The 55634-nt window shown below is 64.3% G+C and carries 58 protein-coding genes, 1 tRNA gene and 1 other RNA gene (2 of these 60 cut by a window edge); 19 read left to right on the top strand and 41 right to left on the bottom strand.

The window, feature by feature from the left end; translation table 11 throughout:
* The 8 genes from WC704_RS03925 to WC704_RS03890 all read right to left on the bottom strand — a co-directional run.
* Positions 1-604: the 5' portion of an N-acetylmuramoyl-L-alanine amidase gene (locus WC704_RS03925; RefSeq protein ID WP_372888652.1), read on the bottom strand. It extends 86 nt beyond the left edge of the window; only the first 604 of its 690 coding nucleotides appear in the window; it begins with the start codon at positions 602-604; its stop codon lies off the left edge, out of view.
* 70 nt (positions 605-674) lie between these two features.
* Complete coding sequence (locus tag WC704_RS03920) at positions 675-1469, bottom strand: protein-glutamate O-methyltransferase CheR (protein WP_372888651.1); 795 nt, start codon at positions 1467-1469, stop codon at positions 675-677.
* A 65-nt stretch (positions 1470-1534) separates the two neighbouring features.
* Positions 1535-2611, bottom strand: a complete 1077-nt coding sequence (locus tag WC704_RS03915) for a chemotaxis protein CheB (protein WP_372888650.1) — start codon at positions 2609-2611, stop codon at positions 1535-1537.
* 13 nt (positions 2612-2624) lie between these two features.
* Positions 2625-2990: a response regulator gene (locus WC704_RS03910; RefSeq protein WP_010402926.1), complete on the bottom strand. Its 366-nt coding sequence runs from the start codon at positions 2988-2990 to the stop codon at positions 2625-2627.
* A 73-nt stretch (positions 2991-3063) separates the two neighbouring features.
* Positions 3064-3492: a chemotaxis protein CheW gene (locus WC704_RS03905; protein WP_372888649.1), complete on the bottom strand. Its 429-nt coding sequence runs from the start codon at positions 3490-3492 to the stop codon at positions 3064-3066.
* On the bottom strand, positions 3492-5780 hold the full coding sequence (locus tag WC704_RS03900) for a chemotaxis protein CheA (protein ID WP_372888648.1): 2289 nt from the start codon (positions 5778-5780) through the stop codon (positions 3492-3494). Before WC704_RS03900 ends, WC704_RS03905 begins: the two co-directional genes overlap by 1 nt.
* 53 nt (positions 5781-5833) lie before the next feature.
* Complete coding sequence (locus WC704_RS03895) at positions 5834-6478, bottom strand: histidine phosphotransferase family protein (protein WP_372888647.1); 645 nt, start codon at positions 6476-6478, stop codon at positions 5834-5836.
* An 85-nt stretch (positions 6479-6563) separates the two neighbouring features.
* The gene (locus WC704_RS03890; protein WP_372888646.1) at positions 6564-6974 is read right to left on the bottom strand and encodes a Mov34/MPN/PAD-1 family protein; all 411 of its coding nucleotides are present in this window, start codon (positions 6972-6974) and stop codon (positions 6564-6566) included.
* 16 nt (positions 6975-6990) lie between these two features.
* Between WC704_RS03890 and WC704_RS03885 the strand changes: the two genes are divergently transcribed.
* The 3 genes from WC704_RS03885 to mtgA all read left to right on the top strand — a co-directional run bounded on the left by WC704_RS03885 (position 6991) and on the right by mtgA (position 9727).
* Positions 6991-7941 carry an RluA family pseudouridine synthase gene (locus WC704_RS03885; protein WP_372888645.1) on the top strand — a complete coding sequence of 317 codons (951 nt, stop codon included), beginning with the start codon at positions 6991-6993 and terminating at the stop codon, positions 7939-7941.
* 57 nt (positions 7942-7998) lie between these two features.
* Positions 7999-8904: an RNA polymerase sigma factor RpoH gene (rpoH, locus tag WC704_RS03880; RefSeq protein ID WP_372888644.1), complete on the top strand. Its 906-nt coding sequence runs from the start codon at positions 7999-8001 to the stop codon at positions 8902-8904.
* Between the two features lie 61 nt (positions 8905-8965).
* Entirely contained in the window at positions 8966-9727 is a 762-nt protein-coding gene (gene mtgA / locus WC704_RS03875) for a monofunctional biosynthetic peptidoglycan transglycosylase (protein ID WP_372888643.1), read from the top strand.
* 92 nt (positions 9728-9819) lie between these two features.
* Here mtgA and WC704_RS03870 read toward each other — a convergent pair whose 3' ends face one another.
* Both WC704_RS03870 and WC704_RS03865 read right to left on the bottom strand, forming a co-directional pair.
* Positions 9820-10143, bottom strand: a complete 324-nt coding sequence (locus WC704_RS03870; RefSeq protein WP_033963779.1) for a YbaB/EbfC family nucleoid-associated protein — start codon at positions 10141-10143, stop codon at positions 9820-9822.
* Positions 10140-11840 (bottom strand): DNA polymerase III subunit gamma/tau, encoded by a 1701-nt coding sequence (locus WC704_RS03865; protein WP_372888642.1) that lies wholly within the window; start codon positions 11838-11840, stop codon positions 10140-10142. Before WC704_RS03865 ends, WC704_RS03870 begins: the two co-directional genes overlap by 4 nt.
* A gap of 135 nt (positions 11841-11975) precedes the next feature.
* Between WC704_RS03865 and WC704_RS03860 the strand changes: the two genes are divergently transcribed.
* Positions 11976-12665 carry a helix-turn-helix transcriptional regulator gene (locus WC704_RS03860; protein WP_372888641.1) on the top strand — a complete coding sequence of 230 codons (690 nt, stop codon included), beginning with the start codon at positions 11976-11978 and terminating at the stop codon, positions 12663-12665.
* Positions 12666-12780: 115 nt separating this feature from the next.
* Complete coding sequence (locus WC704_RS03855) at positions 12781-13152, top strand: VOC family protein (protein ID WP_372888640.1); 372 nt, start codon at positions 12781-12783, stop codon at positions 13150-13152.
* A gap of 90 nt (positions 13153-13242) precedes the next feature.
* Here the strand turns inward: WC704_RS03855 and ffs are convergent.
* The 5 genes from ffs to WC704_RS03830 form a co-directional block, all read right to left on the bottom strand.
* Positions 13243-13340, bottom strand: an RNA gene (gene ffs, locus WC704_RS03850) — signal recognition particle sRNA small type.
* A 62-nt stretch (positions 13341-13402) separates the two neighbouring features.
* Positions 13403-13624: a hypothetical protein gene (locus WC704_RS03845; protein WP_372888639.1), complete on the bottom strand. Its 222-nt coding sequence runs from the start codon at positions 13622-13624 to the stop codon at positions 13403-13405.
* A 47-nt stretch (positions 13625-13671) separates the two neighbouring features.
* The gene (locus WC704_RS03840) at positions 13672-14004 is read right to left on the bottom strand and encodes a 2Fe-2S iron-sulfur cluster-binding protein (RefSeq protein WP_372888638.1); all 333 of its coding nucleotides are present in this window, start codon (positions 14002-14004) and stop codon (positions 13672-13674) included.
* Complete coding sequence (locus WC704_RS03835) at positions 14001-15092, bottom strand: cysteine desulfurase family protein (protein WP_372888637.1); 1092 nt, start codon at positions 15090-15092, stop codon at positions 14001-14003. The genes WC704_RS03840 and WC704_RS03835 overlap by 4 nt, the downstream gene beginning before the upstream one ends.
* Entirely contained in the window at positions 15089-16162 is a 1074-nt protein-coding gene (locus WC704_RS03830) for a cysteine desulfurase family protein (RefSeq protein ID WP_372888729.1), read from the bottom strand. The genes WC704_RS03835 and WC704_RS03830 overlap by 4 nt, the downstream gene beginning before the upstream one ends.
* A gap of 132 nt (positions 16163-16294) precedes the next feature.
* Here WC704_RS03830 and WC704_RS03825 point away from each other — a divergent pair, with 132 nt between their 5' ends.
* A complete protein-coding gene (locus tag WC704_RS03825; RefSeq protein WP_010402947.1) occupies positions 16295-16951 on the top strand; it encodes an alpha/beta hydrolase in 657 nt (218 codons plus the stop codon).
* A 43-nt stretch (positions 16952-16994) separates the two neighbouring features.
* On the opposite strand, the gene WC704_RS03820 is transcribed toward WC704_RS03825, so the two are convergent.
* Both WC704_RS03820 and WC704_RS03815 read right to left on the bottom strand, forming a co-directional pair.
* Positions 16995-17162, bottom strand: a complete 168-nt coding sequence (locus WC704_RS03820; RefSeq protein ID WP_372888636.1) for a hypothetical protein — start codon at positions 17160-17162, stop codon at positions 16995-16997.
* Between the two features lie 190 nt (positions 17163-17352).
* Positions 17353-18321 carry a threonine/serine dehydratase gene (locus tag WC704_RS03815; RefSeq protein ID WP_372888635.1) on the bottom strand — a complete coding sequence of 323 codons (969 nt, stop codon included), beginning with the start codon at positions 18319-18321 and terminating at the stop codon, positions 17353-17355.
* A 138-nt stretch (positions 18322-18459) separates the two neighbouring features.
* Here WC704_RS03815 and WC704_RS03810 point away from each other — a divergent pair, with 138 nt between their 5' ends.
* From WC704_RS03810 to WC704_RS03795, 4 genes are all read left to right on the top strand, one after another.
* Entirely contained in the window at positions 18460-19683 is a 1224-nt protein-coding gene (locus WC704_RS03810; RefSeq protein WP_372888634.1) for a type III PLP-dependent enzyme, read from the top strand.
* A 139-nt stretch (positions 19684-19822) separates the two neighbouring features.
* A complete protein-coding gene (locus WC704_RS03805) occupies positions 19823-20872 on the top strand; it encodes a deoxyhypusine synthase (protein ID WP_372888633.1) in 1050 nt (349 codons plus the stop codon).
* A gap of 39 nt (positions 20873-20911) precedes the next feature.
* Positions 20912-21895: an alpha/beta hydrolase gene (locus WC704_RS03800; RefSeq protein ID WP_372888632.1), complete on the top strand. Its 984-nt coding sequence runs from the start codon at positions 20912-20914 to the stop codon at positions 21893-21895.
* Between the two features lie 77 nt (positions 21896-21972).
* Positions 21973-22410 (top strand): MAPEG family protein, encoded by a 438-nt coding sequence (locus WC704_RS03795; RefSeq protein WP_372888631.1) that lies wholly within the window; start codon positions 21973-21975, stop codon positions 22408-22410.
* On the opposite strand, the gene WC704_RS03790 is transcribed toward WC704_RS03795, so the two are convergent.
* The 12 genes from WC704_RS03790 to WC704_RS03735 form a co-directional block, all read right to left on the bottom strand.
* Positions 22407-24296, bottom strand: a complete 1890-nt coding sequence (locus tag WC704_RS03790; protein WP_372888630.1) for an XrtA/PEP-CTERM system amidotransferase — start codon at positions 24294-24296, stop codon at positions 22407-22409. The two genes, WC704_RS03795 and WC704_RS03790, sit on opposite strands and share 4 nt — an antisense overlap.
* Positions 24296-25837 carry an exosortase A gene (gene xrtA / locus WC704_RS03785; protein ID WP_372888629.1) on the bottom strand — a complete coding sequence of 514 codons (1542 nt, stop codon included), beginning with the start codon at positions 25835-25837 and terminating at the stop codon, positions 24296-24298. The genes WC704_RS03790 and xrtA overlap by 1 nt, the downstream gene beginning before the upstream one ends.
* A 10-nt stretch (positions 25838-25847) precedes the next feature.
* Complete coding sequence (locus WC704_RS03780; protein WP_372888628.1) at positions 25848-27059, bottom strand: TIGR03087 family PEP-CTERM/XrtA system glycosyltransferase; 1212 nt, start codon at positions 27057-27059, stop codon at positions 25848-25850.
* Positions 27059-28126, bottom strand: a complete 1068-nt coding sequence (locus WC704_RS03775; protein ID WP_372888728.1) for a FemAB family XrtA/PEP-CTERM system-associated protein — start codon at positions 28124-28126, stop codon at positions 27059-27061. The genes WC704_RS03780 and WC704_RS03775 overlap by 1 nt, the downstream gene beginning before the upstream one ends.
* 2 nt (positions 28127-28128) lie before the next feature.
* Positions 28129-28983, bottom strand: a complete 855-nt coding sequence (locus WC704_RS03770) for an XrtA system polysaccharide deacetylase (RefSeq protein ID WP_372888627.1) — start codon at positions 28981-28983, stop codon at positions 28129-28131.
* Positions 28984-28987: 4 nt separating this feature from the next.
* Positions 28988-30148: an AAA family ATPase gene (locus WC704_RS03765; protein ID WP_372888626.1), complete on the bottom strand. Its 1161-nt coding sequence runs from the start codon at positions 30146-30148 to the stop codon at positions 28988-28990.
* Positions 30149-30186: 38 nt separating this feature from the next.
* The gene (locus WC704_RS03760) at positions 30187-31803 is read right to left on the bottom strand and encodes a hypothetical protein (protein WP_372888625.1); all 1617 of its coding nucleotides are present in this window, start codon (positions 31801-31803) and stop codon (positions 30187-30189) included.
* The gene (locus WC704_RS03755) at positions 31800-32738 is read right to left on the bottom strand and encodes an exopolysaccharide biosynthesis protein (RefSeq protein ID WP_372888624.1); all 939 of its coding nucleotides are present in this window, start codon (positions 32736-32738) and stop codon (positions 31800-31802) included. The genes WC704_RS03760 and WC704_RS03755 overlap by 4 nt, the downstream gene beginning before the upstream one ends.
* Positions 32735-34249: an XrtA system polysaccharide chain length determinant gene (locus WC704_RS03750; RefSeq protein ID WP_372888623.1), complete on the bottom strand. Its 1515-nt coding sequence runs from the start codon at positions 34247-34249 to the stop codon at positions 32735-32737. The genes WC704_RS03755 and WC704_RS03750 overlap by 4 nt, the downstream gene beginning before the upstream one ends.
* Positions 34250-34263: 14 nt before the next feature.
* On the bottom strand, positions 34264-34908 hold the full coding sequence (locus WC704_RS03745) for an XrtA/PEP-CTERM system exopolysaccharide export protein (RefSeq protein WP_372888622.1): 645 nt from the start codon (positions 34906-34908) through the stop codon (positions 34264-34266).
* A gap of 105 nt (positions 34909-35013) precedes the next feature.
* Positions 35014-36246, bottom strand: coding sequence for a pyridoxal-dependent decarboxylase, exosortase A system-associated (locus tag WC704_RS03740; RefSeq protein WP_372888621.1), 1233 nt, complete (start codon positions 36244-36246; stop codon positions 35014-35016).
* Positions 36243-37742, bottom strand: coding sequence for an acyl-CoA ligase (AMP-forming), exosortase A system-associated (locus tag WC704_RS03735; RefSeq protein WP_372888620.1), 1500 nt, complete (start codon positions 37740-37742; stop codon positions 36243-36245). Before WC704_RS03735 ends, WC704_RS03740 begins: the two co-directional genes overlap by 4 nt.
* A 114-nt stretch (positions 37743-37856) precedes the next feature.
* On the opposite strand from WC704_RS03735, the gene WC704_RS03730 reads away from it, so the two are divergent.
* From WC704_RS03730 to WC704_RS03720, 3 genes are read left to right on the top strand one after another with little or no spacing between them, the layout of a single operon-like run.
* A complete protein-coding gene (locus WC704_RS03730) occupies positions 37857-38129 on the top strand; it encodes an acyl carrier protein (RefSeq protein ID WP_372888619.1) in 273 nt (90 codons plus the stop codon).
* Positions 38130-38147: 18 nt separating this feature from the next.
* Positions 38148-38882 carry a hypothetical protein gene (locus WC704_RS03725; protein ID WP_372888618.1) on the top strand — a complete coding sequence of 245 codons (735 nt, stop codon included), beginning with the start codon at positions 38148-38150 and terminating at the stop codon, positions 38880-38882.
* Positions 38870-39664 (top strand): hydrolase 1, exosortase A system-associated, encoded by a 795-nt coding sequence (locus WC704_RS03720; RefSeq protein ID WP_372888617.1) that lies wholly within the window; start codon positions 38870-38872, stop codon positions 39662-39664. The genes WC704_RS03725 and WC704_RS03720 overlap by 13 nt, the downstream gene beginning before the upstream one ends.
* A gap of 10 nt (positions 39665-39674) precedes the next feature.
* On the opposite strand, the gene trxB is transcribed toward WC704_RS03720, so the two are convergent.
* Complete coding sequence (trxB, locus tag WC704_RS03715) at positions 39675-40640, bottom strand: thioredoxin-disulfide reductase (RefSeq protein ID WP_372888616.1); 966 nt, start codon at positions 40638-40640, stop codon at positions 39675-39677.
* A 103-nt stretch (positions 40641-40743) separates the two neighbouring features.
* On the bottom strand, positions 40744-41124 hold the full coding sequence (locus tag WC704_RS03710; RefSeq protein WP_372888615.1) for a VOC family protein: 381 nt from the start codon (positions 41122-41124) through the stop codon (positions 40744-40746).
* Positions 41125-41880: 756 nt separating this feature from the next.
* On the opposite strand from WC704_RS03710, the gene WC704_RS03705 reads away from it, so the two are divergent.
* On the top strand, positions 41881-42933 hold the full coding sequence (locus tag WC704_RS03705; protein WP_372888614.1) for a hypothetical protein: 1053 nt from the start codon (positions 41881-41883) through the stop codon (positions 42931-42933).
* Positions 42934-43663: 730 nt separating this feature from the next.
* On the opposite strand, the gene WC704_RS03700 is transcribed toward WC704_RS03705, so the two are convergent.
* Positions 43664-44110, bottom strand: a complete 447-nt coding sequence (locus WC704_RS03700; RefSeq protein WP_372888727.1) for a hypothetical protein — start codon at positions 44108-44110, stop codon at positions 43664-43666.
* A 172-nt stretch (positions 44111-44282) separates the two neighbouring features.
* Between WC704_RS03700 and WC704_RS03695 the strand changes: the two genes are divergently transcribed.
* Together WC704_RS03695 and WC704_RS03690 are read left to right on the top strand one after the other, a co-directional pair.
* Positions 44283-44465, top strand: a complete 183-nt coding sequence (locus WC704_RS03695) for a type II toxin-antitoxin system HicA family toxin (protein ID WP_372888613.1) — start codon at positions 44283-44285, stop codon at positions 44463-44465.
* A gap of 32 nt (positions 44466-44497) precedes the next feature.
* Complete coding sequence (locus tag WC704_RS03690; RefSeq protein ID WP_372888612.1) at positions 44498-44890, top strand: type II toxin-antitoxin system HicB family antitoxin; 393 nt, start codon at positions 44498-44500, stop codon at positions 44888-44890.
* Positions 44891-44940: 50 nt separating this feature from the next.
* Here WC704_RS03690 and WC704_RS03685 read toward each other — a convergent pair whose 3' ends face one another.
* Positions 44941-45747, bottom strand: a complete 807-nt coding sequence (locus WC704_RS03685) for a hypothetical protein (protein WP_372888611.1) — start codon at positions 45745-45747, stop codon at positions 44941-44943.
* Between WC704_RS03685 and WC704_RS03680 the strand changes: the two genes are divergently transcribed.
* Positions 45643-46467: a recombinase zinc beta ribbon domain-containing protein gene (locus WC704_RS03680; protein ID WP_372888726.1), complete on the top strand. Its 825-nt coding sequence runs from the start codon at positions 45643-45645 to the stop codon at positions 46465-46467. The two genes, WC704_RS03685 and WC704_RS03680, sit on opposite strands and share 105 nt — an antisense overlap.
* Here WC704_RS03680 and WC704_RS03675 read toward each other — a convergent pair.
* The 4 genes from WC704_RS03675 to WC704_RS03660 all read right to left on the bottom strand — a co-directional run bounded on the left by WC704_RS03675 (position 46424) and on the right by WC704_RS03660 (position 49573).
* Positions 46424-46500 (bottom strand) — tRNA-Met (locus tag WC704_RS03675). The two genes, WC704_RS03680 and WC704_RS03675, sit on opposite strands and share 44 nt — an antisense overlap.
* 57 nt (positions 46501-46557) lie before the next feature.
* Positions 46558-47067, bottom strand: coding sequence for a 2'-5' RNA ligase family protein (locus WC704_RS03670; protein WP_372888610.1), 510 nt, complete (start codon positions 47065-47067; stop codon positions 46558-46560).
* Positions 47064-48998, bottom strand: a complete 1935-nt coding sequence (locus WC704_RS03665) for a potassium transporter Kup (protein ID WP_372888609.1) — start codon at positions 48996-48998, stop codon at positions 47064-47066. Before WC704_RS03665 ends, WC704_RS03670 begins: the two co-directional genes overlap by 4 nt.
* A 134-nt stretch (positions 48999-49132) precedes the next feature.
* A complete protein-coding gene (locus WC704_RS03660; RefSeq protein WP_372888608.1) occupies positions 49133-49573 on the bottom strand; it encodes an Lrp/AsnC family transcriptional regulator in 441 nt (146 codons plus the stop codon).
* A gap of 127 nt (positions 49574-49700) precedes the next feature.
* Between WC704_RS03660 and ald the strand changes: the two genes are divergently transcribed.
* Together ald and WC704_RS03650 are read left to right on the top strand one after the other, a co-directional pair.
* Complete coding sequence (gene ald / locus WC704_RS03655; RefSeq protein ID WP_372888607.1) at positions 49701-50807, top strand: alanine dehydrogenase; 1107 nt, start codon at positions 49701-49703, stop codon at positions 50805-50807.
* Positions 50795-52222: a S1 family peptidase gene (locus WC704_RS03650; RefSeq protein ID WP_372888606.1), complete on the top strand. Its 1428-nt coding sequence runs from the start codon at positions 50795-50797 to the stop codon at positions 52220-52222. Before ald ends, WC704_RS03650 begins: the two co-directional genes overlap by 13 nt.
* Before the next feature lie 20 nt (positions 52223-52242).
* Here WC704_RS03650 and WC704_RS03645 read toward each other — a convergent pair whose 3' ends face one another.
* From WC704_RS03645 to WC704_RS03630, 4 genes are all read right to left on the bottom strand, one after another.
* On the bottom strand, positions 52243-53367 hold the full coding sequence (locus tag WC704_RS03645) for a hypothetical protein (RefSeq protein WP_372888605.1): 1125 nt from the start codon (positions 53365-53367) through the stop codon (positions 52243-52245).
* A 230-nt stretch (positions 53368-53597) separates the two neighbouring features.
* Positions 53598-54080 carry a hypothetical protein gene (locus WC704_RS03640; RefSeq protein ID WP_372888604.1) on the bottom strand — a complete coding sequence of 161 codons (483 nt, stop codon included), beginning with the start codon at positions 54078-54080 and terminating at the stop codon, positions 53598-53600.
* A gap of 51 nt (positions 54081-54131) precedes the next feature.
* Positions 54132-54749: a hypothetical protein gene (locus WC704_RS03635; RefSeq protein ID WP_372888603.1), complete on the bottom strand. Its 618-nt coding sequence runs from the start codon at positions 54747-54749 to the stop codon at positions 54132-54134.
* A 230-nt stretch (positions 54750-54979) separates the two neighbouring features.
* Positions 54980-55634 carry the 3' end of an adenylate/guanylate cyclase domain-containing protein gene (locus WC704_RS03630; protein WP_372888602.1) on the bottom strand. Its footprint extends 1145 nt past the window's final position, so the window shows 655 of its 1800 coding nt (coding positions 1146-1800); its start codon lies beyond the right edge, outside the window — the gene reads right to left on this strand; the stop codon is at positions 54980-54982.

Here is a 55634-nt window from a genome sequence, read left to right as displayed (position 1 = left end):
GGCGGAAACGGCGTTGGAACGCGACGATGGCGGCGAGCTTGTCGCTGACATCATAGCCGAAGCGTTCGAGCGCGATCAGGAAGCCGGCATCGCTCCACAAAGGGTCCATCAGATTCTTGGTCGGGCGTGGCAGCGCGAGCCGCAATTTGGCGAGGCGGCTCCAGGGGAACAGTTCGCCCGGATCCTGCTTGCGTGTCGGCGCGATGTCGGAATGGCCGACCACATTGCCGCGCGTGATGCCGTGGCGCGCGGTGATATCGGCCACCAGCGGGATCAACGCATCGATTTGCTCCTCCAGGAACGGGCGATAGCCGAATTCATGGCCGGGATTGACGATCTCGATCCCGATGCTGGCCGAATTGACATCCTCGATCCCGCGCCAGCGCGACTTGCCCGCGTGCCACGCGCGCTTATCCTCTTCCACCATGCGCAGCACCGCCCCGTCCTCGGTGACCAGATAATGCGCCGAGACCTTCGCCTCAGGGTCGCGCAGGCGATCGATCGCCGCCTGTGCTGTCTGCATCCCGGTGTAATGCAGCACGATCATCGAGACGGGCAGCGCGCGCTCGTCGAAATTGGGCGACGGCGTATCGATGATGGTCATGGTCACTCCCCGCACGAGCCGAAACACCGCTTAAGCACGGACACGGCGCGTTAGGAACCCCGACCGTCGATTAGCCTTCGCTCACCGCCGGTTCGTACAGGCCGCGATAGCGCGCGCTGGGCCGGAATGCCTCGGTCTGGCCAATCACGGTTTCGCCCGCCCCCAGCACCAGCACGCCGCCCGGACGGATGACCGTTGCCAACCGGTTGAGAATTTTCCGTCGCAGCTCGATCGTCAGATACAGCAAGACGTTGCGGCACAGGATTACGTCGAAACGGCCCACGGGTGGCGCATCGCTGACCAGATTGAGCCGTCGAAAATTGATGCGGCGGACCAGATCAGATTTGGCGAACCAGTCGATGCCGTCCCCATCGAACCACTGCATCATGCGCCGCACTGGCAGCCCGCGTTGAATCTCGAATTGCGAGTATCGCCCGGCCCGCGCGCGCGCGAGCGCAGCTTCCGATACATCGGTCGCGACGATCTCGGGTGGCAATCGCTCCTCGCCCGACTCGCGTTCGGCGAACAGCATCGCCAGCGACAGCGGCTCCTGCCCGAACGAACAACCCGCCGACCATATACGCGGGCGACGTCCCGGTGTTTCGGCACGGATCGCATCAACCGCGTCCGCGACCAACTCGAATACGGCGTTATCGCGGAAGAAGGAGCTTTCCTGATTGAGCAGGGCATCTGCGACCAGATCGCCAATCTCACTCGATTGCTGCGCCGCAATCGCCAGCGCGTCGAGCGTTTCCAGCCCAAGGTCGCGCAAGACCGGTTTCAGCACCGTCTCGACCCGCCACTCACGATTGGCGGCAAGTTGCTGGCCAGTCCGCGACTCGAGGATGGCGGTGAGCGCGCCCATTGCACCTTTGGAAGAGGCGCGCGGAAGAGGGCCGCGCGGGGGCGAAGATTCCAGACCGGGCTCGATCATGTCGGTCGCCGCCGCGCGGCGATGAGGCGCCCGATTTCGACAGGCGGCAACACCGCACTCGCCCCACCGGCATTGGCGATTGCGCCGGGCATCCCCCACACGACCGAACTTTCGCGGTCCTGCACCACGATTGCACCGCCGCGCGCGATTACGCTGCGCGCGCCGTCACTGCCGTCACGCCCCATGCCGCTCAGGACCACGCCGAGCGCCCGCGGGCCATAAACCTCGGCCAGGCTTTCGAACATCGGATCGACCGACGGCATACACCCGCTTTTTGCAGGATCGCTGTTCAAGCGAATCGCCGCGCCGTCGCCGGTGCTGACCACGCGGATATGCGCATTGCCCGGCGCGACGATTACCCGGCCCGGGCGAATCCGCATACAGTCGGTCGCGACGTCGCACGGCCGATTGGCGAGAACCGCAACCTGTGCCGCGAAATACGGCATGAACGACTCCGGCAAATGCTGGGTAATCAAAACCGGCAGAGGAAAGCCGCTGGGCATTTCGCGCAGCAAAACGCTAAGCGCGTGGATGCCACCGGTCGAGGCGCCGATCGCGACAATGTCAAAGCCCGTGCCGACGCCCGCCGTGGCGCGCGCGCCTGCCTGGACTGCGGTGTCGGGCCCAGCCTCGATGGCGAGCAGCCGTGTCAATTTTTCACTGATCGCGACCGAAAAGCGTCCGGAAAATCCGCCGACTTCCGGTTTGACCAAAGTGTCCGCAGCACCAAGCGCAAGCGCCTCGACCGTTGCCGCCGCTCCTTCGCTCGCCGCCGAAGACACGATCAAGACCTTCGCTCCGTGCCCCGCCGCGATCAGGTCCGGCAATGCTGCCAACCCCGAAATACCCGGCATTTCGAGATCGAGTACGATGCCATCGACGCGTGTGTGCTTGAGAAACTCCAGCGCGACGATTGCGTTGGAGACTGCCCCTGCAACGATGAAACGCCCCTCGGCCTCGACCGCACGGGCGATCACTGCCCGCGCGACCGCCGAATCATCGACGATCAGGACGCGTGGCGGCGCATCGCCGATGGACGGGCGCCTCGGCAATTTGTCGGTTTGGCTGCGCATTGCAATCGGCCCGTCAGGCCATGCCCACGATCTGCAATTTGCTTTCCAGCGTCTCGCGGTCGAACGGTTTCATCACATATTCGTCCGCTCCGGCCTCGATTGCCGCACGGATGTGCGCCATGCCGTTCTCGGTCGTGCAGAACACAACCTTGGGACGCGTCGGGATCGCGCTGTCGCGCAGCGCACGCAGAAAATCCATGCCGCTCATGACGGGCATGTTCCAGTCGAGCAGCACGACATCGGGCGCCGACACCAGGCACGCATCCAATGCCTCACGACCGTCCCCCGCTTCGCTGACGCGAAAGTTGAGCGTCTCCAGGATGTGGCGGGCCACCTTGCGGATCACCTTCGAATCGTCGACGACGAGGCACGTCTTCATGAATTCACCCTGTTAAAATCCGCTTGGGCCAACCTTGCCCGAAATGCGTAAGCGTCGCGTTAATCGGTGGAGTTCACGCGGCTTGCGCGATGCCCCCCGGAATCAACCCGACAAGTTCAATCGCCAAAATCGGCTCGCCATCGCGCTCGACAATCCCGCGCCCAACCGTCAACCACCCCTTGTCCAGCAGGATACCCGCCGACAATGGCGCGAGGTCGAACGGGGCGACGTCATCCAACGCATCGACCAGAATGGCATAATGGTGGCCATCGACGATCGTGATGATCGCGCGGCCCGCGTCCACCTCCGCCGGTTCGAGGCCAAGCGCCGCACGGGTGTCGATCACCGTGACGACGCGGCTGCGCAAAGCGGCAAGGCCGCACACCTGTCGCTCGGCCCGTGGCACCGGAATTACCGTCCCGATATCGACCACCGATTCCACCTGGCTCGATTCGATCGCCACCGTTCGCCCGGCGATCTGCGCAATCAGGAACAATGCCATCACCGATCTCCCGCAGAGCGCGCGACTGCGGCCAGCAAAGCCGGGCGATCATAGCGAAAAATGCTGTCGTCCCCGCCATCCGCGTCGCGGCGCAGACGCACCACGGGAATTTCGCCGGGAACCGGCGTCGCATCGTCGCCCATGCGCACCAGCACGCGCGGTGTCTCGCCGGGGCGCAGCGCCGTGGTGACGCGATACCCTGCCCCTTCGAGCACGGGTTTGAGGAACGTCGTCATCCAGGCAGATTCGGCACCGTCGAGCAGGCAGAGCGGCGCATTGCCCGCGCTTCCGGCGTCGGCGCGCGTGGCAAACAGCCAATGAAGATCGATCACTTCGATCTGTTCGCCATCGATGCTGGCCACACCTGCGATCGGCCCGGCATCGTGCGCTGGGACAATCGTATCGGGCAATTCGACAATATCGAGCGCCTCGCCAATGGCATAACCGATCTCGACCGAGCCATCGCGCAACCGCAGCACCGACACCGTCGGCCGACCGCCCCATTCCCCGAGTGCGACCAACGGAATGATCCCGCCTTCAACCGAAAGCCGCAACCGCCCGGCCGAAAAGCGGATGGCACCCGTGGGAACGGGCTCGACACGATCGATCACCGACAGCGGCAGGATCCGACGTATCCCATCAAGGTCGTCGAACAGCAACGCCTGCACGCCCGTTGCAACGCATTCCGCTTTTTCTTCTTCGACCATCGCTTCGCGTCCGAAGGCCAGCCCGGCGACATGGGCAACTCCGGCGCAATCCAGCATCAGCATCGGCAGGCCGCTGTCGGGCAAGGTTTGCCCTGCATAAACCCCCGTCGCCATGATCGCGGGGGCGGCGGGCTTGATGACCAGTTCCTCATGATCGAGCACCGCATCCACCGCCAGCGCATAACTGCCGCCCGAGGCACTGACGATCACCAGCATGGCGGGATAGCGCGGCCCGAACCCCAGCATATCGCCCAGGTCGATCAATGGCATCCGCCGTTCGCGCACGGTCGCGGTGAGCGTATCACCAATCCGGTCGATACGAATCGCACCGCCGCCGACCCGCACGATTTCCTCGATCACCTGCCGCGAAATGGCAAAGCGCTGGTCGCGCACGCCAACCCCAATCGTCGACATGATCGACAGGGTCAGCGGGACGTGGATGGCAATGCGCAAACCCTTGCCGGGCGTATTGAGCAGATCGATCCGTCCGCCAATCTGTTCGACATTGGCGCGCACCACGTCCATCCCGACGCCGCGTCCCGAAATCGCGGTCGCGGAATCCTTGGTCGAAAGGCCGGGCTCGAACACCAGGTCCAGCCGTCCCCGTTCGGTGAGCGCGCGCAATTGCGCTTCGCTGCGCAATCCGGCGCTGGCAACCTTGGCGACCAGCCGGTCGGTATCGACCCCCTGCCCGTCGTCGCTGATTTCAATAACGATCTGGTTGCCCGACTGGTGCGCGGCGACGTTGAGCCAACCATTCTCGCGCTTGCCGAGCGCACGGCGCAGCGTTGGCACCTCAATCCCGTGATCGATCGAATTGCGGATGATGTGGACCAGCGGATCGCGCATCATCTCGATCATCTCGCGGTCAAGTTCGACATCGCTGCCTTCGATATGCAGCGTGACCGACTTGCCCAATTCGGCGGCCGTATCGCGCACCATCCGCGGCAAGGCCGAGAACAGTGCGTCGATTTTTTGCATACGCGTCCGCGTTACCGTATCGCGCATTTCGGCGACGGTCAGCGAAAGCCGTTCGAGCGCGGCCTCGACCACCGGGTTCGCGCCATCATCGCGCACGCGGCGCGCCAGTTCGTTGCGGGCGAGCACCATGTCGGACATGCCGCTCATCATGCGGTCGAGCAGATCGACGTTGAGGCGGACGCTGCGGCTGGGTGTGCGCGATGACGCAAGCGGTGCCTGGACCACCGCCTCGGAGCCGGTATCGAGCGCGGCAATCAGCAGGTCTTCGCCAGAATTGTCGAGCGCATGGCCCGCATCGATCGCCTCGACGATCTCGCCGATCCGGTCGACAATCGCCAGCACGGCGTTGACGAGGCGGGTATCCGGCGCCCGATCGCCCGATCGTACGGCGGCGAGCACATCTTCTGCGGCATGGCTAAGGCGTGCGAGCCGCGGCAAATCGAGAAAACCGCAACTGCCCTTGACCGTGTGGACGAACCGAAAAATCGCATCAAGCCGATCGCGATCATCCGGCGCGGATTCCCATGCGACGATCTCGCCCGAGAGCGCCTCAAGCGTCTCGCGCGTCTCGGCGATGAATTCCTGTAAGAGATCGTCCATGTGTCCCCGCGTAGCGCTACACGGATCATGGCCGAGGAGTGGTTAAGGCAGAGTTATCCTGCCTTGAAGGCCGCGCCGAACAACAACACCGCATCCTCCGGGTCGGAAACCCGAACGATCCCGCCACCCTCGGCGACCAACGCATGGACAAGGTATGCGGCGGCCGCGCGCGGGGTGATGACAGTCTCCCCTTGCGTCCCGGTCAACGCCGCGCGCATTTCGGAATCGAGCACGATGCGCGGGCCATCGGCACGCACGACGATCTCGATCTGGCCGTCGATGCTTTCCGCGCCGACATCAAGCTGCCCGCCACGCACCAACGCATCGCCAGCGATCAGCGCCAGGTTGAGCAACACCTTGATCGCTGGCTTGGGGAGCGTCGCATCCTCGACCATCCAGCCGAGCTTGACCTTATGCCCATCGCCGAACAACCCCTCGATCGCGGCGCGCGCTTCGCGCGAATCGACCGATTCGCCGAACCCCCCGGCCGCGCCAAAGGCCAGCCGGAAGAATTTCAGCTTGTTGGCGGACGCCTTGGCGCTGTCGCTCAGCAATTCCAGGCAGCGCGCGCGCATTTCCGGGTCATGCTCATCGGCAAGCAGTTCCAACCCGTTATTGAGCGCGCCCACCGGGCTCAGCAAATCGTGACACAGGCGCGAGCAAAGCAGGCTGGCGAAATCGGCGGCGCTGATCGTCATTGGTTGTTTGGCTTTCGGATCATGACTTGATCGCTCTTCTGGCGATGCACGGCGAAGGAAGCAAGCCACTGTGCCACGGTTGGCGTTACGGTGCCACGATCAGATGGGGCACCGGATCGAACCGCCCGACATGCGCGCCATCGCAAACCGCGCGGTAGCAAGCGATGTCCTGCGCGGCGATGATGATCCAGATTGTCCCGTCGGCCGCCGCCGCCGCGGCATCACGCGCGGAAGGAAATGCGCTCCCGCTCGGGTGCGAATGGTAGTATCCGACGATCGCAGGGCCGCCGTCGCGCGCGGCCCGATGCGCCGCAATCAAGGCGGCAGGGTCGATCTCGAAAGCGCGCGCGGGCTCCACTGCGACATTCCGGCATGGACGCACCGCCTCCAGCCGCGTCGTGGTGCCAAACAGCAGGCCACAGACCTCCTGTTCGGGCGCCTTTGCGGCTTCGTTTAGCAGTCGTGCCAGCAGAGTGCTTGAAATCTCCAACGCCATGCCCAGATTCTAGCCCATGAACCGGGGGGTAGCCACACTTGAAGCGCGGATATCCGCGACCGCGCAAGGGGTACGCCTCGACCGCGCGCTGGCCGATGCGTTGCCCGACGTCTCGCGCGAGCGGCTGAAGGCGTTGATCGCGAGCGGTGCCGTCACCGATCCGCGCGGGCGTGTCGCCAATGATCCGTCGGGCAAGGCGATTGCCGGCGGGCTTTATCTGGTCACCGTCCCCGCCCCTACCCCTTCGCATAACGCAGCGCAGGACATCGCGCTCAACATTGTGTTCGAGGATGATGAGCTGATCGTGATCGACAAACAGGCGGGGCTGGTTGTCCATCCGGCGGCGGGGAATGCCGACGGTACTTTGGTCAACGCGCTGCTCCATCACTGCGCGGGCAACCTTTCCGGCATCGGCGGCGTCGCCCGACCGGGGATTGTCCACCGCATCGACAAGGATACGTCGGGCCTGATGGTCGCCGCCAAGACCGATCGCGCGCATGAGGGCCTCGCCCGGCAATTTCACGACCACAGCATCGACCGGCGCTATAAGGCGATCGTGTCGGGGCAGCCCGCCCCGCCCGCCGGAACGGTTGACGCGCCGCTTGCGCGATCGCCCTCCAACCGCAAAAAAATCGCCATCGTGGCTGGTGGCAAGCGCGCGGTGACGCATTTTACCACGATCGAACGCTTAAGGGACGCTGCGTTGGTCGAATGTCGGCTGGAGACGGGCCGAACGCACCAGGTCCGCGTGCATATGGCCTCGCTCGGTCACCCCTTGCTCGGGGACCCGGTTTACGGTAGAACAAAGCAAGGACACAAAGCCACTTTGGAAACCTTGGGTTTCCGGCGTCAAGCGTTGCACGCCGCCCGTTTGGGGTTCATTCATCCGGTGACAAGTAACGCTTTGGCGTTCGATAGCGAAATGCCTGCCGACATGCAGGAACTGTTCTATAAACTGTTTGTATAGGTTTCGGCTGGTGTGTGCCTTCGGCACGAGCCAGCTTGGATAAAGGGAGACACGATCATGGCAGCCCGCAGCAACGTCCCCGCGACGATCCCCGCCCTTGGCGGCGAGGCGAGCCTCAATCGCTACCTGTCGGAGATCAAGAAATTTCCGATCCTCGCGCCCGAGCAGGAATATATGCTCGCCAAACGCTTCGAGGAGCATGGCGACACCGACGCCGCTGCGCAGTTGGTCACCTCGCATCTGCGGCTCGTGGCCAAGATCGCGATGGGCTATCGCGGTTATGGCCTGCCCGTTTCCGAGCTCATTTCGGAGGGCAATATCGGCCTGATGCAAGGCGTGAAGAAGTTTGAGGCCGATCGCGGCTTCCGTCTCGCGACCTATGCGATGTGGTGGATTCGCGCCTCGATCCAGGAATTCATCCTGCGCTCGTGGAGCCTGGTGAAAATGGGCACCACCGCCGCGCAGAAGAAGCTGTTCTTCAATCTGCGCCGGATGAAATCCAAGCTCGACGCGTTCGAGGATGGGGACCTTTCGCCCGAGCATCTCGCGAAGATCGCCAAGGATCTGGGCGTGACCGAGGAAGAAGTCACCAGCATGAACCGCCGCATGGCGATGGGCGGGGATACCTCGCTCAACGTGCCGATGCGCGAAGATGGCGAGGGCCAGTGGCAGGATTGGCTGGCCGACGATTCGCCCTTGCAGGACACCGTCGTGGCCGACGCGCAGGAAGCCGATGTCCGCCACGAAATGCTGACCGCGGCGATGGATGACCTCAACGAGCGCGAAAAGTTCATCCTGACCGAGCGTCGCCTGACCGACGAGCCCAAGACGCTCGAGGAGTTGAGCCAGGTCTATGGCGTCTCGCGCGAGCGGGTTCGCCAGATCGAGGTGCGCGCGTTCGAGAAGCTGCAAAAGGCGATGATGCGTATCGCTGGCGACAACCGGATGCTGGTCGCCGCCTGAACACATCGGGTTCCTTTCCTCGACATTGCTCCCGCGCTACGGAATGCTGCGGGAGCATGTCATGGAAGCAGAGAACGCCTATGTCGGGACAAACGCACAGGAGCCGAAACTGATCGGGAGGGCCGCCATTCGCCCGAAACGCGGCCTGTTTGGGCGCGTGCTCGGCTGGGTACTGCGCGCCATTGTCGCGTTCCTTGTCGTGTCGGTCTTCATGGTTGTGCTATACCGCTTCGTGCCGCCACCAATCACGCTGACGATGGTCGGCGATGCGCTCGGTGGCCACGGCATCGCCAAATCGTGGCGACCGCTGTCACAGATCGATCGCAACATGGCGCGCGCGGCAATTGCGGGTGAGGATTCGCGCTTTTGCCTGCATAACGGTTTTGACCTGCAGGCGATCGAAACCGCGTATCTGCGCAATGCCAATGGCGGGCGTATTCGTGGCGGCTCGACGATCAGCCAGCAAACCGCCAAAAATGTCTTCCTGATCCAGGGCGGCGGCTATCCGCGCAAGGCGCTGGAGGCGTATTTCACCGTCCTGATCGAAACGATTTGGGGCAAGCGCCGGATCATGGAAGTCTATCTCAACGTCGCCGAGACCGGCATCGGCACCTATGGCGTCGATGCGGCGTCCCGGCGTTATTTCGGCCACGACGCCTCGCACCTGACGCCGGATGAAGCCGGGCGGATTGCCGCCGTCCTGCCGCTGCCCAAAAAGCGCGCCGCGATCGCGCCGCGTGGATTCACCCGCCGCCACGGCAACGCCATCACCCGCCGGGTGGGCGTCGTCCGCAATGACGGGCTGGACCGCTGCCTGCGCTAGGCGCGCGCTCCTCGCCGATTTTTCCCGCCTCAAAAACGCGCTTCCCCGGCGCAGGCCGGGGAAGCAACGGTACACAATAGGCTAACCCCCGATCAGAACGGCAGCTTGAACCCCGGCGGCAGCGGGATGCCGCTGGTCATTTTGGCCATTTCGGCACCCGACGCCGCATCGGCCTTGGCCTTGGCGTCGTTGAACGCGGCGACGACGAGATCCTCGACGATCTGCTTTTCGCTTGGCTGCAACAGTGATTCGTCGATGTCGATGCCGATGATCCGCCCCTTGGCCGAGGCGCGCACCTTGACCAAACCACCGCCCGCGACGCCTTCGACCTCGATCTTGTCGAGCCCGTCCTGCGCCTTGGTGAGTTCGGCCTGGACGTTTTGCGCCATCGCCATGATGTCTTCGATGCTTTTCATGCGGTTACACTCCGTTTCGCCGCCAGCAGGCGGTCGATTTCGGTTTCGGGAACTTCGGCGTCGGGAAACGCCTCCAGCGCGGCGGCGATGACCGGCACCGCCAGAATTTCGGCCTTGAACGCCTCGCGTTGCGCCGCCTCGGCCTCACGCACCGTCGGCGCCCCCGGTGTCGGCGCAGTCGTCACTTTCCAGCCACGCCCGGTGACGCGCTTCAGCGTGATCGCCAATTCAGTGACCAGATCGGGCGAAATCGGCCGCGCCGAGCTTAGCACCAGATCGCTGCCATCAAGGCTGACGATGCTGGCGTGATGCACCACGCGCGACGCCAGCGCGAGCTCGCCCGCACCTTCCAGCAAGGCGACGATCTGGCTGATCGAGCGCGGCATGTCCTGGTCAACCACCACCGCCTCGGGCGCAGGGGCCGGAAGCGCTGCCGGTGCGACCGGTGACGGAGAAGATGTGCCAAGCGGCACGCCATTTGCGATCATCCGCGCCAGCTCGCCCGGATCGGGCAAGGTCGAGGCATGGACCAGCCGCAGCAGCGCCATTTCGCACGCCTCGATCGGCATCGCCGCGCGCGCGACTTCGTCATGGCCCTTGAGCAGCAATTGCCACAGCCGGTGCAGCGCGGCGAAGGACAGCGACGCGGCCCAATCCAGCAGCGCCTCGCGCTCCTCGGTCGCCTGTCCGGCTTCCTGCGCCGCGCCGAGCTTGACCAAGGTGGTGGCGTGAACGGTTTCGAGCAGCCCGCGCAGCACGCCGAGCGGGTCCACCCCAAGATCATATTGCCGCCTGAGCGCCGCCAGCGCACCGATCCCGTCGCCCGAAAGCAACAGCGTCATCAAATCGCGGATCGCGCCACGATCGGAGAGCCCCAGCATATCGCGCACCGCGCCCGCGCTCACCGCGCCGCCATCCATATCGGCATGGGCAATCGCCTGATCGAGGATCGACAGCCCGTCGCGCGCCGACCCTTCCGCCGCGCGCGCGATCAGCCCCAGCGCCTCGGGCTCGGCCTCGACACCCTCGGCTGCGACCACGCGCGCGAAATGCTCGGCCAGCAAGTCCGCCGGAATGCGCCGCAAATCGAAGCGCTGGCATCGCGACAGCACCGTCACCGGCACCTTGTTGACCTCGGTCGTCGCCAGCACGAACTTCACGCCCTCGGCGGGTTCCTCCAGCGTCTTCAACAGCGCGTTGAACGCGTTCTTCGACAGCATGTGAACTTCGTCGATGATGTAGATCTTGTAGCGCGCAACGAACGCCGTCATCCGCGAGGCATCGATCACCGCGCGCATGTCGTCGACGCCGGTATGGCTGGCGGCGTCCATCTCGATCACGTCGATATGCCGCCCCTCGGCAATACCGACGCACGGCTCGCACACGCCGCACGGGTTGATCGTCGGACCACCCTGCCCGTCCGGCCCAACGCAATTGAGCGCCTTGGCGAGCAGGCGGGCGGTCGAGGTCTTGCCGACCCCGCGCACACCGGTGAGGAGGAAGGCGTGCGCCAGCCGCCCGCGCCGGATCGCATTGCCAAGCGTGGTGACCATCGCATCCTGGCCGATCAACTCGGCAAAGGTCTGCGGCCGATATTTGCGCGCAAGGACGCGGTACGCGTCGCCCTTCGCCGGAGCGGGCGGTTCACCCAGGTCGAAGCCGGGGGTCTCGTCAGCAGGATAAAGGGAGTCGGACATTGCTACCCTATCTAAGGACAGCGGGGGGAATTGTCGAAGGGTTGGTGTGCCAAGACCCGTTGCCGAAAGCGCGCACAATCAATACTGCCATAATATGGCAGTATTGGTCCTTACGACCATATTGGAAGGACCAGCATGTCTCGCGCACAGCGGCTGCTCGAATTAATCCAGCTTTTGCGGCGACATCGTCGCGCTGTGGCGGGTGCAGTGCTGGCCGAGGAACTCGGCGTCTCGCTGCGCACCGTGTATCGCGACATTGATGCCTTGAAGGCCCAAGGCGCACAGATCGACGGTGAAGCCGGTGTAGGCTATGTCCTTCGCCCGGGCTTCATGCTGCCGCCGCTGATGTTCTCCGAAGAGGAGATCGAGGCATTGGTGCTGGGATCACGGTGGGTTTCGGAACGCGCGGACGGACTTTTGGGCAAGGCCGCGCGCAACGTGCTTGCCAAGATCGGCGCAGTATTACCCCCCGATCTGAAGGACGGCATCGATGCCTCGGGACTGTTGATCGGCCCGGGTGCGCCAATCGCCGCCGGGGACGCGGAACTTCCCACGATCCGTCAGGCGATCCGGTCCGAACGGATGCTTCATATTGCCTATGCCGACGAACATGGCAGCGCGACGCAGCGTATCATCTGGCCGTTTGCGCTGGCTTTTTACGATCGCGTGCGGGTGGTCGTCGCATGGTGCGAATTGCGCGGTGGTTATCGGCATTTCCGAACCGACCGAATCACCGCGCTAGCCGTGACGGACGGTCGCTATCCACGCCGACGCGGCGCGATGCTCAAAGAGTGGCGCACGCTGCGTGGCATTCCCGAGCAATAGTGCTTGAGGGATAACGCTGCGAGCAATCGACTACTGACATAAACTGACAGCATGAGATCGTAGAAGGTCACTGCCGGCACGCAATTCCCGCGCTGCCGATGCGAGGAGACCTTCAATGCCCGATTTCAGCTTTCTGCTGCTGCACGTCGCGGACCCTGCAGCCAGCGCAACATTTTACACAACGCTGCTCGGCATTCCGATTATCGACCAGAAACCGGGCTTTTCGATGCTACCGTTGCGCGATGGCGTCATGTTAGGCCTTTGGGAACGCGACACGGTAGCACCTCAAAGCAGCGGTCAATCCGGAGCCAGTGAAGTGACGTTTTCCGTTGCTGACGCGGCGGCAGTGGACGCGACGCACGACGCCTGGCAGCGGCGCGGCGTGACCATCCTTCAAACGCCCACCGAGATGAGTTTCGGTCTCACCTTCGTTGCGGTCGATCCCGATGGGCATCGCCTTCGGGTGTTTGCGCCTGCTACCACTTGAACCGCCCCGGCAAAGCCGGGTCGTCGGACGGGCTTTGCCCGCCGGCCGCGCTTGCCAGCGTAGCGGGGCGCAGCCTCGCTTCGCTGGCTGCGCGGTGGGAGCCGGAACGACCCGCGGCGAAATCGTTGTGGCTGCTTCCTTCCGGATCTGACCAGGTTGGCGACGACCACGTCCGCCCGACTCCCGCGCTGCCTATGGCGGGGTCGGGCGGAAGGATCAAGCCTGTCTCGCGCAAAGGCGAGCGGGGCGGTTAGCGGCGCACCGTCCGGCACGTGCGGATGCGCTGGTGATGGCGGTACACCACGCGGCACACTTTGCGGGTGTGCGGGCGCCAGCCGCGGTTACGCTCGGTATGGACGACGGTGCGTTCGACGCGGCGATCATGATGGCGCTCGACCTGTGCGCTCGCGCTGGCGGGGGCCATTGCTGCGGCGGCGATCAGGCCCGCCGAGATCAGGGCTGCGAATTTCATGGGATCATCTCCTGTAACGTGCCGAGGCGGCACACACAGGCAAATGATCAACGGCCCTGCATGTTCCGCACTTCACCCGGGATGCGCACCGTCAACCGGTCGAGCGCAGCCCCGAGCACGATCTGGCACGCCAGCCGGCTGGTGCGCGTTGCGCCTGCGGCAAGGTCGAGCATGTCCTCCTCATCCTCGCTCGGCGCGGGCAATTTGGCGAAATCCTCGGCGGCGACGATGACGTGGCAGGTGGAGCACGCCATCTGCCCCTCGCACGTGCCCTCCAGCGGTTGCCCATCGGCTTGCGCCACTTCGAGCAACCGCGCGCCGACGGGCGCATCCACCTCGCGAATGGTGCCATCGGTGCCGATGAAGCGGACATGGGTCATGCGGCGATCCTTTGCGCGTCGGCGGCAAGCATGATGCGGTCGATCGCGTCGGTCAATTCGGCCTCGCTGGTATAACGCCCGAAGCCCAGGCGGAGGCTCGACCGCGCCTGCGCCTCGCTGAGGCCGATCGCGCGCAGGACATGGCTCGCGCGACCCGATCCGCTCGCACAAGCCGACCCCGCCGAGAAAGCGACGTCACGCAGGCGCGACATCAGCCGCGCCACGTCGAGCCCATCGCGCCGGAGGTTGAGATTGCCGTGATAGCGCCGGTCGCGCGAACCGTTGATGGACCAGCCGGGGCCAAGGCGTTCGGTGGCAAGCGCCCACAACCGCTCGACCTGTGCCGCATCCGCATCGCGTCGCGCGGCCATCAGCGCCACCGCCGCGCCGAAACCGGCGCATAAAGCGGGCGACAGCGTGCCCGATCGCCCGAGCGCTTCCTGCCCGCCGCCGTGCAGCAGCGGCGCGAGCGTCACCCCGTCGCGCACCCACAACGCCCCGATCCCCTTGGGCCCGTAAATCTTGTGCGCCGACACCGCGACCAGATCACAACCGGCGGGTATGTCGACCCGCCCATAGCCCTGCACCGCGTCGCACAGCAGCAGCGCGCCCGCCGCATGGGCGATCTCGGCCAGCGCGGCGATCGGCTGGATTACGCCAATCTCGTTATTGACCAGCATCGCCGCGACCAGTTTCGTGCCCGGCGCGATCGCCGCGCGCGCGCGATCGAGATCGACCAGCCCATCCGCCCCGACCGGCAGCACCGTCACCTCTTGTCCGCCCGAGCGCAGCGCCGCGACCGTATCGAGCACGGCGGCATGTTCGCTCGCCAGCGTCACCACCGGGCCGCCCAGCCCTTTGATCGCCCAGTTGAGCGCCTCGGTCGCGCCGCTGGTAAAGGCGAGCGTACCGCCCGCAGGCAGCAACGCCGCCACCTGATCGCGCGCCAGTTCCACCACCGCCCTGGCCTTGCGCCCGGCGGAATGCGCCGAATGCGGATTGGCATGATGGTCGCGCAACCACGGCAGCATTGCGTCCAATGCCTCGGGCGCGAGCGGCGTGGTCGCCTGATAATCGAGATAGATCATGCGGCAAACGCCCGCGCCGATCGCGCGACACTGCGCCATTCGGTGATGAAGCGCTCAACATCTTCCGCGCCGGTGTCGCGCCCGAAACTCACGCGAACCACCTCGCGCGATGCCTCGACGCTCCACCCCATCGCCCCCAGCACATGGCTCGGTTTCATGCTGCCCGACGAGCACGCACTGCCCGCCGACACCGCAATCCCCGCCATGTCAAAGCGGATGAGCTGTGTCGCGGCGGCGAGCCCTGGCATCCGGTACGACCCGATCGCGGGATGACGCGGCGCGGCGGCGGCGACCACCTCGCCACCCGAGCGCGCAATCGCATCGTCGAGCCGCGCGCGCAGCGGCGCCAGCCGTGCCACATCCTCGGGCTCGGCCAATGCGGCTGCGAAGCCGAGCGCCCCCGGCAAATTCTCGGTTCCCGCGCGATACCCGCGCTCCTGCCCGCCCGTCGGCGTCAGCGTCGCCAGGTCGCGCACCAGCAAAGCACCGATCCCCGGCGGCCCACCGCGTTTATGCCCGGAAATCGCGAGGAAATCGGCATGGTCCGCCACCCCGGCATCGGCGCCCGCCGGCATTTGCGCGGCATCGACCAGCAGCAGCCCGCCCGCGTTATGAACCCGCTCGGCAATCGCCGCGATCGGCTGCCGCACGCCCGTTTCGCTATTGCACCACTGCACCGCCACGATCGCGCGCGGGCGTTCCAGCATCACAGTCAGCGCATCGAGATCGAGCAGCCCCTGCGCATCCACCCGCACCACGCCCGCATCGTGCCCAGCGCGAATCACCGCATCATGCTCGACCGTCGAGATCAACCGCCGCTCCACCCCGCTGCGCGACAAGGCAATCGCCACCGACTCGCTCGCGCCGCTCGTCAGGATCGCTTCGCCCCGCCAGCCATAAGCGGCAGAAATCGCGGCCCGCGCCTGTTCGAGCGCCGCCCGCGCCGCACGACCCTCGGCATGGGGCGAGGATGGATTGGCCCAGCCCCGCATCCCTGCCGCCACCGCCGCAATGGCGGCGGGCCGCATCGGCGTGGTCGCGGCATGGTCGAGATACAGCCGCTGGTGGATTGGAGATTCGGGCAAAGTGATGTCAACCTTCGGCAATGATTGCACGTTGCGGGTGCGAGCCTATATAGCGGCCAATTCATCCTGCCCAAGCCTTGGGTATGGAGTTCCATTTCTTTGCCGTCAGCAGGTCCGATGCCAGAAGTCATTTTTCCCGGCCCCGATGGTCGTCTCGAAGGCCGTTTCGCGCCCGCACCCCGCCCGCGCGCACCCGTCGCGATGATCCTCCATCCGCATCCGCAAGCCGGCGGCACGATGAACAACCACATCGTGATGGAGCTCTACAAGACCTTCCAGCGGCGCGGTTTCGCGACGCTACGCTTCAATTTCCGTGGCGTCGGCAAGAGCCAGGGCACCTTCGACAATGGCGTGGGCGAACTGTCCGATGCCGCCAGCGCGCTCGACTGGGTGCAGAGCTTCCACCCCGAAGCCTCCACCACGTGGATCGCCGGAGTCAGCTTCGGCGCGTGGATCGGTATGCAGTTGTTGATGCGCCGCCCGGAAATTCGCGGCTTCATCTCGGTCGCGCCGCCCGCCAATATGTATGATTTCACCTTCCTCGCGCCGTGTCCGGCGAGCGGCATCATTATCCAGGCCGAGAATGACGAAGTCTCGCCCCCGCTCGCGACGCAGAAGCTGGTCGACAAGCTGCGCACGCAAAAGCACATCACCATCCACCACGACACCATCCCCAAGGCGAACCATTTCTTCGAACATGAAATGCCGCAATTGATGGGGTCGGTTGATAAGTATCTGGATATGCGACTCGATCCCAACTCGCCGATCAAGTGAACCGCTCCCCCCGCGCTGCCGTGTCAGGCGGCGCGGGGCCGTGTTACAGCGTCCAGATCACGACGTTGCCCACCAGCACCGCCGCCATTACCAGCATCAGCACGCCCTTACGCACGTTCTGACGCTTGGCGATCAACGCCACGCCCCCGATGAGGCAGGCGAACGCCGCGAGCATGGCGAGCGCGGGTGCGAGGTTTTCGAGAGCGGTCATTCCTAACTCCTAACCGTGCGGCCTACGCGAAGTCGACTGCACTGAATCCTCCCCGGCACGGGGAGGGGGACCGTAAGCATTCAGCGAACGGTGGTGGGGGCGTGCCACAAACGCTGCGCCAAGCGGAGGGCCCCCTCCACCATTTCGCCGAAGAAAGGCGAAATGGTCCCCCTCCCCGTGCCGGGGAGGATTACACCTTGCCCGCCAGTACCGCGCCATAAGCCGCCAAATCCACATTCCCGCCCGACAGGATCACCAGCAACCCCGGCTCGACCGGCACCTTGCCCGCCAGAATCGCCGCCAGCGCGACCGCGCCGCCGGGTTCCACCACCAGCCGCAACTTCTCCGCCGCCCAGCGCTGCGCCGCGCTGATTTCCGCTTCACTCACCGCCACTCCGGTCGCTCCCCGCCGCGCCAGCACCTCGAAGGTTAGCGGCGACACCCGCAGCGTCTGCAGTGCATCGCACGCGGTTGGCGGCGGGGACTCACCGACAGGTTCGATCCACCCCGCCTCCAGCGAGCGGCGCATGTCATCCCAGCCCTCCGGTTCCGCCACCGTGATTGTCGCTTCCGGCAAGGCCAGCGTAAGCCCCGCCGCCAAGCCGCCGCCACCGCAGGGAATGACCACCCGACCCGGTGTGCCCAAACCGAGCGTGGCCATCTGTGCCGCCGCCTCTATCCCAGCGCTGCCCTGCCCCTCGATCACCCAGGGATCGTCGAAGCTCGGCACCAGCACCGCGCCGCGCGCTTCGGCCAGGCGCGCGGCGATCTTCTCGCGGCTCTCGGTCGCACGGTCATAGCTCACCACCTCCGCGCCGAGCGCAAGCGTCCCCTCGCGCTTGGCCTTGGGCGCGTCAGCCGGCATCACGATTGTCGCGGGCATGGCGAGCCGCCGCGCCGCCCACGCGACTCCCTGCGCGTGATTCCCCGAGGAGAAAGCCACCACGCCTTTTCCCCGCTCCGCGGGTTCGATCGCCGTCAATCGGTGCCATGCCCCGCGCAGTTTGAATGCGCCGATCGGCTGCAGGCACTCGGCCTTGAAAGCAACGCTAACACCATGAATTTCAACCACGAAAAGCGGTGTCTGCGGCACGATTGCCGCCACTTTTGCGGCGGCATCACGCACTCCGGCCCGCGTCGGCTGTCTTAAAATTGTCACCAAATATCTCCGCAGCTTCAAAACCGCTTTACAATACAAAAACGCGACCCTATCTCGCCCATCCGCTGCCCCATGGGACTTCCAACCGCAAGGCAGCTTTTTTCACCGTAGGCGCAAGCCACTTGGAGGTCCCTTGAGTTGCACAAGCATCATCGCGCGCTGGGGTTAGCGACCACCCCTTCGATTACCAATACTGGTGTCGACATCGCTAAGCAGCGGCCGGTTCAGCCGGTCACGCTGGTTCGTCCGCATGCGGCATCGCGTGCGGCCCGGTTCTTCGCCGAGAAGTTCCCGGGTCGTTCGATGTATGCGGTTAAGGCGAACCCATCCCCTGCGCTCCTGCAGATTTTGTGGGATAGCGGAATCACGCATTACGACGTCGCCTCGATTGCCGAGGTGCGGCTGGTGGCGAGCACGCTGCCGGATGCGACCTTGTGCTTCATGCACCCGGTCAAGGCATCCGAGGCAATCGCTTCGGCCTATTTCGACTATGGCGTGCGGACGTTCTCGCTCGACAGCGTGGAAGAGCTGGAGAAGATCGTCCAGGCGACCAACCATGCCGAGGATCTGACGCTGTGCGTCCGCCTCCGCGTGTCGTCGGAGCATTCGAAGCTGAGCCTCGCGTCGAAGTTCGGCGCGGCACCGGGCGAGACCAAGGAATTGCTGTTCCGGGCGCGCCAGGCGGCGGATGCGCTCGGCATCTGCTTCCATGTCGGCAGCCAGGCGATGACGCCCGAAGCCTATGCCAATGCGATGGAGCGCGTGCGCGCCGCGATCGTCGATGCGGCGGTGACGGTCGACGTGATCGACGTCGGTGGCGGTTTCCCCTCGACCTATCCGGGCATGGAGCCGCCCCCGCTCGAGCGCTATTTCGAGACGATCCACCGTGCGTTCGAATCGCTGCCGGTCAGCTATTCGTCCGAACTGTGGTGTGAGCCCGGTCGTGCGTTGTGCGCCGAATACAGCTCGATCGTCGTGCGCGTCGAAAAGCGTCGCGGCGATGAGCTGTACATCAACGACGGTGCTTATGGCGCGTTGTTCGATGCGGCGCATCTCGGCTGGCGCTTTCCGGTCGAGTTGCTGCGCGAGCCGGAAAGCCGATCGAAGGACATGCCGTTCAGCTTCTACGGCCCGACCTGCGATGACATGGACCATATGGTCGGTCCCTTCTATCTGCCGGCGGACGTACAGGCCGGCGATTATCTCGAGATCGGGATGCTCGGCGCCTATGGCTCCGCGATGCGGACCGCGTTCAACGGTTTCGGATCGGACGAGACGGTGATCGTTGCAGACGAGCCGATGGCGTCGCTGTATTTGGGCGAAGATCGGCCAGAGATCGCTTCGAACGTCGTCACGCTGTAACACAGCGCTATCACTATCGCCTTCTTCCTCCCCTCCCGCTTGCGGGAGGGGTTGGGGGAGGGGCTGTCTACAATCGGGGCCAGGGCGACATGCCCTCCCCTAACCCCTCCCGCAAGCGGGAGGGGAATGAGGAAGAATGATGAACGACATCGTTAACACCAACCGCAAGGCCGAACTGCTCTCGACCACCGTCGAGCATATCGACATCACCAAGTTCGACGCGCGCCCGATCGTCGACGCGATGAAGAAGATGAGCTTCACCAGCCGCGACCTCGGCCGCGCGACCGACATCTACAACCAGATGCTCGCGGATCCCGATTGCTCGATCTTCCTCGTCATCGCCGGGTCGACCTCGGCGGGCGGCTGCATGGATCTCTATGCCGAGCTGCTGCGCAACAACATGATCGACGGCGTCGTCGCGACCGGCGCGTCGATCGTCGACATGGATTTCTTCGAAGGGCTCGGCCACAAGCATTATCAGGCGCTCGAAGTGCCGGATGATGACACGCTGCGCTCGCTGCTGATCGACCGCATCTACGACACGTACATCGACGAAGAGCAGCTCCAGGATTGCGACCATACGATCCTCGAGATCGCCAATTCGCTCGAGCCGCGCCCTTATTCGAGCCGCGAGTTCATCCGCGAGATGGGCAAGTATCTCGTCGAGAACGGCAAGAAGGACAACAGCCTCGTCAAGCTCGCCTACGAGCATGACGTGCCGATCTTCTGCCCGGCGTTCGTCGATTCCTCGGCGGGCTTTGGCCTCGTCAAGCACCAGGTCGATCGCGCCAAGGAAGGTAAGCCGTACATGGTGCTCGACGCGATCGCCGATTTCCGCGAACTGACCGACATCAAGGTCAAGGCCGGCACCACCGGCTTGCTGATGATCGGCGGCGGCGTGCCGAAGAACTTCATCCAGGACACCGTGGTTTGCGCCGAAATCCTCGGCCATGACGACGTGCAGGTCCATAAGTACGCTGTGCAGATCACCGTCGCCGACGTTCGCGACGGCGCCTGCTCGTCTTCGACGCTGCAGGAAGCGGCATCGTGGGGCAAGGTCAACACCGGCATCGAACAGATGGTGTTCGCCGAAGCCGGTTCGGTCATGCCGCTGCTGGCATCGGACGCATACCATCGCGGGCTTTGGAAGAACCGCGTGAAGCGCCGCTGGGGTGCCAGCTTCGACTGAAACCGTTACCATTGCCGCGAATCCCCAAGGAGAGCGGTAATGTTGGACAGACGTTTGGTATTGGCAGGTGCCGTTGGGGCGACGCTGGGAATGCCCAGTGTCGCCCTCGCGCAATCAGCGGAACCCGCTGCCACACCATCATGGCCGCCAGCCGAGTTCTTTCCGCTCTGGCCCGGCAAAGCGCCGAACTCCCCGGCCACGCTCCCCGTGCCCGCGCCGAGTTTCGATGGCTATCAGGGCAAGGAATTGTGGCTGCGCGGCGTTGCTGTGCCAACGGTCGGGGTATTCCGCCCGGCGCGACCCGACGGACGCGCGGTGCTGTCCCTCCCCGGGGGCGGCTATGGCTTTGTGTCGGTCAGCAACGAAGGCATCGACGTTGCGCGCGTGTTGAATACGCGCGGCATCACCGTGTTCGTGCTGGCATATCGCTTGCCCGGTGAGGGTTGGGCCAAGCGCGAGGATGTGCCGTTGCAAGATGCGCAGCGTGCGATGCGGCTTATCCGCGCCAATGCGACGCGCTTTGGAATCGACCCGGCGCGGCTCGGCACGATCGGATTTTCCGCAGGCGGGCATCTCGCCGGAATGCTCGCGGTCGGCCATGCCGACCCGGTTTATGCGCCGGTCGATCAAGCCGACCATTTGTCCGCCCGGCCCGATTTTGCCGGATTGGTGTATGCGGTAACCTCGTTCCAGACCGCCGGTTTCGATCCGGCAGAGCCGGTAAACGATTTGATCGGGCCCAAGCCATCTGCCGCCATGCTCGATCGCTACGATCCGGCGCACCGCCTTGATTCCAGCGCACCGCCACTCTTCATCGCCCATGCGATGGATGACGGGGTCGTGCCGATCGCACAATCGCTGCTGATGCTTGACCGGGCCCGGAGCGAGCGCGTTCCGGTCGAGATGCACCTGTTCCAGCATGGCGGGCATGGCTTCGGCGCGCTCCATCTCGCGCCGGGATCGCCAGCGCTCGATTGGCCCGAACTGTTCTCCCGCTGGAGCGCGGCCTTGCCCAGACTGTAAGGGCACTGCACACCGCCATCATTGCGAACCGTGGATGTTTCGGGCACGCTCCCAAAAAACAGGGGGGGAGATGACCGATGCATAGCGAGATCCTGAAGCCCGTCGTGACACTCATCGCCTGGTCGCTGGTGATGTTGGTGTGGATGCTGGTAACGCGCCTGCCAGCAATGCGGGCTTCGGGCATCGATCTGACCAATCTGGTCGGCACCAAGGCGGGCGATGCCGATGGCCGCCTGCCGCGCAAAGTGCAGTGGAAGGCGCACAATTACAACCATTTGATGGAACAGCCGACGCTCTTCTACGCCGTTTGCGGGGTGATCGCACTGACAGGAACCGGCAACGGCGTAAACGCCTGGATTGCATGGGGCTATGTGGCGCTGCGTATTGCGCACAGTGTGTGGCAGGCAACGATCAACAAGGTGTCGATCCGCTTCTTTTTATTCCTGGGGGCATCGCTGGCGTTGATCGCCCTGACGCTGCACGCGGCGATGGCGGTGTTTGCGCCCGCAGGCTAAAACAGCCGCGCCATCGCGCGTTCCAGCATCACCAATTGCCACAGGGTACGGCCGTGGTCCGCCCGGCCAGCGCGATGATCGTCAGCGAGGCGCGCGATCGTCACCGGTTCGAACCAGCCCGTACCCATCAGCACGCGCGATGTGGCGAGCGCCGCCGCTTCATCCGCCAGTGCTCCGCGAAACCAGGCGCTGATCGGCGTGACGAACCCCATTTTGGGCCGGTATAGAATGTCGCGCGGCAGATACCGCTCCATCGCCTTCTTGAGCAGCCACTTCCCCTGCCCGCCGCGCAACCGCATGTCGGCGGGCAGTTTGGCCGCAAACTCGACCAGGCGATAATCGAGCAGCGGCTCGCGCGCCTCCAGCCCCACCGCCATGCTGGTGCGATCGGCCTTGGTCAGGATGTCACCGGGCAACCAATGCTGGAAATCGGCATATTGCGCGCGGTCGAGCGCGTCGCGCGCGGGGGCGTCGCGCATCGAGCGGACATAACGATCCTCCGCGCGGTGCCCGCCGAGCGCGGCGCGGGCGGGATCGGTAAACAGCGCCGCGCGCAAGGCAGGCGTGGTTACCCCAACCGAGCGGGCATACCCCTCCGCGCCATCCTCGGCGAGCGCAAGCAGCGTCGTCTTGGCGCGGAGCGGGCGCGGCGCCCAATCGGCCTTGGGATACCAGCGCCCCAGCGTGCCGAACAGGTTCGCGCGGATCGAAGCGGGCACCATCCCACGCACGCGCTCCTCCGCCGCCTGAAACTTGTAGCGGCGGTATCCGGCAAAGGCCTCGTCCGCTCCGTCACCCGACAAGGCTACCGTCACATCCTCGCGCGCCAGTTCGCACACGCGGTAGGTCGCCAGCGCCGACGCATCGGCAAAGGGTTCGTCAAAAGCATGAACCAACGTGTCGATCAGCGAGAAATCGTCCGCCGCGACCACGCGCTCGCGGTGCCGCGTGGCGAAGCGCTCGGCGATCACATCGGCATAGCGGCGTTCATCGAGGCTGTTTTCGTCAAACCCGATTGTGCAGGTGCGCACCGCGCCGCGCGACGCCTCGGCCATCAGCGCAACCACCGCCGAACTGTCGACCCCGCCCGACAGGAACGCGCCGAGCGGCACATCCGACACCATGCGCGACGTCACCGCATCGCGCAGCAGCGCGACCAGCTCTTCTTCGAGCGCCTTTACGGACCCCGTTGCGCGGCACGAGAAATCGACGTCCCACCAGCGCGATGGCGCAGGCACCGGCTTGCCGCGTTCGATCAGCAGGCTGTGCCCGGCGGGCAGCTTCTTCACCCCCGCAACAAGGCAAGTGTCGTCGGGCACATAGCCAAACGCCATATAATCCTCGACCGCGCGGATATCGGGCGAGCGCCGCAGCAGCGGGTGCGCGAGCAGGCCCTTCAATTCCGAGGCGAAAGCCACCGCGCCATCGGACAGTTCGACATAATGGAGCGGTTTTACCCCCAGTCGGTCACGCGCGAGGAACAGGCATTGCCGCCGTGCATCATGCAGCGCGAAGGCGAACATCCCGTTCAGCCGATCGAGCAGCGCCGGGCCCCACACCGCCCAGCCGTGCAGCAGCACCTCGGTATCGCCCGCCGTCACGAACACCGCCCCCAGCGCCTGCAACTCCGCGCGCAAGGCGGCGAAATTATAAATCTCGCCATTATAGGTGACGGTCAGCGCGCCATCGACGCTCGCCATCGGCTGCGGCGATCCGGCAACGTCGATGATCGACAACCGTCGGTGCCCCAGCCCCACCCCAGGCGCGGTCCACACGCCCGATCCATCCGGCCCACGATGCGCTTGTGCATCCGCCATCGCGGCGATCCGTGCGGGATCAACAGGTTTTGGCGTCGCGGGATAATAGAGACCGGCAATGCCGCACATCAGTTGGTCATCCCTGCGCTGCGATCAGCTAGCCGTTCGATCGGCCCCAGCGCCGCGACAAACGCCGCCATCGCCGCGCGCGGATCGTGGCCGGGAACCGCCTCGGCCGAGACGTGCACCGCGACCGCGCGCTGCGGGCCGCCAAGCAGCTTGGCCTTCAGCGTTTCCAGCTTCACGACTGGCCCCTTGTAGGTCAGCGCATCCCCGACACGATACCAGGTCACCACTTGCCGCTCGACCGGCCCAGGCGCAGTGATGCGCATCGCCGCTCCACCCGCCAGATCAGGAAGGTCTGCCACCCGCACCCACACATCATCTTCCCGCAATGCCCCCACGCCGAACGCCACCAACTCCTTGCCGTCATGCTGGCTGCCATAAACGGCGATGGCGAGATCGACCTGATCGCCTGCGGTGTTGGCATACCGACCGAACAGGAAATGGTCCGCGCCAGGATAATTGGGTGACCAGGGCGCGCGTGTGCTGAGCGCGACGCGATGCCAACCCGGTACGTCCGGCAGCGCAATCCGCGCGGGCAGCACCTGCGCGCGCCCGGCAATCGCCGCCGACCAGGCCGGGAACAGCGCGGCAAGCCCCAAAATCAGCACCGCCGCCAGCACCGCATCGCAGTGGTAGCGTGGCAGCGTTTGCAGCGCCGCCGGATCGAACACCGGCGCATCGGGTGCGCGGTCGAACCAGCGCCAGCCAATCGCCAGCACCGCCGCCATCACCGCCGCGAAGAACAGCCAGCCATATACGATATGGTCGAACCCGGTCGCGCGTTCGACCGAGGTGAGATAGGCCGCATAGATCGTCCCGAAGGCGCGCACGCCATTCGCCAGCACCGGCACCACCAGCGCCACCATCATGAACACCGCGCGCCTGCGCCAGGACACGAAACAGACATTGGCGACGAGGACGCCATAAGCGATCATCGCGATCACGAACTTCGCGCCCGAGCACGCTTCGGCCACCTCGAAATAGCCATTGGGGATGGTGATGAGCACGCCATCGACGTGTGCCGGGACGCCGAACAGATGCAGCAGCGGCATCGTCAGCGCGACCGTCGCGGTCTGGAGTGGTTCCTCCAGCCCCTCGCCAAAGGGCACCATGAAAACCGCATAAGCCAGCGGAAACAGCAGCGCGCGGGCGACATTGGGGCCAAGCATCGTCACCACCGCGCCCTGCAGCATCAGCACCAGCCCGAAGTGCCGTGCAAGCGCGACGCCCCCCGCATCGCCGAGCAGCCAGCCAAACCCGCCCAACGTGACCAGCGTCAGCCCCGGCGCCCATGCCACCGGCGTCAGTTCCGCCAACCCCGCGCGCCGTTGCCAAACCAGCCAGCCGACCACGGGCGCAATGAACAGGCAATGCCCGAAGGTTGTGCTGGTCCACCAAATCGACGCCAGCGCACGAACGTCGCCGTAGAACAGTGCAAGCAGCAATACCGCCACTATTGCGAGCAGCGCCACCTGCCGCGACCACGCGCCGCCGACCTCGCGCGCACGCATCGCCCCGATGCGGAGCTGGACCGAAACGCGCATCGTCATACCATCAGGCTGCGCTGCGGCGTGGCGGTGCTTTCAGGCTGATGCCCAGGATCGCATCGAGCGGGGCCAGCCGCGCTTCCCAGCTATAGCGCGCCTGCACCTGCGCCCGCGCATCACGACCGATCTGCGCGCCAGCCGCAGGATCGTTCAGGATGGCGATAACCTCCTCGGCAATCTCGCCGACGGTTTCGCCAACGCGGATCGTCCCGGCATGGTCGATTCCCTCGGCTGCCGCCCTCGAAGCAACGACCGGACGGGCCATCGCCATCGCTTCCAGCACCTTGTTCTGGATGCCACGCGCAAGCTTCAGCGGCGCGACGACGACCGACGCGGCGGCGATCCAGCCACGCACGTCGGCGACTTCCCCGGTCACGATCACGCCCGGCTGCTTGGCCAGCGCCTTGACCGCGTCGGTCGGCGCCCGACCCACGATCGCGAAACGGGCATGGGGAAACCGCACGCGAATGTGCGGCAGGATCGTCTCGACGAACCAGGTTACGGCTTCGACATTGGGGCGATAGTCCATTTGCCCGGTAAACACGATCAGCGCCCCCGTCGTGTCGATCCGCTTGAACTGCGCGGTCGGATCGAAAAATTCGGTGTCGATGCCGTTTTCCACGACATAGACGCGCTCCGACCCGGTCTTGTCGCGAAACAATTGTGCTTCGGCCTCGCTGACGAACAGGCTGGCATCCGCGCGGTGTGCGACCGCGCGCTCATGCTGGAACAGCAACCGCGCTTCACGCTTCATGAACCAGCCCGTCGCGCCGCCCGAACTCTTGGCATAGGCACCGAACTTCGCCGAATCCATGTCGACAAAGTCCATAATCACCTTCTGGCGCGGTCTTGCCGGAAGATATTGCGCCATTTGGCTTGAGAAGACGTAGATCGTGTCAATCGAATGCCGCGACAGCAGGTTGTCGACCGCCGCGCGCAGCGATGCGTTGTCGAATGCGGTCAGCGACACCGGCTTGCGCGCGATCAACGCCTGAAACGCCGAGGTCAGTCGCGACTTCGAGCGCCAGATGATCGAGCGATTGCCCGTCAGCTTCGACAGACCGGTCTTGCGCTTCATGTCGCGTGTGTCGTCGGCAAAGGCGATCAGATGCACACGCTTGCGCGCGGCCAGATACTTCAGGATGTGAAACCCGCGAATTTTGTCCCCCCGGTCGGGCGGGTACGGCACGCGATGCCCGAGAAAGAGGATATCACCCATTATCCAAGGCCTTTGGAGATATATGGTCCAAGCAGATTCGCGATCCCGAGTGGCAGCTTTTTCCACAGCGCTACCTTTTGGGCGTAGCGTGGATTCAGCGGATTGATCTCGCGCAATGCCACTCCAGCCATCGCGCGTTTACCATACAGCAAGGGCGTACCTTCGAAACCCCAGTTTTTCTTGAAAGCAGCAGCCCCGGTTCCGACTTTCGATCGACCGAAATCGAAGCGCGTGCAGCCGCGTGCGCGGGCATGAGCCATCAGCGCGAAATACATGCGGTCATTCGCCCGTAATCCGCGCGCCGCCAGCGTCCCCCCGCCCCAATAGGGATAAACGGCGCCGTTGAAATACAGGTTGAGCACACTCGCCACCGCGCGCCCCTGCGACCGGATGGTGAGGATGTCGGCGGCATCGCCGAAATGCTGCAGGACCGCGCGGAACAATCGCGCCGGGAAAACGGGGGTGCCGAGGTTGCGCACCGATTCGGCATAAACCGCATAATGCGCCCGCAGATCGTCGGACTGACGGCCAATCTCGACCTCCAATGCGGCATCGAGTGCCTTGCGTACCTCGGCGCGTTGCTTGCGCGGAATCGCCGCAAGCTCGGCCGCGTCGTTATCGGCGAGCGGACGGGCGAAGCCGAGATAGCTGTGATCGTCGAACTGCCACGCGCCCTCCGGCATCGCCCCCCCGCGCAATTCGAGCGTGGGGCATTGCAATCGCTGGGCAAGCTTCCAGCCGGCTTCGGCCAATATCGGGATGGCTCCGGCAGTATCGGCGAGGATCCCCCCACCAACCGCGAATCCGTTCGATACCAATGCCTGGCCGAACAGGCGCGAGCGCACTTCGGTCAACGGCAGTACACCCGCGATCGTTCGATTCGCCCGCTCGGCAATCAGCGTGTGGCTGGTTTGTCCGCACCCCTGCGCCACGGCCAGGCTCCACGCCGGCAAGTGGAAAGGCGTGGCATCGGGGTGCTCGCGTACGAAATGTTCCACGCGCGCGCGATCTGCGGGATTGCGAAGCTCAACGCTCCGCACCGCCAGCAGGGGCGAAAGCTGCGGCATCGTCACGCCGCCAACTCCAGGGATTGCACGGCACGCAAATCGCGCACCACCGCGTCCATCCGGCCCCAGTCATGCCGCGCGATCAGCCCCCGCACCTTGCCCGCCATCGCGCCAAGCCGACTATAATGGCGCAGCTTCGATCGAACGGGCGCATTGGCCACGCGCGGCTGGTCCGGGTCGATTTCCCACGGATGGAAGTAGAAGATGGCGGGTTGACCGTCCGCCGCCACTTGCCGCACCGCCACATCGGTCAACGCGGCGGGTAGCAGGCGGAAAAATCCGCCCCCCGTCGCCATCCGCCGTGCACCGAATTGGGCGACGGTTACGGGCACTTCCACCAGATCACAATCGGCAAGTGGACGAAAGGCATAGCGTGGAGCCTCTGGCCAACCATAATGATCGTGCCGCAAGGGCGCGACGCTGGACGAATAGGCATAGCCCTCTTCCGCCAGCACACGGTGCGCCCAGGGCGTACGCGCATCGATCGAAAAGCTCGGCGCGCGATATCCGGTTACCGCGACGCCGCCCGCATCCTCCAGCGCTTGGCGCGTCCGCGCGAGATCCGCCCGAAACGTGGCCGCGTCCATCGTAAAGACCCGGTCATGTTCCCAGCCGTGGCTTGCCAGTTCATGACCCGCCTCGACGATGCGACGGATCAGCTTTGGGTAGCGCGCCGCGACCCAGCCCAGCGTAAAGAAGGTGGCCTTGACCCCGCTTTCGGCGAACAGCGCGAGCACGGCATCGGTATTGCGCTCCACGCGCGGGGCGAGCGAATCCCAATCGGCCTTGTCGATCACCGCCTCAAAGGCACCGACCTGGAACCAGTCCTCGACATCGACCGACAGGACGTGACGCATCGGCTCAATCCTGCCGGGCGCGCGGGGTTGGCACGACGGATCGATCGCCCTCGGCCCAATCCACCAGCAATTTCAGAACCCGGCGCAGCGCGACATCCTGCTCATCGACCCGCGCTTCCAGCGCCGCGATGCGGGCCGCCAGATCGAGCTCGGGAGTGGGCTCGGGAGCGGGCACCGCTTCGCGCTCGGGTTCCGATTGCGGCGTCGGCTCGTCGCGAATGACGCGGATCGGACGCGGGTCCGCCGGGGGCGGCGTGTTCGAGATCGGCAAAGGCGCGACAATGACGGGCGCGGGGGCTTGCGCAGCAGGCACCATCACAGCTTCGGGCATCGCGACGGGCGTTCCACCCGGCATATCACCTGCGATATCGGCGATCACGGCGGCGACCGCCTGCGCATCGATCGTGTCGATCTGCTCGATCGCGCCGAACAGCATTACCCGGCCCGCCAATTGGTTCAGGCGACGCGGAACACCGTCCGACCCGGCATAGAGCGCGGCGAAGGCGTCGGGGGTAAAATGCGGCCGTTCTTGCCAGCCCACCACCGACAACCGATGGCGCATATAGGGTTCGACTTCCTCGGGCTCCATCGGATCGAGATGGTGCATCGCGATTACCCGTTGGCGCAATTGCTCGAGCCGTTCCGATCCGTGCAGCCGCTCGCGAAATTCGGGCTGGCCGAGCAGGAATATCTGCAACAACGCATGTCCGCCGGTCTGGAAGTTCGAGAGCATCCGCAGCTCTTCCAGGCTCGCCACCGGCAAGGCCTGCGCTTCATCGACGATCAGCAGCGTCCGTCGCCCGGCCCGCGCGGTTGCGTGCAAGCCGCGTTCGATCGCGACCAACAATTGCGCCTTGGTCAGCCCCGCACTGTCGACATCAAGCCCGCCTGCAACCATTCGCAGCAGATCGTCAGCCTCGATCTGCGTCGAGACGATCTTGATGACGTGCAAGCGGGTCGGATCGATCGTGTCCATCAAATGCCCGACCAGCGTGGTCTTCCCAGCGCCGACATCACCGGTGATGACGATGAAGCCCTCACCCTGCGCCAGACCATAGCCAAGATAGGCCATCGCCTTGCGATGTGTCGCCGTGTCGAACCAGAAACGCGGATCAGGCGTCAACTGGAACGGACGGCCACTCAAGCCATAGTGATCGTCGTACATATTACCGCCCTCGCGATCGGCATAGCCGCCGATGCGTTTCAGAATTGATACCGCACGCCAACCTGGCCCTGCGCCGAAACCTGATCGTCCGTACCCTTTTGGCTGAACGAATAGATACCAGCCGATGCCGTCGTCGCGATGCGACCGAAGTTATGATAATATAGCCCGCTCAGGCCGGTGCTGAACACGCCCGGCGCCGCCGAAATACCACTCTCATAATAATTGGCGAAGATGTTGCCGCTCACGCCCGAATTGCGATCGATCGGGGCGTTGACATAAGCCTGCGCATAATAGCTGTCGTCGGTCACGCCATCAATATTGAAGCCCGTACCAGCCGGAGCGTAGAAGCGCCGCGTAGCATAGCCCGCGCCGACACCGAAACTGAGCGGCCCGCGTTTCGCCGCGATCACGGCATCGACACCGCGCGCGCGATAGGCCGAAGTCGAGATCGACTGGAACACGCCGTTCAGGCACCCCCCCGCCGCGCCGCTGCTCGCGCCGAAGGTGCAGCCGCTGAACTGCTGCGCAAACGCATCGCGCTGGTCGATGAAGCTCGTCGGCAAGTTGGAGATACCTTCGCGCAACTGCCGCCCGAACGTATCGACGCTGTCATAGACGCCCAACTGGATACCGATCGATTTGGAAGCGGCATAGCTGAACGACCCCGTATAGGTCATCCCGCCATAACGGCGCCCGGCGCGGGCCTGCAACGTGGTGCGCGGGCTCGGCCGCCAGATGACGCCGGCATCGTAAATCAATCCATCGGTTTGGTACGCGATACGCGGTGCCGATGCCGGATCGGTCTTGAAACGCCCGCGGCTATCGGTAACCGGCACGCCGCTCGCGTCCTTCAACACATCCTTTTGCGTCACGGTGATCTTTTCATAGCCAGCGCCGCCGGTGAGTGCGAGCGTGGGAAGAACCGGCAGGACGAGATCGCCCCGCGCGACCTTGCTTTCGTATTTCTGGTCGAGCTGCCCCGCAGTATCCCGCTCATACCCCGCCGAGACGTTGACGCCGACCGGTAGCAGCGCCCCGGCCTTGACCCCGGCACTGGCGTTGAAAACATGGCTTTGCGAAGTGTCGAACACGTCGAGCCTGGGGCTGCCCGCCGCGACCCCGGTCGTGCCCGGAGCCTCGGCCTTGGTGTAGCCGTAGCGGTAGCTCGCCGCCACGCCGACCGGCCCGACGTGGCTGGCGACGGTCGGCCCGACATAGGCCGAATAGACCTGGCTGATATTATCGACATTGCCGGCAAGATTGCCCGGAGCCGCACCGCGAATGTCCGAGCGGACCCGCGTCGCGATGGCCCCGCCCTCCAGCGTGACGCCGGGTGCCACGCGCACGCTGGCGCGTGCCAGGCCGCTATGCACATCGTCGTCGCCAACCTTCTTGCTGTACGAAAAGCGGCGTTCGTAGCGATAGCTGACCTGGAGCTGGGTACGCTTGGTCTGCACCGACGCATCCACCCCGGCGGCGACGGTCGAATAGGTCAGCACGTCATCGGTCTTGAGGTCGGCGGTGACGACCTGCCCGATTTCGATATAGGGCGTGATCGTGCGCTTGCGGTCGTCCGCATGGGCGGGGGCAAGCCCCAACACCGCGATCAACCCCGCGCCAAGCGCGAACGGCAGGGATGCGATCGGCCGCGTCATATCGCGTCCTCCTGTTGGGCATAACCGTAATAGCTGCCGAAGCGCCGCCCACCCGGGGCGAAGGCGACGGCGTTGAGCAAAAGCTGGATATGCTCGCACGCGTCGAGCAGGGTGATCGCCTCCCGCAGATCACCATCGCTGGTGCGATCGGCACGAACGACGAGCATCACCTGCCCGACATGGCTGGCCAGCACGCCCGCGGGAGACGCGGCGAGCACGGGGGGCGAATCGAAGATCAGGATGCGGGTCGGGTCGGCGGCGAGCAAGTGCGCGACCAGTTCGCCCGTGCGTGCGCTGGCGACGAGTTCCGTATCAGCGTTCGTCCTGGTGCCGCAGGGCAGCAGGGACAGGTGCGCGATGTCGGTTCGTACCACGCACCGTTCGATCTCGATCGCGGGATCGGCCAGCGCATCCAGCAACCCTGGCCCCTCGCTCAGGCCAAGGCGGGCCATGACGTCCGGTTTGGCGAAATCGGCATCGATCAGCAACACCTCGACATCGCGTTCGGCGGCGAGCGAAATGGCGAGGTTGACCGCGCAATAGGTCTTGCCGTCATTCGGCCGTGCCGAACAGACGAGGATCGTGCGCGACAGATCGGCGTCGGTTGCGCGCACGGTGCGGGCGGTGGTCAGCAACTGGCGCTTCACCAGGCGGAACTCCTCCGTCAGCACGCCAATCGCCGCGCCGGGCACCAACATACCGCGCGCCGCCAGCAAATCCCGGTCGATCGCGGCCACCCCATCGGTACGGCTTGGTGGTGCCGGCGAAATGACCGGTTGCGGTCGCGCGAACGGCAAATCGATGATCGGGGCCGAGCCAACCGCGGGCTCGGCCACAGCGGGCTGCGCCATGCGCATATCGGCACCAAGATCATACGCCGCAGCCGCCCGTTCGAGCAGCGACGGGCGGACTGCGCGGGGCGTCAGCTCGCTCATGCCGCCAACCCCCGCTGGAGCATTTCCACGCCGAGCAGCGCGACATAGGCAACCCCCAGCGCGCCCACACCGCCGCCATAATAATACAGCATCCGCCGCCGCGCCGCGACCTGGACCGCCGTAACCATTTCGCCGATCGAGCCCAAAACGGGCATTCCGGTCGCCTTTTCCAGCCGGGCGGCGGTGGCGAAGGTGGTCTTCAACTGCCCGAGCACGAACGCCGCCGCCACACCGCCGCCAAGCGCCACGATCAACACGCCGGTCAGCAAGAGCGGACGATTGGGCGCGGCGGGCACGCGCGGTGCGGTCGGCGGGTCGATCACGCTGAACTTGATCGAATCGGTCTGGCTTTGCGCCTGTCCGCGCAGCTTGATCGCCTCGCGGTCGGCGAGCAGCTTGGCATAGCCGTCCTTCAGCACCTGATAATCATTGTCGATCTGCGACTGTTGCGCGGCAACCGCCGGATCGCCTGCCAGCTTCGCGGTGATCGCGTCGAGATCGCCCTGCAACTGCGCCTTGCGCGCACGGAGCGCCGCGACTTGCGCCTGCTTGTCCGCCTGGATCGACCGCAGCGAAGCATAAGCGGGATTGGTCGCCGAAGCCGCGCCGCTTGCCACAGGCTCGCCGCGCGCGGCCGCTTGCGCCGCCGCCAATTGGCTGCGCAGCGCGACCACATCGGGATGGTTTTCGGTATAGCCGCGCGCCCGCGCCTCAGCGAGCTGCCCCTGGATCGCGTTGAGCCGCGCGCGCGCCGGGCCAACCCCCACCGCGCCCGCCGCCCCGGCAAGATTGGCGGGAACTCCAGCCATTTGACCATTGACCGCTGCCAGCCCCGATTGCGCAGCCGCCAGATCGCTATCGACCTGCGCCATTGCCGAGCGCGCCGCACCCATCCGGTCGGTCAACGATCCGGTGCCGGGCAAACTGCCGAGATAGTGATTCTGAAAGTCCGCGCGCTTGGCGTCGGCATCGGCCAATTGCTTTTGCCGTTGTTCGAGCTGCGCATCGAGAAATTTCAGGCTCGAACTCGTCTCGTCGCGGTCGCCCGACAAATTCTGTTCGACGAACAGGTCGATCAGTTTCTGGACGATCTGGCGCGTCACTTTCGGACTGGAACCCGTCGCGACGATCTCGAACAGATTGTCCTGCTGCGCGGTAATCTTGATCGCCTTGGACAGTCCGGCAACACGATCCGCCACATCGCGATCGGTCTTCACGGTATTCGCGAGATCGGTTCCGCGAACGACCTTTTCCAGATTGACTGCGGAGGTCAGCGTCTGGCGGATCGTGTCGACGTCTTTTTGCTGGTCGGCAGGCGTGATGCCAACGGCATTGGGCAGGATCGTATTCATCTGCACCGAAACCCGCGCGCGCGATTCGTAGCTGTTGGGGATCTGTGCGACCACAGCCCAGCCGAGCACGGCAATGCCCCACGCGACCGCAAGCGCGATCCAGCGGCGCATCCAGATCGCATGGAGCGCGATCCGCACTTCGTCGAAAAGGCCGTTCATTCCCCCGCCCGCGCCTAGAACATGCTCTCGGGGATGATGATGACATCACCGGGCTCGAGCCGAACGTTGGCGCGGCTGTCGCCATCCTTAAGCAAGCTCGACAGCTTGATGCTATATTCGACCTGCTTGCCCGTTTCGCGATTGTAACGGACCAGCTTGGCGCGATTGCCCGCCGCATATTCACCAAGGCCCCCGACCGAGATCATCGCATCGAGCAGGGTCATGTTGGCGCGATAGGGGATCGAGGCAGGTTTCGCGGTTGCGCCGACGATGCGCACCTGCTGGCTGAAGGTGCCCGAGAAATTCTCGACGATGACCGAGACGATCGGGTCCTTGATATATTCGCCGAGCGCAATCTTCATGTCGTCGGCGAGCATTCGTGGCGTTTTGCCGACCGCCGGCATGTCGCTGATGAGCGGGGTGGTGATGCGACCATCGGGCCGCACCTGGACCTTTGCCGACAGTTCCGGGTTGCGCCATACGAAAATGTTGAGCTGGTCGAGCGGGCCGATGACATATTCCTCGCCCGGTTGCTCTTGCGTGGCGACGAACGATGCCTGGGGCAACTCAGGACGCCCCCCGCCAGCACAGGAACCAAGCGTCAGCGCAGCAATGCCGACACCGAGCAAACCCCGAAAAGACCTGGAAAACCGCGCCATGCATACCTCCCGCCGCGAGGTGCTGCCGATGAAGTCACGTCTGACGTCGCGGTGGCAGGTTCACGGCTATCGTGCAGCTATGAGGCGAAAGAGGTGAAAATTGCGTTAGGAATGCTCGCTTTGGCCGACCAGAAGCTCGCGTGGCAGCGGGTGGCCAAGAAAGGCCGCGGGGCTGGCCGACAGTCCATAAGCCCCGGCCATGAACACCGCGACAAGATCCCCCACCCCCGCCACCGGCAGCGTGACGCGGTCGGCCAATCGGTCGAGCGGGGTGCATAACGGCCCGACGACACTGATGGTCTCAACCGGCGCAGTGGGGGCCGCGCTCGCAATGGCGACGGGATAATTGCGCTTCACCACCGTGCCGAGATTGCCCGAGGCGGCGAGCTGATGGTTCATGCCGCCATCGGTGACGAGAAAGGTTTCGCCACGGCTTTCCTTTCGGTCGACCACGCGCGTCAGGTACACCCCCGCTTCGCCGACCAGCCAGCGGCCCAGTTCGATCGCGAAGCGGGTGTCGCCAAGGCTCGCCGCGCGATTTTCCAGTGCCCGTGCGAGCGCATTGCCGATCACCTGAACGTCCAGCGGCGCTTCCCCCGGGAAATACGGAATGCCAAAGCCACCGCCGAGATTGACGAGCGGCGGCATGACGCCAACCGCATCGGCAAGCAGCCCCGCCAGCGCCAGCGTTTCGGCTTGCGTTTCGATGATCGCCTGCGGATCGAGCGCCTGCGATCCGGCAAAGATGTGGAAACCGCGCCAATCCGCCCCGGCATCGATCACCTGTCGGGCAACAGCGGCGGCGCGGTCGGCGTCGATGCCGAAGGGTGAGGCGCGCCCGCCCATGCGCATTCCCGATCCACGCAATTCGATCTCCGGGTTTACCCGGATCGCGAGACGCGGGGTAAGCCCGTGCCGTTCGCCAATCGCCAGCGCGCGCGCCGCTTCGCCCGCAGATTCGAGGTTGATCGTCGCCCCCGAGCGGATCGCGAAATCCAGTTCGTCATCGCGCTTGCCCGGCCCGGCAAAGCTGATGCGTGCGCCGGGTTTTACCGGCAGCGCCATCGCCAACTCGCCCGCCGACGCTACATCGAGACCATCGACCAGCGGCGCCATTGCGGCAAGCAGCGGCGCGAACGGATTGGCCTTGATCGCATAATGCAGGTCGATCGCGGGAAATGCCGCACGAAACCGCGCGACGCGCGCACGCACGACCGCCATGTCATATACGAATAGCGGCGTGTCACCGGCCACTCCGGCCCAATGCGCGGCGTCCTGCCCGCCGACGCGCAGCGGTGCGAGCCCGAAATCCGCCGGAATCGTGCCCATCGGCTTCATGACGTCATCTCCACCTTCAGTGCCGCACGGTCGAGCTTGCCATTGGCATTGCGCGGCAGTTCGGCGCGCCATTCATAGCGTGCGGGCTGCTGGAAGCTCGGCAAATCGCGCCGCAGCCGCGCGCGCAGGGCGGCTTCCTGCGTGCCATCACCGCGCGCGACCACGACAATGGCTTGCCCAAGGCGTGCATCGGGCACGCCCAGCGCCACCGCCTCCACCGTTTCGCCGCCCGCCACCGCGGCTTCCTCAATTTCGGTCGGGCTGATGCGGTTGCCCGCGCTCTTTATCATCTCGTCATCGCGTCCAACAAAGCGGAGCAAGCCATCGCCATCGCGCACCACCGTATCGCCCGACCACACCGCCAGCCCGCCCGATTGCGACCAAGCGGGCGCGGGACGGAAGCGCTCGGCGGTCCGCCCCGCATCCTGCCAATAGCCTTGCGCGACCAGTGGCCCGGCATGGACGAGCTCGCCCGGCTCCCCCGCCGCCGCCGAGCTGCCGTCAGGCCGCACGACCATGATCTCGGCGAAGGGGATCGCCCGCCCGATCGAATCGGGATGCGCGTCCACCAATTCGGGCGATAAATAGGTCGAGCGAAAGGCTTCGGTCAGCCCGTACATCGGATACAGATCGGCTTGCGGAAAGCGCGTGCGCAACCCTGTGACGAGTGGAGCGGTCAACGCGCCTCCAGAATTTGTCAAACGTTTTAAAAGATTTGCTGCGCTTTTCGGCCACTCGATCTCCAGCAACTGCACCCACAAGGGCGGAACCCCTGCCAGCGTCGTGGGCGTGAAGCGGTCGACTGCCTTCACGACGTCCTTGGCGGTCAGATAGTCGAGCGGCACGTAACTCGCCCCCGCCGCCCAGGTCGAAAAGAGCTGGTTCTGTCCATAATCGAAACTGAGCGGCAGCACGCCAAGCACTCGATCCGCCGTGGTCAACTTCAAATACTGCGCGACGCTGATTGCGCCCAACCAGAGATTGGCGTGGCTGAGCATCACGCCCTTGGGTCGCCCGGTCGACCCCGAGGTATAGAGGATTGCCGCAAGCGTGTTCGGATCGACAGTGCTGGCGGACAGCGCCGAACCGAGGCTTATGTTTTCTTCAAGGAAAACGTCGCAATTCCTTGAAATATCGTCCTGTTCCAGCGTCTCACTCCGCCCCGGCTGCGTCACCAGCGCCGCCGCGCCGCTATCGGCCAGAATATGCGCGACCTGCGCGCGCTTGAGCATCGGGTTGATCGGCACATGCACCAACCCCGCGCGCGGGGCCGCCATCGGCAACACGCAGGCCAGCCGCGTCTTGGGCAACCAGCTCGCCACACGCGCGCCCGGCGGATAGCCATGCCCCGCCAGCCACGCCGCCACCTGGCCCGTGAGCCGCTCCAGCCCGGCGAAATCGAGCGTGCCGTGCCGGTCCACAAGCGCCGAATCCCCTGCCCGCCCGCGCAACGGCAGCGTGTCGATGGGACGGGCTATGGGGTCGAGTGCGATCATGTCTCTTGATAGCCGCCACCGCCCCGCTGTGAAGAGGACTTGTCGGGTCGCTCTTGGCATGTGACAGCCCAGTCACTATCGCAGCGCACCATAACCCACAAATTGGGGCTCGCAGTGATTTCTGAAGATTACGATCGTATCGATGCCACGCTCCGTTCGACGCTGCACGATGTGTTGGGCCTGGGCGAAGCCCGCACGGCGGCGCTCGACGCCGATACGGCGCTGTTCGGCGCTATGCCCGAACTGGATTCGATGGCGGTCGCCGGACTGCTGACCGAAATCGAGGAACGCCTTGGCATTCTGATCGAGGATGACGAAGTCGATGGCGAGATGCTGGAGAGTTTCGGCGCGCTCGTCCGCTTCGTCGCCACCAAGACGCGCCGCTAACCAATCGATGAGCGCCGCTTGATCGCCTCGTATCAGGCAAGCGGCGGCAAGGAGGCCATGCTTCGCTTCGGGCCCGACCACGGGCCGCTGGTGGCGATCGCTTTGCCCCTGTTCGAAGAGGCCAATCGCCTGCGCAGCTTCGCGGTGGCCATTTGCCGGGTGCTGGCGACGCGCGGGGTGGCATCGATACTGCCCGACCTTCCCGGTCAAGGGGAGAGCCTGGTGCCGCTGGAGCGCTGCAGCATCCTGGACATTGCCGACGGCTTCGATTGTGCGACCAAGGACGCCTGGAATGCCGATCGCCGATGTTATGGCGTGGCGCTGCGCAGTGGCGCGCTGCTCGAAAAGCTGGCCTTGCTCGACGGACGCTGGCATTTCGCGCCGCAGGATGGCCCCAGCCTGTTGCGCGACCTGAAGCGGATCAAGCAGGCGTCGCAGCCGCATAGCAGGCTCGTGGACACGGATTGGTATTTCGACCCGGACGCACCCGACGACCAACTCGACCCTCCGGTCGAAATCGCCGGAAACCTGATCTCCACCGCATTGCTCACCGACCTGTCGGTTTATGCGCCGTGGACCCGCGAGGATGGCGGCACCGTGCGCACCGTGCGACTCGACACCGATCCTGCGCCGGCCGACCGCCATGTCTCCGGCTCGCCGCTGTGGCGCCGCGCCGAGCCCGGCAATGACCTGACATTGGCCCGGTTGCTCGCCGACGACATCGCCGACTGGGTCGCCTCATGCGAACGGTGACGACCTTCGATTGCGCGGGCGAGACGCTGTTCGCCACGCTGGATGCGGCCCCCGGCAAGACCGGCTTGCTGATCGTTTCCGGAGGCAATGAAATTCGCATCGGCGCGCATCGCGGCATGGCGTTGCTCGCGCAACGACTCGCGGCGCGCGGGGTGCCGGTGTTCCGTTTCGACCGGCGCGGCATCGGCGATTCGACCGGCAACAATGATGGGTTCCGTGCGTCGGCCCGCGACATCGCCTGCGCCGCCACCGCCTTCCGCGCAGCGACCGGGATTGAACGGCTGGTGGCCTTCGGCAATTGTGATGCCGCGACCGCGCTGGCGCTGTTCGGGGCGGAGGCCGGGGTCGACGCGCTGATCCTCGCCAATCCGTGGCTGGTCGAACAGGATGACGCCCTTCCCCCCGCTGCAGCGATCCGCGCGCGCTATGCCGCCAAGCTGAGAAACCCGCGCGAATGGTTACGGCTGGCGCGCGGCGGTGTAAATTTTATATATTTACTCAATGGCTTGAGCAAAATTGTTCGCGCCCGATTGAAGGTTGCCGCGCCGCTCGCAACCGAGCTGTTCGCCGCGCTGGCGACATGGCACGGTCGCGCCACGATCCTGCTCGCGCGACATGACAATACCGCGCTCGCCTTTGCTGAAGCCGCGCGCACCGGCCAATTGGCACTTCCAGTCCACATCTGTGAAACCGCCAGCCACAGCTTCGCGCATCCGCAGGATGCGGCGTGGCTGGAACACCAGATCGTCGCGGCACTGGCTGGCTCGCCCGTAACGGGCTGAGCGGCAAGCCCTACGCCGCTGCCTCGGCCATTTCGAACTCGGCCTCCGCCAAGAAACGCTCGGCATCGAGCGCCGCCATACAGCCCGTACCCGCCGCCGTAACGGCCTGACGATAGACCTTGTCCATCACATCGCCGCACGCGAATACACCGGGCACGCTGGTGCGGGTCGAGCCGGTCTCGACCCAGATGTAATGATCGGCATCGAGCTTCAAATGCCCGCGGAACAATTCGGTCGCCGGATGATGGCCGATCGCAACAAAGCCACCCTCGGTATCGAGACGCGACCGCTCACCGGTCACCGTGTCAACCAGTTCCAGCGCGACCAGCCCGGTCGTGCCGCCGCCGTCGACGAATTCGACGACTTCCTTGTTCCACAAGACCGTGATGCCCTTGTGCGCGAACAACCGCTCCTGGAGGATCTTCTCCGCGCGAAACGAGTCGCGACGGTGGATCAAGGTCACGTCGGGCGAATGGTTGGTGAGGTACAGCGCTTCCTCGACCGCGGTGTTTCCACCACCGATCACCGCGACCTTCTTGCCGCGATAGAAAAAACCGTCGCAAGTCGCGCACGCGCTGACGCCCTTGCCCTTCAACGCTTCTTCGCTGTCGAGCCCAAGCCACTTGGCCTGTGCGCCCGTTGCGATAATGAGCACGTCGCCCTCGTAAATATCACCGCTATCGCCGACCAGGCGGAACGGGCGCTGGCTGAAATCGACCTCCACGATCGTGTCGTACATCAGCGTCGTGCCGACATGCTCGGCCTGCTTCTGCATCTGCTCCATCAGCCACGGGCCCTGGATGACGTCGGCGAAGCCCGGATAATTTTCCACATCGGTGGTGGTCATCAACTGGCCGCCTGGCTGGATGCCCTGAACGAGGATCGGCTTCATGCCAGCCCGCGCGCCATAAATGGCAGCGGAAAGGCCGGCGGGGCCGGAGCCCAGAATCAACATGCGCGTCTTGTGGGTGGTCATGGCAGCTTTCGTCCTGTCGGCCCGCCGCCTCTAGGGCAGCGGCGGGCCGACTGGCAACATGGTGGGTGGGTGGCGGTGTGCAAGAGGCCCGCCGCCAGAAGCCTCAAGCCGGGTAGCGGTACAACGCGCAGAGCTTGTTGCCTGCCGGATCGCGCAGATATGCGAGATAGAGCTTCGTCGTGCCGTTGTCGCGAATACCGGGAGCATCCTCGATTGGCGTGCCACCGGCGGCGACCCCCGCCGCGTGCCACGCATCGGCTTCCTCGGGCGACGACGCTGCGAAACCAATCGTACCGCCATTCGCATGGCAGGCAGGCTCGCCATCGATCGGCTTGGTCACCAGCAGGATGCCGCCATTGTGCATGTAGAAAATCCGGCCGTGATTGTCGGAGCCCGCCCGCGCGCCCAGCGCACCCAACGTGGCGTCATAGAATTTACGCGATGCTTCGAGATCGTTCGATCCGATCATGACATGGCTGAACATAGCTGCTCCCTCTTTCAGGCTGCGTCGCACTTGATTGGCGGCATCGATCCAGGCGCTAGCCTATTCATGGTGGTTGGAAAACCACCCATCGGTGCGGATTTGGTCGCGAGTGGTAGCGAAGGACCGCTCCCAACGTAATCACCCGGCGCGCTCCATCATAACCTGAGGCCCCCGTAGCCGGACAACCGTCCAGCTACATCATCGGCACATCTGGCGTCAAAGTGAGTGCGCTTCTGGCGACACCCTACGCCCCGGTCACTAAACTGACAGAAAACTGCGGGTTTCGGGGTTGAAAATGGGTTTGATACCCACTCTCGAAAGCTCGATACCCGCACGATCAATTACGGATGATCAGTTCCGTCACCTTTTTGCTACGGCCAGCCGCCGCTGACGACAACGGCCATGCCATCTCCACCTGGGCAATCGCCAAGCTGGCGAAGGCTTGGCGGATGAGCGGTGCGTCGTGCATGGAACGACCGCGTGCTCCAGAAAATCCAAATTTAAATCGGCAATGCTCCGACCAACCGCTGCAAGCCAACTATGATACCAGCAACAGGCTGGAGGAATAGATGCCCATACCGTTACCTACATCCCCGTGCTGGCAAAGGCTCGCGAACGGAGGACTGGCGGCACTTCGGACCGACAATGTCGCGACCCAGATGCTGGCGAAGCGGATGGAGCGCAGCAACGCACCGGTAACCCAAAAGGCAGCCGAAATTCATGAATATTATGCAAAATGGGAGCGGAGCCTTGCTGATGAAATCGTTCAGTTTAGCTGAGCTTAAGTCTCAGCAGACCAATGGTCTACTCGAAGTCGCGGATGCCATAACGTTGATCGAGGCGGGCCTCCCACTGTCGATCGCCGGCCCGGAATCGGCGATGGACATGCTCCCTTCCGGCAACTGGATCGGTGGGACCACCCCCTATTTCATGACGGTCGACGGCGGTCGCGTGATCACCGAAGGCCAAGTCTTCGTGACCGACCTGTCACGGATCGGAAGCGTACGCGTCGCAACCTATGATGCCAATCGCTTAGCCGATATCTCGGGCAACGGCCCCGAACACGGCTTCTCTCTTGCAATCATTCCGGCGGGATCGGCTTGCCACGAGCAGTTCGCCCATGATGCGGCTGACTATCCCCAAGCGTTTCTGCGCCCCACCGTCGGCTGGATCGCTGGCGTTGACCTGGCTGACGCAGCAGCCTCCGCCAAGGTATATGACGGAACCGGACCAACCAAGCACACCGATCAGGCAGTGGTTGCCCATATATCGCAACCAGAGGATGCGCTTCTATCGATCGAAATCGTCAATCCGTTCACCCCCGGCGATGGTGATGTCCTACGGTTCGAGGAGACCGATTTCGCCCCGACCCATTGTATCGTCGGCGGTCAGCCGACCAACTTCGCCGCCTACCTTGTCGAGCACGGCATGGACGATGGCACGCTGCCATTGATCGGTGATTTCGCGGGCGCGCCCATCAACGTCTCGATCAAATCGGTCGATCGCCAAACGCAAGCGGTAACGCTCTACGCCCCGGTGTTTCCCGGCGTGGACTATCGCTTCGCCGCTCCGCTCGCCGACTACGCCGCGACCTTCCGCGAAAAACTCGCCGACCATTCGTTCGAAGGGGCGATGTGGTCTTGCAACTGCATCCTGAATTTCCTTTACGGGGCGCTTGAGGGCAAGGCAATCGGAGGCATCGCCGGACCCGTCACCTTCGGTGAAATCGCCTACCAATTGCTCAATCAGACGATGGTGCTCGTGCGTCAGAACACGCCGGACGCATGTACCGGAGGCGAAGGGCAATAAACCCGCGAGCGACGTCTGCATTGGAAAGCCGGTCAAATTCTGAAGAGGACCAGGTGCCATATCGGGGCTGGAGACCCGTAGCAGACGCCAGCCGCTTAAAGTCCGTGTGAGAAATAGTCAGGGATGGATGCCCCTGCGGATCATGAGGCTGCCGAGGGCAACATGGATCATCGTTCATCGACCCCAGTGAAACAAGCAACGTACCCGCCTGGCCGCTCCGCCTCCCACCCAGGCTGGTATCGGAGACGTGCCACCTGACGCTTACTGCCGGAGGATCGCTACGCGGGCAACCGACCCGGACCGGGCGGTTAGCCGCGCCGAACCCCGGGAACTATGCCCCGCCTATTCGCTCGAAAACTCTTCTATTTCACGGGCCACCAGGCGGACTGGAACCCGTAGTCCCCGCGCGCGGACCACTCCCTGGACTTGCCGCGCTTAAGTGGAGAGGCATTTGCTCTGCGAAACGGGGTTCGTTCGAACTGGGCGGGGGCCGCTGCAATCGCGTGCGGCTGGTGCGCGATTCCGAATCGCGCAAGCGCGTGTCGCGGCCGAAGGCACCGTCGCCGCCTGCACTACCGTCGATCAGCGCCAGTTGCGCCCCCGGTGTCGGATCCAGCAGTCCCGACGCCAGCAGGATCTTCATGCACGGGCTGGCAGGCTGGGTCAGTATGGTAGAGGTCGTCATACAGGCAGAGATTGCGGCGCAGATGCTTGCGCTGCGGCAGCGCGTTCAGCGATCGCCTGTTTGCGGTGCCGCGCGATGATCGCGCGCATCACCTTCGCCTCGGCTGGATTGCTTTCCGACATTTTGCTGACCCCCGACGTCTATCAGGGGGATCTGCTCAAGTTCGGGCACGCGCGGCAGTGGGGGAAATGTCGCGGGGTCGGCCCGCTCGAACACTTGGCCATCCGGGTTCACCGTCCACCCGGTCGCCCGCAGCGCCAGTATGGCGTCGCTTTCGCTCACCTGCCGCTCAAGCCCCGGAAACGACATTCGCCGCCGGTCGCCGGGCTCGCGCAGGATTTCGCCCTCGACGGTCAGCGCGCGCACCACATCGCGCGCGCGATAGCGGTTGATTCCCAGCGCATTGCCGATCTCCCCATAGCTGGGCGATCGACCCCAGCGCAAAAAATACGCCTTGGCGAAATCCAGTACCTGCAGCTTCGTGCTCACCATGCCCGGCGAACGGCGATATTGCGCAACCATCAAAGTTTAAGCCCGCGCTCCCGTCACGGAACATAACGGGAATCGATGCAACCAGCCATAGCCCGAAAAACTATGTCATGTTGCGCATTTATATGCGCAAAACCGATTGACCACCTTCCGCATGATGTGTATATATTTGCGCATGGAACGGGACAGCAAGAAAATCGTGAAGCGGCTGGTGGCGGAGGGGTTCGACCTCGTGTCGGTCAAGGGCTCGCACCACAAATTCCGCAAGGATGAAATCACGGTGATCGTCCCGCACCCGAAGAAAGACCTGCCGCTGGGCACCGCCCGCAGCATCGCGAAAATGGCGGGGTGGGCATGAGCCTCCCCCTGCCCCGGATAAGGAACAAGACCATGAAGTATTTCTACGCCATCGTGCACAAGGATGAAGGCAGCGCCTTCGGCGTCACCTTCCCCGATCTTCCGTGCTGTTTCTCGGCAGCGGATGAGATCGGTGAGGTTTTGCCCAACGCCTGCGATGCGCTCGCCTTGTGGTTCGAGGATGCGCCCGAGGTCGCGCCACTGCGGCTCGATCAGGTCCGGGCGCTTGCCGCCGACGATTTGCGCGATGGCGCGTTCATCGTTGCGGTGCCGTGGATCCGCAACAGCGGCACGTTCGCGCGCGTGAACCTGTCGCTCGATCGCGGCATGCTCGACGCGATCGACAAGGCTGCGACCTCGCGCAGCCTGACCCGGAGCGCCTTCCTGGCCCAGGCCGCGCGCAATGAGATCGAACATCGGCGCTGAGCTGAGACGGGCGAAAGGCCGAGGACATCTGGGAGTTGCCTAGCGGCTCGTCACTCCCCCGCCCAATTGTCACGACCGATTTCGGCATTGTCGTCGCTGCCTTTGGCCGCTTCGGTTGCAGTCGTCTTGGGCGTCGTGTCGATCTGGTCGAGCATCGAGGCACTATTGTCGATGGAGTCGGCAACGATAATGATATCGTGTCCGTTGGCGTCGACCTGTCCGCCGGGGTCGAGCTCCGCACTCTGGCAATATATATCGGCTGTGACCTTCGCTTCCTCATAACCGTCGCTGCGCTTTGCAGTCAGATACGCTTCGACAATCCGCCGATGGGCATCGCAGATGTCGGCCTTGCTTGCCTGAGTGCTGGAAATGATACGCAAGCGCTCTTGTGCATCGGCCACCGGGTCAGTGCATGCGGCCAAGACGATCGATGGGCCGATCGCGGCGAAGGTGACGGGTGCGTGCAAAGTTGCGGGGCTTTCCCCTCGGCCGGGCGCACGCCGCGCGAGACTGCGCGCGAGTTGCGCGATCGCGCGCCTGTCAGCCGGATCCATATCCGCCACATCGTCAAGGATCTCGCGCGTCTCGGCATCGAGGGCGGGCTCTTGATCCAGTCGCTGATCGCACACGAACAACAACCGCCATGATCGACACGGCCCGCCCCCGGGCTTGACCAAACCCACATCGCCGAACCGCCCACCCCTCGCCGTCATCTGCTGGCGGGGACGGTAAACTGCTACCTGGAAAACCGCATGCCCGATCTGCGCATCGTCAGCGATGCGGAGTGGCACGCGATCCAGGACGCGCGGCATGTCCGCGCGACGCAACCGCTGCCGCTGCGCCGACGGCCGCGCCATTTGGTGTCTGGCTTGGTGCGCTGCGGCCTGTGCGACGCGACCATGATCATGGTCGTTAGCGGGAGGCTAGGATGCTCGCGGTACCGCGAGGTCGGCACCTGCACCAACACGCGGCGAATCGCCGCGAGCGAGCTGCAGCACCGCGTCGTCGAGGGGCTGAAAGAGGAACTGCTGTCGGAAGAGGCGATGCGCCTGGTGGTGAGCGAGTATCACGCCAAGCGCAGCCAGGGCGCCGCGACGTCGGCACGTGAACGCGCCACGCTGGCGCGCCGCCTGCAGGCGGCCGAGCGCGCGATCGCAAATCTCGTCGCCGCGATCTCGGCCGGAGCAGCCGACTTCGCAGACATTCGCGAGGCCCTGGCGGCCAAGACCGCCGAACGCGACGCGGCGCGCGAAGCGCTGGACGAAGCTGCGGCGGTCAACGTGGTGACGCTGCACCCGCAAATCGCCGAAGCGTATCGGGCCCGCATCCAGGGCCTGGCGGCCAGCCTCGGCGCCGGGGATGCGAATAGCGAAGAAGTCACCGCGCAGATCCGCGATCTGATCGACGTGATCTACGCCACGCCGCTCGAATCGGGCGAGTGGCAAATCGAGGTTGTCAGCCGCCTTCAGTCCGTCGTCGCCTTGGCGACCGGCACTGATGGCCCAACGAGGGGGAGGTCGCGAGTGACAGCGATGGTAGCGAAGGAGGGACTTGAACCCCCGACCCCAGGATTATGATTCCCGTGCTCTAACCAACTGAGCTACTTCGCCATGCGCAGGCGCTAATCACTCGCGAGGCGCGGGCTATAGGAATGCGCGGCGAAGCGGTCAAGCGAACATATGGCGGGAAAGTGCTTCCCACGGTCCGCCACGATACCACCATGTCGCCAACCCGGCGATTCGAACCGGACGCGGACGGAAATCTCGCGACAATTCGCCCTGTAACCCCTTGGCAACCGACGGCTCGACCTTGTTCTGCACGGTGACATGCGGTCGCCAAGGCGCACGATCTTGCGGTGTCAGTACCGACGCGAAAGCATCGACCAGGCGATCGCGGATATCTTCCAGTGCCGGACAATCGATGCGGAAGGCCACGCCCCCGCCCAACGACATCAACCCGGCGATTCGCGCGTCGGGTGCCGCCACCTGTCGCGTTTCTCCAGCCAGCCGCTGCTTCAGTTCGCGTTCGAGACTCGGCGCGAGATGATGGAACATCGTCAAATGCGCCGATAACTGGTTGCGTTCTGGCGGAAAATGCCGCGCCCGCAAATCGTCGAACCACGTCGCGTCACTGCGCCCGAACAGCGCGGTGACGATGATGGGCGCGGCCCCGCTCAAATTTCGAGCTGGCTGCCCAGTTCGACCACGCGGTTGGTCGGTAAGCGGAAGAACTCCATTGCGCTCTCGGCATTGCGCAGCATCCAGGCGAACAGCTTTTCACGCCAGATCATCATGCCGGGGTGCGACGAGGGCAACAGCGTCTGCCGCGCCAGGAAGAAGCTGGTGTCGATCATCCGGAAATCAGCGCCGCAACGATGCACATTGGCAAGCGCCAGCGGCACGTCGGGCTCATCGATAAAGCCATAGCGCAGAATCATGCGGTGAAAGCCCGCCCCAAGGTCCTCGAGCGAGCAGCGCTCCCCCTCGACGATATAGGGCACATCGGCGATCTTGACGGTCAACAGGATGATGCGCTCGTGCAGCACCTTGTTGTGTTTGAGGTTGTGCAGCAACGCGTGCGGTACGCCCTCGGGCGAGGCGGTCATGAACACCGCCGTCCCCGGCACGCGCGTGGCCGAAGTGGCGGCAGACTGGATGAAGATTTTGATCGGCATCGCCGATTCGCGCATCCGGTCGATCATCAATTGCCGCCCCTTCGACCAAGTCGTCAGGATGGTGAAGACGATGAAACCGACCAGCAGCGGGAACCAGCCGCCCGAGGGCACCTTGGTCAAGTTGGCGGTGAAATAGGCCCCATCGACGATGAAAAACAGCGCCAGCAACGGCACCGAATAATAGACGCGCCAGTTCCACAGGCGGAACAGTACCACCGTCAGCAGGCAGGTGTCGATCAACATCGCGCCCGTAACCGCGATGCCATATGCCGAGGTGAGGTTGGACGAGGTGCGGAAGAAAATGACGAGCAGCAGGACCATCACGCCCAGCAGCCAGTTGACCAGCGGAATGTAGATCTGCCCCGCGGTCGCGGCGCTGGTATGTTCGATCCGCAAGCGCGGCACGAAACCGAGCTGGATCGCCTGCTGCGTGACCGAGAAAGCACCTGAAATCACCGCCTGCGACGCGATCACCGCTGCCGCCGTCGCCAGCGCCACCAGGGGCAGCCGAAAATGCTCCGACGCCAGCAGATAGAACGGACTTTCGAGCGCGGGCTCGCCGAGTCGCGACAGCAACGCACCCTGCCCCATATAGTTGAGCATCAGGGCCGGCAGCACGATGAACAGCCACGACACGCGGATCGGGTTGCGACCGAAATGCCCCATATCGGCGTAGAGCGCTTCCGCCCCCGTCACCGCCAGCACCACCGAGCCCAACGCCAGAAATGCCCGCGCCGGATCGAGCGCAAAGAACTCCAGCGCATAATGCGGCGAGAAGGCCCACAGGATTTGCGGGGTATGGGCGATGCTGATGAGCCCGAGCGTCGCAATCACCGCGAAATACAGCAACATGATCGGGCCGAAGAACAGCCCGACGCGCGCGGTTCCGCTACGCTGGATCGAAAACAGGCCGATGATGATCGCCATTGCGAGTGGCAGCACCAGCTTGCCAAGGCTCGGCGAGGCGATCGCCACGCCCTCGATCGCCGACAGCACCGACACGGCGGGCGTAATCATCGAATCGCCGTAAAAGAGCGCCGTCGCGAATACGCCCAACAGGATGATTCCGCGCGACCAGCGCTTGTTCTTGGTGCGACCGTTGACCAGTGCCAGCAGCGCCAGGCTGCCGCCCTCGCCCTTATTGTCGGCACGCATGATGACGGTGACATATTTGAAGGTCACCACGATCATCATCGACCAAAAGATCAGGCTGACGACGCCCATGATATGGACCGGATCGAGCGCGAGCTTGTGATGCCCGGCAAAGGTTTCGCGAAAGGCATAGATCGGGCTGGTGCCGATATCGCCGAACACGATGCCGATCGCACCGAGCGCGAGCTTGGCAACGCCATCTTTTCTCTGCGGATGATGCCCGACGCCAACCGAGTCGGGTGCAGCAGGCTGAATGCCCGCGCTGGCCTGATCACTGCTCACGCGAAGGCTGTTCTTGCCCGGATGTCACGTCGAAAAATCATGGATGACGGCACTTGCTGAAACGCCCCGATGGTGCGGCGCAATAGCACGCGTCCTCGCCCCCCGCAACGGCGGGTGCGGTGGCCAAATATGGATCATTCCTCGCTCGCCAATGTACGGATGGTGAACTGCGTTACCAGCCGATGCACGCCGGGCAGGGTGGAGAGCACCTCGCGGTGGATTCGCTCATAGCTGTCATCCTCACGCACCAGTACCTTGAGGAGATAATCCGATTCGCCGCTCATCAGATGCGCCTCGCGGACCTGGGCGGTCTTGGCGAGCGCTTGCTCGAACTGCAGCATCGTCGCCTGACGCTGATCGGTGAGCGTGACCGAGACGAACACGGTCGATGGATTGCCGCGCGCAGCCCGCGACAACCGCGCGCGATAGCCGAGAATCATGCCCTGCTGTTCCAGTGCCTTCACCCGGCGATGCGCCGCCGAGGGCGACAGGCCGACCTTCGCCCCCAACTCCTCACTCGTCAGGCCCGATTCCGCGCCAAGCTGCGCGAGGATGTTGTGGTCTATGCTGTCCATACGGGAGTCCATTGCGGTAATGCCCCCTATATCGCAACAGAATTGCGTTTTCAGCGGCGCGTGCGCGATCTTTGCAAGCACATTATAGCGCCTTTTCTGTACACTCCTCGCATCAAGGAGAAGAGACATGCGGATCGGTGTTCCCAAGGAAATCAAGAATCATGAGTATCGCGTCGGGCTGACTCCGCCATCGGTGGCCGAGTTGGTGGCGGCGGGCCACAATGTCGCGGTGCAGACCGGTGCCGGGCTCGGCATCGATTTCAGCGACGCCGATTATGTCGCGGCCGGGGCGACGATCCTGCCCGACGCCGCCAGCGTTTTCGCGCAGTCAGACATGATCGTGAAGGTCAAGGAACCGCAACCGAGCGAAATCGCGCTGCTGGAGCCGCGCCACTTGCTGTTTACCTACCTCCATCTCGCCGCCGACAAGCCGCAGGCCGAAGGGCTGATGCGCTCGGGCGCAACCTGCATCGCCTATGAAACCGTCACGGCAGCCGACCGCTCGCTTCCCTTGCTCAAGCCCATGTCCGAAGTGGCCGGGCGCATGGCGGTGCAAGTCGGCGCGCATTATCTGGAGAAGGAACAAGGCGGTCGCGGCATCCTGCTCGGCGGCGTGCCGGGTGTGGCCCCGGCCAAGGTCGCGATTCTCGGCGGCGGCGTGTCGGGCGTCAACGCCGCGCAAATGGCGGTCGGAATGCGCGCCGACGTCACCATTTACGACATCTCGAACGCGCGGCTGGCCGAGCTCGACATGTTCTTCGGTAGCCAGATCAAGACCGCTTATGCCAGCAAGGCCGCGATTGCGGCAGCCGTGAAGAACGCGCATCTGGTAATTGGTGCAGTGCTGGTGCCCGGTGCCGCCGCACCAAAATTGGTCACGCGCGAGATGGTCAAGACGATGAAGCGCGGCGCGGTGCTGGTCGATATCGCGATCGACCAGGGCGGCTGTTTCGAAACCAGCCACGCGACGACGCATGAAAACCCGGTGTTCGACGTTGACGGCGTCATCCATTACTGCGTCGCCAACATGCCGGGCGCGGTCGCGCGCACTTCGGCCTTTGCGCTCAACAATGCGACGCTGCCGTTCGTGCTGAAGCTCGCCGCGCACGGAGCGGAAGCGGCGATGGCCGCCGACCCGCACCTCGCCAACGGTCTGAATGTGTCCGGCGGCAAGATCCGCCATCAGGCGGTCGCCGAAGCGCTCGCCCTGCCGTTCGAGGCGTGGGCGCGCTGACCCCACTCGCGGCGGCGGGGCAAAGCTGGTATCGCGCTTCGGTGCGTATCCTTTTCCTCGCCGCCGCGCTGTTCCTTTCCCCGGTCGGCGCGTTTGCACAGACCGCTCCCCCTGCCCTCGGTGCTGCCGACCATGCCGCGCCTCCGGTCGCGGTGCCGACGCTCCCGCCCGCCCCCGCACCATTGGTCGCCGCGCCCATTTTGGAATCCCCGGCGGAAGCATTGGCCGAAGATGCCGCCGAATATGCGCGGCAATTCGGTGTTTCGCTGCCCGAAGCCATCGCCCGGCTTACCGCGCAGGATATCAGCACCCTCATAACCGATGCGATTGGCGAACATTATCGCGATCGCCTGGCCGGCATCGCGATCGAACATCGCCCGTCCTATCGCATCATCGTCTCGCTTACCGGCACCACCCCGGTCGCGCCGCAAAGCGTGGTTACGGGCGGCATCACCGTTCCGATCCTCTTTCGCACTGGCGCACGCGTCACGCGCGACCAGGTGATCTGGGCGATGACCAACCATCAAGCAGCCTTGCGTGCGGCGCTCCATACGCCACCGGGCATGGGGCTGGACCCACGCACGGGTGAGCTCACGATCCTGATCGGGAGTGCCGATGCGCCTGGCGGGACCGCCGCGCTCACGGCGCGATTGGAAGCCATTGCCGGGGTTCCGGTGCAGGTCCGCGTGCTCAACCATGTTGATGTCAATCTGGCACCCGAAGGCGGATCGCGGGTCGAAGGTGTCAGCCCCGCCGATGGTCGGCGTTACCTCTGCACGACCGGCTTCACCGTTACCGACGGCCAGCGCTATGGCGTCACGACAGCGGCACACTGTGTCGATGATCTGGTATACCGCGATCCGCAGGCCGGTTCGACACCGCTGCCCTTTGTCGGCCAATGGGGCTGGGGCTATCGCGACGTGCAGATCAACGCCGCCGACACGCCGCTGCCGCCAAGCTTCTACGCCGACACCGCCCGCACGCGCTTGCGCCCCGTGACCGGCCTGCGCAGCCGCGCCAGCACGCGTGCGGGCGATTTCGTCTGCCATCGCGGGGAACGCACAGGCTATAGCTGCGCGCTGGTGCAACTCACCGATTTTGCGCCTGCGGGGGATCTGTGTGGCGGGCCCTGCCTGCCCACCTGGGTGACCGTCTCCGGCCCGACGTGCAAAGGGGGCGACAGCGGGTCGCCGGTGTTCAGCGGCACCACCGCGCTGGGCGTGCTGAAGGGTGCCAGCTATCGCGGTGACGGCTCCTGCGTCTTCTATTTTTACATGTCGGTCGATTATCTGCCCGAGCGCTGGCAAGTGCTGCAGATGCCGCTTCAATCCCCCCCGCCAGCAAGCGCGGGAAACACCGAATCCGACGTAAAACCTGAATTTCCACAAAACCGTGCTATCCGCGCCGCGCGGTAACACTGCGCCCCGACCGGCCCCTACCAGACCGTCCAGGGGCGCGGGCCATCCAGATCCAGCGCGAAGCGAATCGCTGGCCCATCGAACTGAAAGCCGGGCAGCGTGATCTTGCACCACACGGCGAATTCATGGTCCGCAGTGCCACTGATGACCGACATCGCGATCTCGACTCGCTGATCGTGCGGGTCATGCGCGGCAAACTCCAGCGGCAGGAAATAATGATTGCCGTGGAACATATCGGTCGGGGAGCGGCAGGGCGCGACCAGAATGGTCGAAAAGCGGCCTTCCTCATCGTAAATCAGGTCGAATGCGAAACGGTACGCCTCGCACACTTGCCAGGACAGCGTCCGTCGCGAACCGAGCACCCTTGTAACCGGGGGAAGCGGGTGAGGATCGAAAATGACGATCTCACCAGCCCCTGCCGGACTGAGCCGATCCAGGGGCTCTATCCCGACAGCAGATGCGGGAGACAGCGACAGGTTCTCGCGGGCAATCGTGACGCGCGCACGCGGCGCAATCGGCTCGGGCGCGCCAACCTGGCGCAACGCCGTGCCGCGCCCGGCACCATCGACATGGAAAACAAATCCGTCCGGTGCCGCAAAGATACCATCGGGAGGGATGCTTGCCCCCGCCGAGGGAAATAACTGGATCTGGATTTGGGGTTCCCCGGGCATCTGCCGTGCGCGCACCGGTAGTGACGATGCTGCATCCTGGCAGATGTCCGCCGCCCAGATCAGCCCGCGCATGGAAAAAATACCAGTCCCGTCGAACGTTGCCCCACACGCCGCAAAATCCTTACGGTTGATCGGCCTTGCGACCACGCGCGCGCCGGCTGGCCCCGCCCCAGCCGCGCCGCCTTCCTGGATCAGCGCGAAATTGTACAATTCGCCGGGCGCCCCGTTGAGCGTCGGGGTCGATGTTCCGACAATCGTACCAAAGCTGAAGACCCAATCCCCCCATTCGCCCCCGGCAGCCAGCGCCTGCAGCATCGCGATTGCGCGTTGTACATCGTCGGTCCGATACGGACGGTCGGCCCCGCAGAAGAAATACTCTGGCGCCATGAAAACTTTCAGCACCCGCTCTGAACCTGGTGCCGCTGGCGCCGCCGCCAGCGCGTCGCGCGCGGTTTTCATCGCGCGGTGCATCAGCGCGCACCGCCCCTCGATATCAAGGGAGACATCTTCAGATTTTGAAATCTCCGATGCTTCGACCGGCTCTACAAGTGCAACAGTATTTGTCTCATACGATATGAATTGAACGCCACTATACTGCATCAACAATATCCAAAATACGGTGAGATTTTTTGGAAAAACCGATATATCTATAATGAATTAAGATAAATTACAGTTTCATTACAATATCGATCGCGATAATTTCATACCGACTGCGATGGAACCGCTTTGCCGACGGCGGCATTCCGGCGTGTCGCATAACGCGCGTCGGCAAGCGCTGGCGTTTTCCCCCCGCCATGACGGCCACGGCCCGGATGCCCGCCGACATGCGACACACTTGGGCAGGCCACCATTCCACCGTCGAAATGGAACAACTGTTCACGCCCGAATTGCCGATAATAGATGTCAGCGAAAATGGTCAGGCACGCCGTACCGCCAATCTGAACATCACCCTGTTGCCGCAAGGTGCCGTGGACGTGATATCCCGATGAAAAGTCGATCGCAAACCAGCTTGGACGATCTTCATAGATCGCGACTTCGTGCCGTTCGTCGAGCGAACACGCGCACCGCACGATGGCCACGGCGGGCGGATCAAGATCGCCCGTGCGCCATGCGCGATCGAACACGATCTCAAACACGAGATGACCGTCATTCGCGGTCCAGAAGCGGGTTATGTTGCGAAGCAACGGCAATCCCTTTCCTCCCCGATGGCGTAGCCGATGGTGTGCATCGTCCGCTCAAGCCATGACAACGTTTTGCAAGGAAAACCGGAACGGGGTGGAAGACACTCCGGGCCAACCGCCGCTCATGATAATATCGGCGCTGGCCAGGCCAAGTAGCGACAATTCGGTGTTCACGTTCGCGAGGGTTTCCCCGTCGATCACCTGACCTTCGGCAACATCCGGCGCGACGCCAATCCACACCGATGGCTTGATCGAAAAAACCGCCATCTGCTGCGGCAACACCCCCGCCCTGATGGCAAGCAGCCTGCCATCCCGGTAGATGCTCGCGGTAATCGAAGTGTCGGGCAGCGCGTTGCGCACTTGAACTTCGGCGGCGTTCGCTTCGGTCGGGCCGATGGTCAGTGTGTAATGGGGATGGTCATGCCCCACCACAAAGTGCTGACCGTTCGCCGCAGCCATCGGGCCCGCCGTTTTGCCCGCATCGTCGGCGACAGCGACCTCCATCGCGACGGGGAAGGCGAAAGGGTACGTTTCCCCCGGACGAGAACCCCCAATCACCTTCCACGCAATCGGCCCATCGTCGGACGCCCCGGCGAGATTTTTTTGGAAAACGATGATGTGGGAGTTGTTCACATCATTGGAATTATTGACGAAATTCAGCGTTATCGCCACCGTATTTCCCCAAACCACATCCACGCCGCCCCGCGACCGCAGGCACCACGCTCCGTGCGCCGCCCGTTGGATGCTGGCCGAGCCGCTGCTACGCCATCGGGAGAGACGTCCATGTCGAAATCTCCTTCCGCCGAGCGGCCAATCAACCAATGAAGGGATGCGCAACCGGCCCGAAATTCCCTGCCCGTTACTGGGGCGACATGATGTGCAAAATCGCACAGTACATCGGGTTATTTCTCAAAAATCCGGGTATTTAGACCATCTCGGCGAACGAGATTGAAGATCGACAGCGGTTCGAAATCGCGGCGCGCCTTGGTTCGCCCGACATATCCACAGCGGAAGCGATCGGCATGAAAGGTGGCGAGCGCACCGGCAAACGCTTCGCTGACATATACCGATCCGGGGGCGACATTGGGTTCGATGCGCGCTGCGACCACGACATGCGCCCCCACCACCGCCAAATTTCCCAGGATGGGATTGGTGCGCAGGTGAACCGGCCCGTAATGCCCACCGATCCGCAAGGCGAGCCACCGGGGCAGCCCGCGCGCGCGCAGGTTCAATCGCCGATGCGCCGCCAGCATGGTCAGCGCGGCTTCCGCCGCATCGACCGGCTGATCGAACACCAGAAAGACGCCGTCGCCCCAGGTTTCGACATGTTCGGGGGGCCGGGCAAGCGACGAAATCGCCTGCGCGATCTCCGCCATGACCACGGTAAAAAAGGCCGGGATCTGGTCGTCGCGCAAGCTGCCAAAGCCCCGCACATCGACAAACAGCATTGCCTTCATCACGGTGGGCGGGCGCTGGTTATCCTCGATATACGCCGAACGGAGCGGGGCTCGTTCGAGGTTTAGGATGATCTGCCGACGCGGCGCCCGCGCCCAATAT

Origin of the sequence: Sphingomonas sp., from assembly GCF_041661885.1 — a bacterium.
Lineage (GTDB): Bacteria > Pseudomonadota > Alphaproteobacteria > Sphingomonadales > Sphingomonadaceae > Sphingomonas.
Note: the sequence above shows the minus strand (reverse complement) of the source record. Positions and strands in the feature narration are given on the sequence as shown.

Bases quoted from the DNA above. Each gene is read 5' to 3' on its own strand.
- WC704_RS03740 (WP_372888621.1), bottom strand. From the start codon at position 36,246: ATGAAGCCGATGGGCACGATTCCGGCGGATTTCGGGCTCGCACCGCTG.
- WC704_RS03705 (WP_372888614.1), top strand. From the start codon at position 41,881: ATGAAATCGTTCAGTTTAGCTGAGCTTAAGTCTCAGCAGACCAATGGT.
- WC704_RS03900 (WP_372888648.1), bottom strand. From the start codon at position 5,780: ATGGACGATCTCTTACAGGAATTCATCGCCGAGACGCGCGAGACGCTT.
- WC704_RS03825 (WP_010402947.1), top strand. From the start codon at position 16,295: ATGCCAGAAGTCATTTTTCCCGGCCCCGATGGTCGTCTCGAAGGCCGT.
- WC704_RS03685 (WP_372888611.1), bottom strand. From the start codon at position 45,747: ATGGCGCGGCCGTCGGCGCAGCGGCAGCGGTTGCGTCGCGCGGACATG.
- WC704_RS03840 (WP_372888638.1), bottom strand. From the start codon at position 14,004: ATGACCCATGTCCGCTTCATCGGCACCGATGGCACCATTCGCGAGGTG.
- WC704_RS03660 (WP_372888608.1), bottom strand. From the start codon at position 49,573: ATGGACAGCATAGACCACAACATCCTCGCGCAGCTTGGCGCGGAATCG.
- WC704_RS03775 (WP_372888728.1), bottom strand. From the start codon at position 28,126: ATGCCGCAGCTTTCGCCCCTGCTGGCGGTGCGGAGCGTTGAGCTTCGC.
- WC704_RS03835 (WP_372888637.1), bottom strand. From the start codon at position 15,092: ATGATCTATCTCGATTATCAGGCGACCACGCCGCTCGCGCCCGAGGCA.
- WC704_RS03735 (WP_372888620.1), bottom strand. From the start codon at position 37,742: ATGATCGCACTCGACCCCATAGCCCGTCCCATCGACACGCTGCCGTTG.
- WC704_RS03805 (WP_372888633.1), top strand. From the start codon at position 19,823: ATGAACGACATCGTTAACACCAACCGCAAGGCCGAACTGCTCTCGACC.
- WC704_RS03885 (WP_372888645.1), top strand. From the start codon at position 6,991: ATGAACCGGGGGGTAGCCACACTTGAAGCGCGGATATCCGCGACCGCG.
- WC704_RS03920 (WP_372888651.1), bottom strand. From the start codon at position 1,469: ATGGGCGCGCTCACCGCCATCCTCGAGTCGCGGACTGGCCAGCAACTT.
- WC704_RS03710 (WP_372888615.1), bottom strand. From the start codon at position 41,124: ATGTTCAGCCATGTCATGATCGGATCGAACGATCTCGAAGCATCGCGT.
- WC704_RS03800 (WP_372888632.1), top strand. From the start codon at position 20,912: ATGTTGGACAGACGTTTGGTATTGGCAGGTGCCGTTGGGGCGACGCTG.
- trxB (WP_372888616.1), bottom strand. From the start codon at position 40,640: ATGACCACCCACAAGACGCGCATGTTGATTCTGGGCTCCGGCCCCGCC.
- xrtA (WP_372888629.1), bottom strand. From the start codon at position 25,837: ATGCGCGTTTCGGTCCAGCTCCGCATCGGGGCGATGCGTGCGCGCGAG.
- WC704_RS03910 (WP_010402926.1), bottom strand. From the start codon at position 2,990: ATGAAGACGTGCCTCGTCGTCGACGATTCGAAGGTGATCCGCAAGGTG.
- WC704_RS03760 (WP_372888625.1), bottom strand. From the start codon at position 31,803: ATGACGCGGCCGATCGCATCCCTGCCGTTCGCGCTTGGCGCGGGGTTG.
- ald (WP_372888607.1), top strand. From the start codon at position 49,701: ATGCGGATCGGTGTTCCCAAGGAAATCAAGAATCATGAGTATCGCGTC.
- WC704_RS03745 (WP_372888622.1), bottom strand. From the start codon at position 34,908: ATGGCGCGGTTTTCCAGGTCTTTTCGGGGTTTGCTCGGTGTCGGCATT.
- WC704_RS03820 (WP_372888636.1), bottom strand. From the start codon at position 17,162: ATGACCGCTCTCGAAAACCTCGCACCCGCGCTCGCCATGCTCGCGGCG.
- WC704_RS03765 (WP_372888626.1), bottom strand. From the start codon at position 30,148: ATGTACGACGATCACTATGGCTTGAGTGGCCGTCCGTTCCAGTTGACG.
- WC704_RS03890 (WP_372888646.1), bottom strand. From the start codon at position 6,974: ATGGCGTTGGAGATTTCAAGCACTCTGCTGGCACGACTGCTAAACGAA.
- WC704_RS03915 (WP_372888650.1), bottom strand. From the start codon at position 2,611: ATGCGCAGCCAAACCGACAAATTGCCGAGGCGCCCGTCCATCGGCGAT.
- WC704_RS03795 (WP_372888631.1), top strand. From the start codon at position 21,973: ATGCATAGCGAGATCCTGAAGCCCGTCGTGACACTCATCGCCTGGTCG.
- WC704_RS03690 (WP_372888612.1), top strand. From the start codon at position 44,498: ATGAAGTATTTCTACGCCATCGTGCACAAGGATGAAGGCAGCGCCTTC.
- rpoH (WP_372888644.1), top strand. From the start codon at position 7,999: ATGGCAGCCCGCAGCAACGTCCCCGCGACGATCCCCGCCCTTGGCGGC.
- WC704_RS03870 (WP_033963779.1), bottom strand. From the start codon at position 10,143: ATGAAAAGCATCGAAGACATCATGGCGATGGCGCAAAACGTCCAGGCC.
- WC704_RS03755 (WP_372888624.1), bottom strand. From the start codon at position 32,738: ATGAGCGAGCTGACGCCCCGCGCAGTCCGCCCGTCGCTGCTCGAACGG.
- WC704_RS03700 (WP_372888727.1), bottom strand. From the start codon at position 44,110: ATGGTGAGCACGAAGCTGCAGGTACTGGATTTCGCCAAGGCGTATTTT.
- WC704_RS03770 (WP_372888627.1), bottom strand. From the start codon at position 28,983: ATGCGTCACGTCCTGTCGGTCGATGTCGAGGACTGGTTCCAGGTCGGT.
- WC704_RS03790 (WP_372888630.1), bottom strand. From the start codon at position 24,296: ATGTGCGGCATTGCCGGTCTCTATTATCCCGCGACGCCAAAACCTGTT.
- WC704_RS03645 (WP_372888605.1), bottom strand. From the start codon at position 53,367: ATGCACCGCGCGATGAAAACCGCGCGCGACGCGCTGGCGGCGGCGCCA.
- WC704_RS03895 (WP_372888647.1), bottom strand. From the start codon at position 6,478: ATGACGATCAGCGCCGCCGATTTCGCCAGCCTGCTTTGCTCGCGCCTG.
- WC704_RS03905 (WP_372888649.1), bottom strand. From the start codon at position 3,492: ATGGCATTGTTCCTGATTGCGCAGATCGCCGGGCGAACGGTGGCGATC.
- WC704_RS03865 (WP_372888642.1), bottom strand. From the start codon at position 11,840: ATGTCCGACTCCCTTTATCCTGCTGACGAGACCCCCGGCTTCGACCTG.
- WC704_RS03780 (WP_372888628.1), bottom strand. From the start codon at position 27,059: ATGGGTGATATCCTCTTTCTCGGGCATCGCGTGCCGTACCCGCCCGAC.
- WC704_RS03860 (WP_372888641.1), top strand. From the start codon at position 11,976: ATGTCTCGCGCACAGCGGCTGCTCGAATTAATCCAGCTTTTGCGGCGA.
- WC704_RS03845 (WP_372888639.1), bottom strand. From the start codon at position 13,624: ATGAAATTCGCAGCCCTGATCTCGGCGGGCCTGATCGCCGCCGCAGCA.
- WC704_RS03680 (WP_372888726.1), top strand. From the start codon at position 45,643: ATGCCCGATCTGCGCATCGTCAGCGATGCGGAGTGGCACGCGATCCAG.
- mtgA (WP_372888643.1), top strand. From the start codon at position 8,966: ATGGAAGCAGAGAACGCCTATGTCGGGACAAACGCACAGGAGCCGAAA.
- WC704_RS03720 (WP_372888617.1), top strand. From the start codon at position 38,870: ATGCGAACGGTGACGACCTTCGATTGCGCGGGCGAGACGCTGTTCGCC.
- WC704_RS03695 (WP_372888613.1), top strand. From the start codon at position 44,283: ATGGAACGGGACAGCAAGAAAATCGTGAAGCGGCTGGTGGCGGAGGGG.
- WC704_RS03855 (WP_372888640.1), top strand. From the start codon at position 12,781: ATGCCCGATTTCAGCTTTCTGCTGCTGCACGTCGCGGACCCTGCAGCC.
- WC704_RS03750 (WP_372888623.1), bottom strand. From the start codon at position 34,249: ATGAACGGCCTTTTCGACGAAGTGCGGATCGCGCTCCATGCGATCTGG.